Source organism: Dehalococcoidia bacterium (genome assembly GCA_041653995.1).
Lineage (GTDB): Bacteria > Chloroflexota > Dehalococcoidia > GIF9 > UBA5629 > CAIMUM01.
This window is the reverse complement of record JBAZEK010000004.1, coordinates 173,015-230,685: the sequence shown is the minus strand read 5'-3', so window position 1 is coordinate 230,685 and position 57,671 is coordinate 173,015. Positions and strand designations below refer to the sequence as shown.

At 54.7% G+C, this 57,671-nt stretch carries 54 protein-coding genes (2 of these 54 running past the window's edge); 27 read left to right on the top strand and 27 right to left on the bottom strand.

What is annotated here, in order from left to right; translation table 11 throughout:
- From WC359_11785 to WC359_11765, 5 genes are all read right to left on the bottom strand, one after another.
- Positions 1–1,810: the 5' portion of a xanthine dehydrogenase family protein molybdopterin-binding subunit gene (locus WC359_11785; GenBank protein ID MFA5401117.1), read on the bottom strand. It extends 647 nt beyond the left edge of the window; only the first 1,810 of its 2,457 coding nucleotides appear in the window; the start codon lies at positions 1,808–1,810; its stop codon lies off the left edge, out of view.
- On the bottom strand, positions 1,807–3,060 hold the full coding sequence (locus WC359_11780) for an NADH-ubiquinone oxidoreductase-F iron-sulfur binding region domain-containing protein (GenBank protein MFA5401116.1): 1,254 nt from the start codon (positions 3,058–3,060) through the stop codon (positions 1,807–1,809). Before WC359_11780 ends, WC359_11785 begins: the two co-directional genes overlap by 4 nt.
- A gap of 36 nt (positions 3,061–3,096) precedes the next feature.
- On the bottom strand, positions 3,097–3,543 hold the full coding sequence (locus tag WC359_11775) for an NAD(P)H-dependent oxidoreductase subunit E (GenBank protein MFA5401115.1): 447 nt from the start codon (positions 3,541–3,543) through the stop codon (positions 3,097–3,099).
- Entirely contained in the window at positions 3,540–4,208 is a 669-nt protein-coding gene (locus tag WC359_11770; GenBank protein ID MFA5401114.1) for a 2Fe-2S iron-sulfur cluster-binding protein, read from the bottom strand. Before WC359_11770 ends, WC359_11775 begins: the two co-directional genes overlap by 4 nt.
- Before the next feature lie 119 nt (positions 4,209–4,327).
- A complete protein-coding gene (locus WC359_11765) occupies positions 4,328–5,338 on the bottom strand; it encodes a nitronate monooxygenase (protein ID MFA5401113.1) in 1,011 nt (336 codons plus the stop codon).
- A gap of 243 nt (positions 5,339–5,581) precedes the next feature.
- On the opposite strand from WC359_11765, the gene WC359_11760 reads away from it, so the two are divergent.
- The gene (locus WC359_11760; GenBank protein ID MFA5401112.1) at positions 5,582–7,978 is read left to right on the top strand and encodes a CoA transferase; all 2,397 of its coding nucleotides are present in this window, start codon (positions 5,582–5,584) and stop codon (positions 7,976–7,978) included.
- On the opposite strand, the gene WC359_11755 is transcribed toward WC359_11760, so the two are convergent.
- Positions 7,975–9,525 (bottom strand): amidohydrolase, encoded by a 1,551-nt coding sequence (locus WC359_11755; GenBank protein MFA5401111.1) that lies wholly within the window; start codon positions 9,523–9,525, stop codon positions 7,975–7,977. The genes WC359_11760 and WC359_11755 overlap by 4 nt on opposite strands.
- Complete coding sequence (locus WC359_11750; protein MFA5401110.1) at positions 9,512–10,198, bottom strand: hypothetical protein; 687 nt, start codon at positions 10,196–10,198, stop codon at positions 9,512–9,514. The genes WC359_11755 and WC359_11750 overlap by 14 nt, the downstream gene beginning before the upstream one ends.
- A gap of 153 nt (positions 10,199–10,351) precedes the next feature.
- On the opposite strand from WC359_11750, the gene WC359_11745 reads away from it, so the two are divergent.
- The 12 genes from WC359_11745 (at position 10,352) to WC359_11690 (ending at position 24,444) form a co-directional block, all read left to right on the top strand.
- Positions 10,352–11,407, top strand: coding sequence for an ABC transporter substrate-binding protein (locus tag WC359_11745; GenBank protein ID MFA5401109.1), 1,056 nt, complete (start codon positions 10,352–10,354; stop codon positions 11,405–11,407).
- Positions 11,404–13,242 carry an ATP-binding protein gene (locus WC359_11740; protein ID MFA5401108.1) on the top strand — a complete coding sequence of 613 codons (1,839 nt, stop codon included), beginning with the start codon at positions 11,404–11,406 and terminating at the stop codon, positions 13,240–13,242. The genes WC359_11745 and WC359_11740 overlap by 4 nt, the downstream gene beginning before the upstream one ends.
- A complete protein-coding gene (locus WC359_11735; protein ID MFA5401107.1) occupies positions 13,242–13,685 on the top strand; it encodes a response regulator in 444 nt (147 codons plus the stop codon). Before WC359_11740 ends, WC359_11735 begins: the two co-directional genes overlap by 1 nt.
- 41 nt (positions 13,686–13,726) lie before the next feature.
- The gene (locus tag WC359_11730; GenBank protein MFA5401106.1) at positions 13,727–14,755 is read left to right on the top strand and encodes an HD domain-containing phosphohydrolase; all 1,029 of its coding nucleotides are present in this window, start codon (positions 13,727–13,729) and stop codon (positions 14,753–14,755) included.
- A gap of 60 nt (positions 14,756–14,815) precedes the next feature.
- Positions 14,816–15,478, top strand: coding sequence for a nitroreductase (locus WC359_11725; protein MFA5401105.1), 663 nt, complete (start codon positions 14,816–14,818; stop codon positions 15,476–15,478).
- A gap of 78 nt (positions 15,479–15,556) precedes the next feature.
- Positions 15,557–16,141 carry a TetR/AcrR family transcriptional regulator gene (locus WC359_11720; protein MFA5401104.1) on the top strand — a complete coding sequence of 195 codons (585 nt, stop codon included), beginning with the start codon at positions 15,557–15,559 and terminating at the stop codon, positions 16,139–16,141.
- Positions 16,142–16,201: 60 nt separating this feature from the next.
- Positions 16,202–17,464 (top strand): cation:proton antiporter, encoded by a 1,263-nt coding sequence (locus WC359_11715; GenBank protein MFA5401103.1) that lies wholly within the window; start codon positions 16,202–16,204, stop codon positions 17,462–17,464.
- A gap of 266 nt (positions 17,465–17,730) precedes the next feature.
- Complete coding sequence (locus WC359_11710; GenBank protein MFA5401102.1) at positions 17,731–19,203, top strand: trehalose-6-phosphate synthase; 1,473 nt, start codon at positions 17,731–17,733, stop codon at positions 19,201–19,203.
- Between the two features lie 15 nt (positions 19,204–19,218).
- Complete coding sequence (gene otsB / locus WC359_11705) at positions 19,219–20,019, top strand: trehalose-phosphatase (protein MFA5401101.1); 801 nt, start codon at positions 19,219–19,221, stop codon at positions 20,017–20,019.
- A 9-nt stretch (positions 20,020–20,028) separates the two neighbouring features.
- Positions 20,029–21,402, top strand: a complete 1,374-nt coding sequence (locus tag WC359_11700) for a DUF5752 family protein (GenBank protein ID MFA5401100.1) — start codon at positions 20,029–20,031, stop codon at positions 21,400–21,402.
- Positions 21,403–21,410: 8 nt separating this feature from the next.
- Positions 21,411–22,658: a glycosyltransferase gene (locus WC359_11695; protein ID MFA5401099.1), complete on the top strand. Its 1,248-nt coding sequence runs from the start codon at positions 21,411–21,413 to the stop codon at positions 22,656–22,658.
- A gap of 100 nt (positions 22,659–22,758) precedes the next feature.
- Positions 22,759–24,444: an amidase gene (locus tag WC359_11690; GenBank protein ID MFA5401098.1), complete on the top strand. Its 1,686-nt coding sequence runs from the start codon at positions 22,759–22,761 to the stop codon at positions 24,442–24,444.
- 131 nt (positions 24,445–24,575) lie between these two features.
- Here the strand turns inward: WC359_11690 and WC359_11685 are convergent, their stop codons facing one another.
- The 3 genes from WC359_11685 to WC359_11675 all read right to left on the bottom strand — a co-directional run bounded on the left by WC359_11685 (position 24,576) and on the right by WC359_11675 (position 27,653).
- Positions 24,576–25,481 (bottom strand): homocysteine S-methyltransferase family protein, encoded by a 906-nt coding sequence (locus tag WC359_11685; GenBank protein MFA5401097.1) that lies wholly within the window; start codon positions 25,479–25,481, stop codon positions 24,576–24,578.
- A gap of 24 nt (positions 25,482–25,505) precedes the next feature.
- Positions 25,506–26,171: a hypothetical protein gene (locus tag WC359_11680; protein MFA5401096.1), complete on the bottom strand. Its 666-nt coding sequence runs from the start codon at positions 26,169–26,171 to the stop codon at positions 25,506–25,508.
- Positions 26,172–26,282: 111 nt separating this feature from the next.
- Positions 26,283–27,653: a glycoside-pentoside-hexuronide (GPH):cation symporter gene (locus WC359_11675; GenBank protein MFA5401095.1), complete on the bottom strand. Its 1,371-nt coding sequence runs from the start codon at positions 27,651–27,653 to the stop codon at positions 26,283–26,285.
- A 283-nt stretch (positions 27,654–27,936) separates the two neighbouring features.
- Between WC359_11675 and WC359_11670 the strand changes: the two genes are divergently transcribed.
- Complete coding sequence (locus WC359_11670; protein ID MFA5401094.1) at positions 27,937–29,181, top strand: lactate racemase domain-containing protein; 1,245 nt, start codon at positions 27,937–27,939, stop codon at positions 29,179–29,181.
- Positions 29,182–29,187: 6 nt separating this feature from the next.
- Here WC359_11670 and WC359_11665 read toward each other — a convergent pair whose 3' ends face one another.
- The 11 genes from WC359_11665 to WC359_11615 form a co-directional block, all read right to left on the bottom strand.
- On the bottom strand, positions 29,188–29,559 hold the full coding sequence (locus tag WC359_11665) for a hypothetical protein (GenBank protein ID MFA5401093.1): 372 nt from the start codon (positions 29,557–29,559) through the stop codon (positions 29,188–29,190).
- A 16-nt stretch (positions 29,560–29,575) separates the two neighbouring features.
- Positions 29,576–32,032 (bottom strand): xanthine dehydrogenase family protein molybdopterin-binding subunit, encoded by a 2,457-nt coding sequence (locus tag WC359_11660; protein ID MFA5401092.1) that lies wholly within the window; start codon positions 32,030–32,032, stop codon positions 29,576–29,578.
- 28 nt (positions 32,033–32,060) lie between these two features.
- A complete protein-coding gene (locus tag WC359_11655; protein ID MFA5401091.1) occupies positions 32,061–33,209 on the bottom strand; it encodes a UxaA family hydrolase in 1,149 nt (382 codons plus the stop codon).
- A gap of 58 nt (positions 33,210–33,267) precedes the next feature.
- Positions 33,268–33,546, bottom strand: coding sequence for a UxaA family hydrolase (locus WC359_11650; GenBank protein ID MFA5401090.1), 279 nt, complete (start codon positions 33,544–33,546; stop codon positions 33,268–33,270).
- A gap of 57 nt (positions 33,547–33,603) precedes the next feature.
- The gene (locus tag WC359_11645; GenBank protein MFA5401089.1) at positions 33,604–34,308 is read right to left on the bottom strand and encodes an RraA family protein; all 705 of its coding nucleotides are present in this window, start codon (positions 34,306–34,308) and stop codon (positions 33,604–33,606) included.
- A gap of 269 nt (positions 34,309–34,577) precedes the next feature.
- Positions 34,578–35,207 carry a hypothetical protein gene (locus WC359_11640; GenBank protein MFA5401088.1) on the bottom strand — a complete coding sequence of 210 codons (630 nt, stop codon included), beginning with the start codon at positions 35,205–35,207 and terminating at the stop codon, positions 34,578–34,580.
- Positions 35,208–35,411, bottom strand: a complete 204-nt coding sequence (locus WC359_11635; protein MFA5401087.1) for a hypothetical protein — start codon at positions 35,409–35,411, stop codon at positions 35,208–35,210. It abuts the gene before it with no gap.
- A 51-nt stretch (positions 35,412–35,462) separates the two neighbouring features.
- Positions 35,463–35,672: a TOBE domain-containing protein gene (locus WC359_11630; protein MFA5401086.1), complete on the bottom strand. Its 210-nt coding sequence runs from the start codon at positions 35,670–35,672 to the stop codon at positions 35,463–35,465.
- Between the two features lie 154 nt (positions 35,673–35,826).
- Entirely contained in the window at positions 35,827–36,495 is a 669-nt protein-coding gene (locus WC359_11625; GenBank protein ID MFA5401085.1) for a hypothetical protein, read from the bottom strand.
- A 74-nt stretch (positions 36,496–36,569) separates the two neighbouring features.
- Positions 36,570–37,178, bottom strand: coding sequence for a hypothetical protein (locus WC359_11620; GenBank protein MFA5401084.1), 609 nt, complete (start codon positions 37,176–37,178; stop codon positions 36,570–36,572).
- Between the two features lie 443 nt (positions 37,179–37,621).
- The gene (locus WC359_11615) at positions 37,622–38,056 is read right to left on the bottom strand and encodes a hypothetical protein (protein MFA5401083.1); all 435 of its coding nucleotides are present in this window, start codon (positions 38,054–38,056) and stop codon (positions 37,622–37,624) included.
- Positions 38,057–38,193: 137 nt separating this feature from the next.
- On the opposite strand from WC359_11615, the gene WC359_11610 reads away from it, so the two are divergent.
- Entirely contained in the window at positions 38,194–39,102 is a 909-nt protein-coding gene (locus tag WC359_11610; GenBank protein ID MFA5401082.1) for an alpha/beta hydrolase, read from the top strand.
- Positions 39,103–39,208: 106 nt separating this feature from the next.
- A complete protein-coding gene (locus WC359_11605; protein MFA5401081.1) occupies positions 39,209–39,433 on the top strand; it encodes a hypothetical protein in 225 nt (74 codons plus the stop codon).
- A gap of 176 nt (positions 39,434–39,609) precedes the next feature.
- Here the strand turns inward: WC359_11605 and WC359_11600 are convergent, their stop codons facing one another.
- From WC359_11600 to WC359_11580, 5 genes are read right to left on the bottom strand one after another with little or no spacing between them, the layout of a single operon-like run.
- Complete coding sequence (locus WC359_11600; protein ID MFA5401080.1) at positions 39,610–40,296, bottom strand: enoyl-CoA hydratase/isomerase family protein; 687 nt, start codon at positions 40,294–40,296, stop codon at positions 39,610–39,612.
- A complete protein-coding gene (locus WC359_11595; protein ID MFA5401079.1) occupies positions 40,296–41,027 on the bottom strand; it encodes an enoyl-CoA hydratase-related protein in 732 nt (243 codons plus the stop codon). The genes WC359_11600 and WC359_11595 overlap by 1 nt, the downstream gene beginning before the upstream one ends.
- Before the next feature lie 6 nt (positions 41,028–41,033).
- The gene (locus tag WC359_11590) at positions 41,034–42,224 is read right to left on the bottom strand and encodes a CoA transferase (GenBank protein ID MFA5401078.1); all 1,191 of its coding nucleotides are present in this window, start codon (positions 42,222–42,224) and stop codon (positions 41,034–41,036) included.
- Between the two features lie 4 nt (positions 42,225–42,228).
- Complete coding sequence (locus WC359_11585; GenBank protein MFA5401077.1) at positions 42,229–43,407, bottom strand: CoA transferase; 1,179 nt, start codon at positions 43,405–43,407, stop codon at positions 42,229–42,231.
- A gap of 28 nt (positions 43,408–43,435) precedes the next feature.
- Entirely contained in the window at positions 43,436–44,899 is a 1,464-nt protein-coding gene (locus tag WC359_11580) for a M20 family peptidase (protein MFA5401076.1), read from the bottom strand.
- 133 nt (positions 44,900–45,032) lie between these two features.
- Here WC359_11580 and WC359_11575 point away from each other — a divergent pair, with 133 nt between their 5' ends.
- Together WC359_11575 and WC359_11570 are read left to right on the top strand one after the other, a co-directional pair.
- On the top strand, positions 45,033–46,331 hold the full coding sequence (locus WC359_11575; GenBank protein ID MFA5401075.1) for an MFS transporter: 1,299 nt from the start codon (positions 45,033–45,035) through the stop codon (positions 46,329–46,331).
- Positions 46,332–46,401: 70 nt separating this feature from the next.
- Entirely contained in the window at positions 46,402–47,325 is a 924-nt protein-coding gene (locus WC359_11570) for an SDR family NAD(P)-dependent oxidoreductase (GenBank protein MFA5401074.1), read from the top strand.
- A 124-nt stretch (positions 47,326–47,449) separates the two neighbouring features.
- Here the strand turns inward: WC359_11570 and WC359_11565 are convergent, their stop codons facing one another.
- Complete coding sequence (locus WC359_11565; protein MFA5401073.1) at positions 47,450–48,061, bottom strand: TetR/AcrR family transcriptional regulator; 612 nt, start codon at positions 48,059–48,061, stop codon at positions 47,450–47,452.
- 166 nt (positions 48,062–48,227) lie between these two features.
- Between WC359_11565 and WC359_11560 the strand changes: the two genes are divergently transcribed.
- The 9 genes from WC359_11560 to purM form a co-directional block, all read left to right on the top strand.
- Entirely contained in the window at positions 48,228–49,472 is a 1,245-nt protein-coding gene (locus WC359_11560) for a thiolase family protein (GenBank protein MFA5401072.1), read from the top strand.
- 20 nt (positions 49,473–49,492) lie between these two features.
- Entirely contained in the window at positions 49,493–51,052 is a 1,560-nt protein-coding gene (locus tag WC359_11555) for a long-chain-fatty-acid--CoA ligase (protein ID MFA5401071.1), read from the top strand.
- Positions 51,053–51,065: 13 nt separating this feature from the next.
- On the top strand, positions 51,066–52,022 hold the full coding sequence (locus tag WC359_11550; GenBank protein ID MFA5401070.1) for an SDR family NAD(P)-dependent oxidoreductase: 957 nt from the start codon (positions 51,066–51,068) through the stop codon (positions 52,020–52,022).
- A 56-nt stretch (positions 52,023–52,078) separates the two neighbouring features.
- Positions 52,079–52,810, top strand: a complete 732-nt coding sequence (locus WC359_11545; GenBank protein MFA5401069.1) for a TlyA family RNA methyltransferase — start codon at positions 52,079–52,081, stop codon at positions 52,808–52,810.
- On the top strand, positions 52,807–53,433 hold the full coding sequence (locus tag WC359_11540) for a site-2 protease family protein (protein ID MFA5401068.1): 627 nt from the start codon (positions 52,807–52,809) through the stop codon (positions 53,431–53,433). The genes WC359_11545 and WC359_11540 overlap by 4 nt, the downstream gene beginning before the upstream one ends.
- Positions 53,433–54,200: an alpha/beta fold hydrolase gene (locus tag WC359_11535; GenBank protein ID MFA5401067.1), complete on the top strand. Its 768-nt coding sequence runs from the start codon at positions 53,433–53,435 to the stop codon at positions 54,198–54,200. The genes WC359_11540 and WC359_11535 overlap by 1 nt, the downstream gene beginning before the upstream one ends.
- Before the next feature lie 125 nt (positions 54,201–54,325).
- Positions 54,326–55,660 carry a CARDB domain-containing protein gene (locus WC359_11530; GenBank protein MFA5401066.1) on the top strand — a complete coding sequence of 445 codons (1,335 nt, stop codon included), beginning with the start codon at positions 54,326–54,328 and terminating at the stop codon, positions 55,658–55,660.
- 74 nt (positions 55,661–55,734) lie between these two features.
- Positions 55,735–57,156 carry an amidophosphoribosyltransferase gene (gene purF, locus WC359_11525; GenBank protein ID MFA5401065.1) on the top strand — a complete coding sequence of 474 codons (1,422 nt, stop codon included), beginning with the start codon at positions 55,735–55,737 and terminating at the stop codon, positions 57,154–57,156.
- A protein-coding gene (purM, locus tag WC359_11520; protein MFA5401064.1) for a phosphoribosylformylglycinamidine cyclo-ligase crosses the window boundary here: on the top strand, positions 57,140–57,671 show its 5' portion. It continues 494 nt past the right edge of the window; only the first 532 of its 1,026 coding nucleotides appear in the window; the start codon lies at positions 57,140–57,142; its stop codon lies off the right edge, out of view. Before purF ends, purM begins: the two co-directional genes overlap by 17 nt.

Sequence of the window (57,671 nt, the reverse complement as noted above, 5' to 3'; positions counted from 1 at the left end):
CCAGGTCTTCCGGTTTAGTATCGGGCAACATCGGTGCAAAGCTGCCTCGCTGGGTTACAGATGTAGGGCTGGTGACCGCTTCCAGTATCCTTTGCTTTAAAATCCTGGCCGCATGACGCACCGCCCAACCGTTAATGGACATGTTGGTTGAAGAACCGGGGGTCATCCTGTAAAAGCCCGGATCAACCTGCTGGTTATAATGCACATCCTCGAGACGGAAGCCGAGCTCATCCGCTACGATCTGACAGTAGGATTCCTCTGCATTGACACCCTGGTCGCAACCCATGGATAGTATGGTGGCAGTCCCGTCTTTTCGTTCTATGCGTATGGCAACTTCGCCGCTGCCAAGCGAGTCACCCCACTCCTGTGTCCAGGTGAAGCCAACGCCGTGCATCCTACCGTTGGGGAGCTTTCGTGTTCCGGCCTTGTGCCAGGATTCATCCCATTTAAACTCGGCTTTACCTTTCTCGATGCATTCTTTGAGGCTGTCTCGCGCTTCAAAACCTCGCCGTTTTTTCTCCTCGTTAAGCCAGGCCATGTCATGTTGTTCGGCGCCGTCGTTTTTAAGTGCAACCTCGATCGGATCCATATCAAGTTCAGCCGCGACGCGGTCCATAATCATGGTAAAGGAAAGACAAGGCGGCAGCAGTTCGCAGCGCGTGGGAACAGTCTCAGGCTTATTGACCCATACAGATTTAACTTGAGAATTTATATTTGGGACCCGCGTATTCTCATTTATATGAAGAGCCGGGAAAAAAATCGGCATGTATGCGTTAAGGTTATAGAGGGTGCCATCGACGGCGGTGATGGTGCCGTCATTTTTAAAGCCGACCTTAATTAAATAGGTCCCTGCGTCCATAGAGCCGACGTTAAAATCCTCCCTGCGGTTCAGGATATATTTCACCGGCTTTCTTGTTCTCTTTGCCACCAGGCCGGCACAATAGTGCGGCCCCATTAACGATTCGGCACAGGTCCAGCCTCCGAAACTCCCCCCCTGATAGGGCATATGGAGTTGAATTTTATCCATAGGTACACCGCCATACCAGCTGGAGATTTGATATTTGGGCAGATGCGCCCTCTGTTGCTTAAGCCATACCTCGGGGCAATCCCCGTTCCACTTGAACACTCCGCACTGGCGCTCGGGGCCCATTCCGGTATGAAGGCGGCGCACGATCCTGAATTCCACAACCTTATCTGCTTCGGCAAATCCCTTCTTCACATCACCCTTTATCAGTGTATCGATGATACCCTTGTTCCAGTGGTTCGCGTCTGCGTAGCGTTCCGGGTAGGACAGCGGCGCATCCGCTTCGGCTGCCTTCTCCACATCGAGATTGAAAGGACGTTCCTCCCACTCGACCTCGATCAGTGAGAGCGCCTCCTCCGCGATGGACTCCGTATCGGCCGCTACGGCGGCGCCGACCAACTCTCCCTCAAAATGGGCAATCCCGGGAAGCGGCTTATCGGTGCCGAAAAATCCCGCCATCTGGCCGATGTTTGCCGCTTCCGGCATCTCGGGATCATCGTAACGCAGGATATACCTTACGCCCGACAGCTTCTCCGCCTTGCCGGTGTCCATCTTGAGTATTTTGGCATGCGCGTGGGGAGAGGTCAGGAAACGCATATACAGCATTCCTGGAAGTTGTATGTCCATGGTATAGGCAGCCTCACCGGAAGCCTTGGGCGGTCCGTCCAGCTTACGGGGTAATTTCCTGCCTATGGATTTATATTCCTTGAGCGGATACCTGTCCGACCCCAGGTTGTCGAACATCTCCTGCATTCGTTCTTTTTCGATTTCCGACTGTCTGGTCATATCACGGCCTCCTCCGATTTAGATAATTCGCTGCCTAGGTAGCTTCGCAGGAACAGGGACTGGTCGATCAGGTCGCTATACTCATCCCGGAAATATTTCAGCGAGTCCAGCACGGGCACGGCCGCCGCCTGCCCCAGGCCGCACATCGATGCCAGGGCCATTGTCCGAGCAAGGTCCTCCAGTTTACTGATATCTCCCGATTCGCCGTCTCCCCGGATCAACCTGCCCAGGATCTCCAGCATGACCTCGCTGCCCTCGCGGCAGGGCGTGCACTTCCCGCAGGACTCCTCGTTGAGGAAATGCATGTTGTTATAGACTATATCGACGATATCCCGGTCCGTGTTGATTACGACTACCGCTCCCGAGCCCAGGCATGTCTCGTGTGACAACGGTGTATCGATCATGTGCACAGGCAGGATAGCGCCGGCGGAACCTCCGACCTGCACCGCTTTGACGCCCGCCGCACCGGCCAGGTCGACCACCAGCTCCTTCAGCGTGCTGCCCATCTCAAGCTCGTAGACGCCGGGCCTGGCGACATCGCCGCTCACGCAGAACACCTTGGTGCCTTTGCTCCTTTTGGTCCCCATGGCGCTGAACCAGACGGCGCCGTTGTTGATGATATGGGGTACATTCATCAGCGTCTCTACATTATTAATAATGGTCGGACGATCCCACAGCCCGCAGGTGGGGGGATAGGGTGGTTTATAGCGCGATTCACCCCTGCGGCCTTCGATGGAGTTCATGAGTGCAGATTCCTCACCGCAGACGTATGCGCCCGCGCCCTCGAACACCCGTATATCCGTGTCCTTCAAAAAGCCTTTCTCTTTGGCCTGTTTTATCGCCTCAGCCAGCAGGTTAAAAATAGAATGATATTCGGCCCTGAGGTAGATATACGCCTGCTGCGCGCCGATGGCCAGGCCTGCTATGAGCATACCCTCGATAAGCGTGAAAGGATCTTTGGATAATAAGTATTTGTCCTTGAATTGGCCGACCTCACCCTCATCGGCGTTGCAGATGAGATATTTCATTTTTGCCTTGGTATTGCGTGCCAGCTCCCATTTGAGGCCGCAGGGAAAACCCGCTCCACCGCGTCCCGTTAGCCCCGATTTCTTGATCTCCTCAACTATTCCCCGGGGCTTCATTTTGCATGCTTTCTCGTAAGCTTTGAAGCCTCCCGCCTTGAGATAAGATTCGATGTCCTGCGGATCCACGATTCCGCAGTTACCCAGCACAATGCGTTTTTCCGCCACTTATAACCTCCTTGGATTCAATCAGCCGAAGTGCCTCTATTGAAAGGACCTCAATATCTCTGTTATCCTCGCCGGGGTCAGGTTCCCGTAAAGCGTATCGTTGATCATCATGGCGGGGGCCTGGTCGCAGGCGCCGATACAGCCCGCCTGCTCCAGGGAGAACCTGGCATCGGCCGTGGTCTGCCCCGGCTCGATCCCCAGCTCCTTTTTAATGCTCCTTATCACACCCTGTGCATCTTTCAAATCGCAGGGGAGGCAACCGCACACGCGGATGATGTTTTTACCCACTGCGGCGACTGGCAGGTATGAGTAGAAGGTGGATACGCCGTAGATCTCATTGAGGGGGATCCCTGTTTTATCGGCCAGGGAGGATAATACGGTTTTAGACAGACTACTGTTATTAACGAGCTCCTGTTTCAGCGCGGGCAGGAGCTCCGCGCGGTTGGCGGAAGAGGATTGTGTCCCTTTTGCGGCAGCGCTCATCGTACTGCACCTCCCTTCAATGCTTTAAAACCGGGCGCGGCACTCAGCGCTCCCGTGGGGCAATGCTCGATGCAGATGCCGCAGTCCCGGCAGGCTTCTGTGTTTAAGGCCTCATCGAATCCTGTGACGACCTTCGACCTGAAGCCGCGGTATCCGATACTGAGTATGTTTTTGTGGGCGATATCGGCGCAGGCCCGGACGCATTTGCGGCAGAGTATGCACTTGGAAAGGTTGCGCACGACATAGGGGTTTGTCTCCTCGGCCGGATAAAAACGGGGAGCTCTCACGTTGAAACGCGGGGCGCCCACCTGGTAATCGGAGGCCAGATTATGCAGGGCGCAATTCTCCGCATTGGTATCGTTCACGCAGTCGCCGGTATGGGCGGTGAGCAGCAGCTCCACTATCACCCTGCGGGCCGCTATGACCCTGGGCGTTTGGGTGTGCACCACCATGCCATTGGATACAGGGGTATGGCAGGCGCCCATCAATGTTCTTGAGCCCTCCACCTCCACCACGCAGACGCGGCACACACCGGTGGGGATTAAACCTTTAATATGGCAAAGCGTAGGTATCGTTATGCCGTGTGCCGTAGCCGCCTCCAAAATGGTAATACCATCGCGAACCTTAATGCCTTTCCCATCGATCGAAAGTTGCACACTACTCATATTCGCACCCGCAATTCATTTTTTCAGCCTCCTCCTGATATTTAAAATTCGCCTGTGGCGGCTACTTCAACAGGAAAAATATTCTCGATGGATTAATATCTGTATCACCTGCCGGGTGATTACATATTTTTCTTCAGCTCGGATAGTATGAGTTCCGCCTCCTTAACCGTATCTTTAACAACATCGGCAGCGTCTTTAATCTCGGTGATCATACCGGCCACGGCGCCGCAGCCGACGCTACCATCTTTCACATCTCCTTCCAGCAAGCCGGGGATGATAGTGCCCCTGTAAAGCATGCTTACGTCCACCACTGAGCCGCCGCCGGCTGCCACTTTCTGGCATTTGTCGGTCAGGTTATTGCGGATACCCCTGGCCATTCCCATCACGCCGGCGCTGGCAACGGTGCCGGTATCGATGGCCTCAACAATCGCCTTTTTTACGTTGGGGTGAGTGTCGCACTCCGTCGTGGCCATGAAGCGTGTACCCATATATATGCCCTCGGCTCCCAGTGCAAACGCGGCCACCATGCCGCGGCCGTCGGCTATCCCTCCTCCCGCGACCACCGGTATCTTCAGCGCCCGGACTATCTGCGGTACAAGTACAAAGGTCGTCAGCTGATCCATGCCGCTGTGTCCGCCTCCCTCAAATCCGACGGCAATCATACAGTCGATACCCGCGGCCTCCGCCCTTCTGGCTATTTCTACGTTGATGGATAGTCCCCTGCACAGCACGGTGATGCCCGCCCGTTTAAACGGATCGATGTAGGGCTCCATATTCTCACCTGTTATGACAACCGCAGACACCTTCTCTTCAACGGCTACCTGGATCGTGCGGTCGGTGAACTCCTTGCCCAGATCGGGGAACATTGTGGGTGGCAGAACGATATTCACGGCAAAAGGTTTGCCGGTTAAAGCCCTTACCCTCTGAATCTCGCGCCGCAGCCTTTCACCGGTTTCCGTCACATCCTTGGTCATCGTCGTTGACCCGGCGTTGGGCCCGATGACACCCAGGCCGCCGGCGTTGGATACCGCGGCAACCAGCCTGGCGCCCGTGATCCAGAGCATGGGCGCCTGGATAATGGGATATTTGATCTTCAGTAACTTACAGACGCGGTTCTGCTTAAAGTTCAATTCCTTTGCCTCCCAACTGTATAGTGTTTGACCGTATCCGAGAGCCGTGTGTGATCGAAACTGACAGCATGATATCACTCAATATAAGAAATGTCAATATCGATATAAACACTATGGATATATATAATTCTGTATGATATTTAGCCGTCTCCGCTTTGTTCAATCAGATAAACATAGCGACGAAGGGCATATTTTAACGTACGGATTGCCGCGGTCAACGTACAATGACATAATTAGGGCGTCATGTCTGATAGGCTTCTGTATAGGCAACCGCTGTCGGGGATACGCGTCCTCGAGCTTTCCGGGCGCTGGACGGGATTCTGCGGCAGGCTGCTGTGCGACCTGGGCGCTGAGGTAGTTCTGGCGGAGCCGCCGGGAGGCAGCGTCGCGCGCAGGGTAGGGCCTTTCCTGTCCGATCAGCCCGGTCCCGACCGCAGCCTTTCTTTCTGGTACGAAAATGACGGCAAGCCCGGCATAACCGTTGATATAAACATCCCATCGGACCGGGAGCGTATCCAACAACTCGTACAATCCTGCGATATTGTGGTCGAGTCCTGCGCGCCGGGCCGCCTTGCTGAGGCCGGCCTGGATTATGAGGCATTGAGACGGGTCAATCCGGCGCTGATCGTGGCCTCGATCAGCGGGTTCGGCCTGACTGGTCCTTACAGCGGCTATAAGTCGTGCGGGCTGGCGGCCTCCGCGGCGGGAGGACAGATGTACGTCTGCGGTCTGCCCGGCAGGCAGCCGCTGCAGCCCTACGGCGAACAGCCCTATCGCCTGGCCTCGCTCTTCGCCGCCTGCGGAATTCTGTTGGCCCTGCGCCGGCGGGAACTGGCAGGCGAAGGCCAGCACATCGACATCTCGCTGCAGGAGGCCGCTGCCGCCGCCCTCGAGCACGTCATGGTGCAGTATTTCCATGATAACGTTGTCGCCCGCCGACTGGGTAGTCTGCAGTGGAACGGGGCGGCCGATCTCTTCCCCTGCCGGGACGGCTACATTCTGCTGACCTTCAATCGTGAATGGGATACGCTGGTGGAATTGCTGGGAAATCGCGATATGGCTGCAGAACTGGGGCAGCCCGCCTGGAAAGATGAGGGCTATCGCCGGCAGCATATGGATGATATCCAGGAGGTGCTGACCTTCTGGACCTGCCAGCATGGCAGAGATGAGCTTTTCAGGCTGGGACAGGATATGCGCTTCCCCTGGGCGCCGGTCGGTTCGATCGCGGATGTGGCGCAGAACGCTCAACTGAGGTCCAGGCACTTTTTCATGCCGGCAAGTCATCCACTGGTAAAGCGCGAGTTTGAGGCGCCGCGGCCAGTCATCGCTGAATTGTGTAGGGGCGGGTTTTCAAATCCGCCCGCAACGGGCGCACCCGAAGGTACGTCCCTGCAGGGTGATAAAGATATATGTAGGGGCGGGTTTTTAAACCCGCCAGAAAATGCGGGCGCACCTGAAGGTATGCCCCTGCAGGGTATACGTGTGCTGGATTTCACCTGGATGCTGGCCGGGCCCTATGCCACTCGCCTGCTGGCCGACTTCGGCGCGGAAGTGATAAAAGTTCAGTCGCAACAGACCGCGACCGGCGCCGAGGATAACCAGACCGGGTACTTCGCCGCCTGGAACCGTAACAAGCTTGGCATTACGCTCAACCTGTCCAGACCGGAGGCGCGCAATATCGTGATCGAACTGGCCGGGAAATGCGATGTCGTCATGGAGAACTTCACGCCGCGTGTGATGCGCAACTGGGGCCTCGATTACACGCGCCTGCGGGAGGCCAATCCCAAACTCGTAATGGTCAGCCTCTCAGGGTTCGGCCGCGGAGGGCTCTGGGAGAACTACGCCGCGCTGGGCTCGACGGTGCAGGCCCTCTCCGGCCTGACAGGCCTGACTTCGTACCGGGAGGGCAGGCCCTGCGGCATAGGATTCGCCCTGGCCGACCATATCTCCGGCTTATATGCCGCCCTGGCGGCCCTCTCCGCCCTGCGCCGCAGGGACGCAACCGGCTGTGGCGAGCACATCGAGATATCCGAACTGGAGGCCGCCTGCAGCACGCTCGCTCCTGAGTTGATACATCTTTCACTGGGCGGCAACGCCGCCGGGCCGCAGGGGAACCACCCGGCGCGTCAGCCGGCAGCGCCGTATGGATGCTATTTATGCAAGGGCGATGATAGCTGGTGCGCGATAGCGGTGCATGACGAAGAAGAGTGGCGCTCGCTGTGCCGCGCCGTCGGCGATCCTGCCTGGACACGCCAGAGCAAATTTGCTGATCTGAGCGGACGTCGTGAGAATTCCGGGGAACTGGACCGGTTGATTGGCGAGTGGACCCGCACTCAGACCAAACGCGAAGTGATGCGGATATTGCAGGAATCCGGCGTTCCCGCCGCGGCCGTCAGCGATGCCTCCGACCTGGCTGCGGACCCCCAGCTTTGCGAGCGCGGTTTCTTCATCGAGCTGCAGCATCCCCGGCTGGGCGTAATCCGCGCCGATGGGAATCCCATCAGGTTGAGCGCCACACCTGCGCGTTTCAGGTCCGCCGCACCGCTGCTGGGAGCTGACAATCGCCGTGTCTTCCTGAATCTGCTGGGTATGGATGAGGAACGTTTCAACGCGCTGGTTGCACAGGGAATTATCGGTTAGGCGCCCTTGCTATAGACTATTTTACCGTCCATCAGGGTCATCTCAACACTGATGTTACTCAGCTCCTCGGGATCTGCATTCAGCGGGTCGCCGCTGAACATCACCAAATCGGCAAGTTTACCCTTTGAGATGCTGCCCAGCTCACTTTCCAGGAAGCAGGAGAAGGCAGCTCCGGATGTATACAATTCCAGGGCCTCAAGCACAGTTATGGCCTGAGACGGAGCAACCTGTCTTCCGTTTTCGGCGCGGCGGGTCACGGCGGCATAGATGCCCTTGAGCGGGTCAGGCCCGGCCACGGGCGCATCGGACCCCGCCGCGACCCTCAGGCCCGCCTTTAATAAATCCTTTACGGCATACAAATAGGTCATCTGCATCTGCGGCACTGTGGCCAGGTAGCGCTCGCCGCTATAGTAGATGAAGGCCGGGTTGGTGGCCACCACCGCGCCCAGTTTTAGTAGTCTCCGGGCGGCTGCAGGCGTGCATATCGAGCAGTGCTCCAGGCGGTGACGGCTGTCTTTACGAGTGAATCTTTTCGCGGCATATTCCAGTGCTATTATAGCCGCGTCCACCGTCGTCTCTTCAACAGCGTGTATAGCCGCTTGCCGTCCGCTCCGCTGTATCTCGAGTACCAGACGGTTTAGCTCTTCCTGCGAAGGGTTGAGACTGCCTCTGACCTCGTCCAGCATGATCTTGATTGCGCCGCTGAACAGCCCGGCATCGTATTCGTGCTGCGGCAGCCCGGCAGGCAGACGGCCTGACTCATCCATCCCGCACATCAGAATGGTGCGGAGCGGGAAGATCCCCCGCCTTTTCCAGTCAAGGTATATGTTCCAGCGATCGGGCCCATTGCCCTGCGACGCATCCTGCACCGTGGTAATACCCAGGCTAAGCAACGTTTCACCTGCGCGGGCAACCGCTGCTTCAAGCTCGGCTGATCCGACCGGGGGAATCACGCCGGCCAGGTAGGAGCCCATGCCGAAGAGCAGGCCGTTGGGGTCCCCGGTCTCCAGGTCGCGTTCGATCATGCCGCCCGGCGGCTCCTCACTCTGTCCCGTTATGCCCGCCAGCCTCAGGCCTGCGCTGTTTAGCACGTGTGCATGCCCGCTGCGGTGCGCCAGTTTAACCGGGTGATCCATCGTGGCACGGTCGAGGTCATGCAGTGTGGGGTGCCTTTTCTCCGCCAGGTAGAATTCATTGTACCCCGTGCACCTGATCCAACGGCCCGGGGGCAGGTTTGAGGCCACGGTTTTGATCTTATTCAGGATATCTTCCACGGATTTGACTGAGGCGGGGCTGAGGTCGATGTTGAGCAGGCTCTCGGCGTAGGCCGTCACATGGCAGTGCGCATCGTGGAAGGCGGGTATGACGGTACTGCCCCGGCAATCGATAACCCGGGCGGCCCCTGCCAGGGAAGGGTCGATATCTTTGCCGCTCACCCCGGATATGCGCTTGCCCTCAATATAGATTGTCCTGGCTGGCGGACGGCGCGGATCCAGCGTAATAGCGCCGGCATTGCGCAGCACCAGGCGGGTATCAGGTTTGCCCATCGCGTATCCTCTGAAAATACGTATTTAGACCGGCATAGAATGCGAGGGCGTTATCGTTCAGGTCGGGCGGCGGCATAAGGTCGGCCTCCGAAGGATGATAGAGATCCTCTTCTCCTACCGGCAGCACGGGCAGGGCTGTGTCCGATATACCGTCCCAGCTTGCGGTGAAGGGTAATCCGATCGCGCCCAGCGGAGGGTCCACCGTTGCGTCCACCAGGACGTATCTGCCGTTTATCTCAACTCTGCAGGCCAGGTGGTTGACGGGGTCCATCTGCTGCGCCAGCTTCCAGAGGTCGGGCGGGTAGAGCTCCTCGAACTCCGCCCAGCGATAGGGGAAAACGGCATAGAGCACGTTCAGTCCCATCCTGCTGTACATATCGCACATCAGCAGGTGCTTGGGCGTGCATGAGCCGATGTTGGTTTCCAGTATGCGCCAGTAATCGATGGGGCTGTTCAGCTCGGGCAGCACTCCGTAGGGGATATCGCGTATCCTGCGGAAGACCTCGATCATGGCTACCTTTGCGCTTTTGCCCGCGGTCCAACCGCGCAGCGTGCGGCCGACGATGTCGCTCCCGTTCATAGCCATAATAGAGTAAGGCAAGCAGGCCGGTTCGTCAAAAGCCGGAAGGGCTTTCATATTTCTCACACTGATCAGGCCTGCTTTGCTTCGCATTTTGACACAACCTATTGTTAAACATAGAATGAATCAGTTGGCTGATCAGCGATATAAAACTGTATTTGCCGGTCAAAACAAGAGAGCCGAGGATTTTCCGATCCGGCTGTTTGCTAACATGGTTTGATTGCTGATCCCCGGAGGCATCCGGCTATGGAAAGTAAATACCGTTTAAAAACTTTGGGAAGACATATATATAAAAGGTTATTACCTGTATTATCACTTATCGTGTTGCCGGCCGTCCTGCTTCTGAACTGCCAGTGCCAGTTCAAGCCCGAGCAGCCGCCGGATGAAGTGATCCTGCAACTGAAAGGGAGGCACCAGGCGCAGTTCGCCGGCTTCTACCTGGCCCAGGAGAAAGGATATTATGCGCAGGAAAACATCAATGTTACCTTTCTCGAGGGTGAGAAAGATCTGGCCATCGTGCAGCGAATAGTTTACGACAAGGCGGATTTCGGTGTGATTGCCCCTGAATCCGTCCTGGTAGCGCGCAGTCAGGATCAACCGGTAACCGCCATTGCCGCTATATACAGGCAGAGTCCGATTGTCTATGTTGCTTTATTCGATTCGGGTATACTGCGACCGCGGGACTTTCTGGGGAAGACGGTGGCCACGCTGGATGCCAGCGGATCACAGCAGGACCTCCAGGTACAATATTATATTATGATGAAAAGGCTGGGCCTGGATATCTCCAAAACAAAACTGATAGCCTGGGATCCGGTCTTTACGATGTTTTACGGCCATGAGGCGGATATCACCTCCTGTTATTCGAATACAAGCCTGATCGAGATGAGACAGAAGGGATTAATGCTCAACCTTATCTGGCCAAGCGACTACGGCGTTTACTTCTACTCGGACCTGGTGGTAACCCGAGAGAGCCTGATCAAAGAGAATCCCGGTCTGGTGGCCCGCTTCCTGCGCGCTACACTCAGGGGCTGGCAGGACGTCGTTGAGGACTACGAGCAGGCCATACCTGCCGTCCTGAAATATAACAAGGACAAGGACCCGCAGCTACAGGCGGCGATATTGGAAGCCCAGCTGCCGCTGGTGCATACCGGGGACGATTATATCGGCTGGATGAAGCCGGATGACTGGCAGGCTATGTATCAGATCCTTCTGGATTACGAACTGCTGGCCAAGCCGTTTGATGTAAACCTGGCCTATACCATGCAATTCCTGGATGAGATCTACGGAAGTGAAGGCAAGTGAACGTAAGGTCGAGGATATCCCTGCTGTTCGTGCTGCTGGCGGTCGTGCCGGTGGTAGTTGTGGGTTTCCTGGCCTACTACACCGGGCGGCAGTCCATCGAGCAGGTTGAAATCAATCACCTGGTATCCACCAACCTGATGAAGAGCAGCGAGTTGACCAGGTGGATCGAAGCCTATCAGCAGAGAATGGAGGAACTGGCGCAACGCCCGTTATTGATACAATACTCCGCAACCATGGTGGACTTCGACCCTGCTAATCCCGTCTATGATCTGTCTCGTCTGGCCCTGGAGGAGGACCATCTCAAACCGCGCATCAAGCCCAGGGGCGGTTTTACCGAAGTGTCGGTGATCAGCCCTGATAAAGGTATTATCCTGGCCTCCAGCGACGAAATGCAGGAAGGCAAATATTATGCCAACCAGCGTTTCTTTGCGGAAGGAAAAACGCATACCTATACGCAGGGAGTCTTTTACTCCATTTCCTTACAGCAGACTACGATGATGGTCAGCACCCCGATCAATGACAGGAGAGAGATACTGGTGGCAGTGCTGGCCGGTCGTCTCGACCTTCGGGACCTCTCCACTATCATGTCCGCGCAGAGCGGCCTCAGCCAGAGTGAAAAAACCTACCTGGTAAATAAATCCAATTTCTTCGTTACCGAGCCATATTCCGGAGAAGGCTATGCCCTGAAGAAAACCGTTCGGACCGAGGGAGTGCAGGCCGGCCTTTCGGGTAACGACGGGGTCGCTTTCTATAATGATTACCGCAATGTCCCTGTAATCGGCGCTTACAAATGGTTGCCTGAATACAACATGTGCCTGATCACCGAGGTGGACCAGTCTGAAGCTTACGCCCCGATTAATTCCATGGCAATGACAATGCTCTCCATCGTCTCAATACTCGCGCTGATAGTCCTGGCGGCCGGTTTCTTTCTGGCCCGCACCATCACCCAGCCGCTTGCCCGGCTGGTGGCCGGGGCTGCTGAGATAGGCCGACACGGGCATCTTGACCGCAAGGTTGGTACCGAGGACAAGGATGAGATCGGAGAGTTGTCCCGGGCGTTCGACCGTATGGCCGCGGAGTTAAAGATGACAACCGTGTCGATCGATGAACTGGAGCAGCGCATCCATGAACGTACGGCCCAGCTTGAAGCGGCCAATCGCGAACTGGAGGCCTTCTCCTATTCGGTCTCGCATGACCTGCGCGCCCCTTTGCGGGCCATCGACGGTTACACGCGCATTCTGCTGGAGGATTACCAACCGCTGCTGGATGACGAAGGTAAAAGGATCTGCTCGGTTATATCAGAGGGTGCGCATAAGATGAGCGACCTGATCGATGATCTTCTAACGTTTTCACGCTTGGGCAGGTCTGCGCTTAATCCATCTAACATAGATATGGAAGAGATGGTGAAAGCGGTTTTCCAGGAGTTGACCACCGCGCAGAGCCGCAAACGCATCGATTTTCAGGTGGATCCATTGCCGCCTGCGGTGGGTGATCCGGCGTTACTGAGACAGGTGTGGGTAAATCTGCTCTCCAACTCCGTCAAGTTCTCCCAGAAGAAAAAACGTGCTGTAATCAGGGTGCGGGGGGAAAAATCTGAGAAAGAGACTATCTACTCGGTACAGGATAACGGCGTGGGCTTCGACATGCAATATGTCGATAAGCTGTTCGGCGTGTTCCAGCGGTTGCACAGCGTCAAGGATTTTGAAGGAAACGGCGTGGGCCTGGCCCTGGTCCAGCGGGTGATCCATCGCCACGGCGGCCGCGTCCGGGCTGAAGGTGAAACGGGCAAAGGCGCGACTTTTTATTTTACACTTCCTGACCATGGAGTGATATGATGGGCGACATGCATGCTATAGATGTTTTATTGGTCGAGGACAACCAGCAGGATGCGGAGCTCACTATAAGGTCGCTCAAGAAGCACAAGCTGGCCAATAACATCTCCGTGGTCGAAGACGGAGCGGAGGCGCTTGATTTTATCTTCTGCCGGGGCAAATTCAACAAGCGGGATATCAATCATCCACCCAAGGTAATATTTTTGGACTTGAAGCTGCCGCTGGTCAGCGGGCTGGAGGTATTGCGGGCAATCAAACAGGATGCCCGCACCAAATCGGTCCCGGTAGTGGTGGTTACCTCTTCGCGCGAGGACCCGGACGTCAAGGCCGCATATGAGCTGGGCGCCAACAGCTACGTGGTGAAGCCGGTGGACTTCGAGGCCTTCACGGAAGCAATCGGCAGCCTGGGCCTGTACTGGCTGTTGATCAATCAGCCACCCAGGTGAGTTTTTGAAAATAAACATAGACTTGCTGAGATGCCATTGCCATGAGTGAAACGATCAAGATACTGATAGCGGAAGACGCTCCGTCTGACGCTGAACTGTGCCAGAGGGAAGTGCGCAAGGTGCTGAAATCGTGCCAGTTCGAGGTGGTGGACAGTCGTCAGGCATACCTGGCGGCGCTCAGCAAGTTCCAGCCGGATCTCATACTGAGTGATTACAGTATGCCCGGCTTTGACGGGATGTCCGCGTTAAGACTGTTGCAGGAACATTCACCCGAAACGCCCTTCATCATCGTCACCGGGTCAGTCAGCGAAGACGTGGCAGCCGAAAGCATGAAAGCCGGCGCATGGGATTATATTATTAAAGAACACATCCGGCGGCTGGGACCGGCGGTGATCAACGCGCTGGAAAAGAAACAGACATTGATCACCAAACGTAAGGCGGAGGATGAGCGGGAGGCCGCTTATCTGGCGCTGGATAGAGCACTTAAGGGTTCCATTAACGCCATGTCCAAAATCGTTGAGATGAGGGATCCCTACACTTCAGGACATCAAATGAGAGTGGCCGATCTGTCGGCGGCAATTGCCGGGGAATTAGGACTTCCCGAACCGCACATCAGGTATTTACACATAGCAGGGCTCATTCACGATATAGGTAAAATATACATTCCCTCCGATATACTGAGCAAGCCCGGCAAGCTGCGCGATATAGAGTGGGAACTGGTCAAGATCCATGCGCAGGGAAGCTATGATATTTTGAAAAACGTGGAATTTCCCTGGCCCGTGGATCAGATAGCCTGGCAGCACCATGAGAGAATAAACGGATCGGGATATCCCCGGGGGCTCAAGGGCGACCAAATTTTGCTGGAAGCAAAAATACTGGCTGTGGCCGATGTGGTTGAGGCGATGTCATCGCACCGGCCGTACCGGGCTGCATTGGGCATTGAAAAAGCGTTTGAAGAGATCACTCAAAACAGGGGAGTCCTCTATGATCCCGACGTCGTTGACGCCTGTTTGAAGCTCTTTAAAGAGAACAGATTTAAGTTAGAACATATGCACAACAACGGCATATAGATGTCTTAGAGGACATTCACCTGATATTTTAGGACACCCGCTGAACCAGGAGGGCGTACTATGGAGATCATTGAGGCTATAAATAGTCGTTACAGCGTGCGCGCTTTCAAGTCCCATCCCGTGCCCAGGCATATACTGGAGGAGTTGCTGACCGTTTCTCAGCGCGCACCGTCCTGGGCTAACACGCAGACCTGGGAGTTCGCCGTGGTGGGTGGTGCTGTGCTGGATAATCTGAGGAAGGCGCTGGCCGACCGGGCCTTCGCGCAGGATGCGCGTAATGCGGATATACCCTATCCCGAGTGGACGGGGAAGTATAAGGAGCGGCGCAGCCGCAATGGGTACAGGCTGTACGAGCATATGGGCATAGCCAGGGAGGATGTCGAGAAGCAACTCAACTGGTTTGTGAGCATGTACCGCTTCTTCGATGCGCCCAATGCCATCTATATCTATGCCGAAAGGGATATCAGCGACTGGGCCATCATGAATGTCGGTCTGCTGGCGCAGACCATCAGTCTGGCTGCGCTACATTACGGCCTGGGCTCCATCATGCTGGCCGCCGGTGTCAGCTACCCGGATACGGTTAGGCAGAAACTGAACATACCGGAATCGAAGCAGATACTGATTTCCATTGCAATCGGCTATCCCGATGCGGACTCCAGGGTGAACAAATTCAGGACTGAGAGGGTGCCTCTGAGCGAGATCTGCTCCTGGCACGGCCTGTGATATGCATAGTTTTTCCAAACATGGCGTCTGCGCAAGCCGTAGCTGCACTTATTGTGGTATTATTTGACAAGGTTTGAAATGGCAAGGAGATCGAAGGGAGATATTCCCCGCAAAGAGCAGATAGTCAACGCCGCACGGATACTGGTTATCAAAGTCGGCAGCGAAAATGTGACTGTCAGGAAAATAGCCGAAGAGGTCGGATTTTCCGAGGCGGCTATATACCGTTATTTCAAAAGCAAGAAGGACATTCTGTATTTGCTGGTTGAGAATATAGAGACCAGCCTCATAGCGGACCTGACCGTGGGGAGCAAGCAATCAGGTAACGTGCTTGAGAGGATTCTGATGCGCCATCTCTCGTCTATCGAGATGCGCCGGGGCATATCATTCCAGGTTATTGCTGAGATCATCAGCCTTGGCGATAGCAAATTAAACAAGCGTATTTATGCGGCTATTGAAAAGTATATTGAAAAACTAAAAATCATATTGCAGAAAGAGGTTAGCAACGGGAAACTGCGCGGGGACGTCGATGTGGATGCGACCGCCCTATTGATATTCAGCGTGGTGCAGGGTCTCTCGAATATCTGGACCTTGAGCAACTACAGCTTCGACCCCAAGGATAAATTCGACGCAATTCTCAAAACGCTGAGGAAAGGATTAGTATAAAATATTTATGTTGATGCTCTCTCAATGCATTGCGAATCAGGGCAAAGGGTATAACATAAAATGCATGATGCTGCGCTTGTCATAGGCTTAGTCGGCATACTGATATTCGCCGCGCACCTGTTCGAGGCGATATTCAGGCAAACCAGGATACCGGATGTTTTGCCCCTGGTGGTCATCGGCCTTGTGCTGGGGCCCCTTTTAGGTATAGCTACACCTACGAGTTTCGGTACTGTCGGTCCCATCTTCACTGCAGTCACGTTTGTTTTGATACTATTCCAAGCCGGGACCGAACTGAGCATTTCATCTTTGCGGAAAACCTATAAAGAGACATTAATACTGACTACAGTCACCTTCATATTAAATGTGGTTCTGATTGGCGTTGCCGCCTATTATCTCATGGGATTGGGATTTATCAAGTCGTTTCTTCTCGCGTCGGTGGTGGGGGGAATTTCATCCGCTGTTATTGCGCCCATGCTGGGTCAACTTAATATGCAGGAAGATGGAAAGGCCGTGCTGCTATTGGAATCATCTGTCACAGATGTATTTTGTGTGATAGCCGCCCTCAGTTTTATTGACATTTCCAACCTGGGCGATTTAACGCAGTTTGATATCGGGCTTGCGATGGGTAAGATGATTGCGTCATTTTTACTTGCTGCCATGATGGGCACCGTCAGCGCATTCGGCTGGTCATATATATTCAACAAAGTGCGTGGCCTGCAAAATTCAATGTTCACCACCGCGGCCATTGTTTTCGTTATCTTCGGCCTCGCCGAATGGCTGGGTTACAGCGGTGCGATAGCGGCTCTGGCCTTTGGCGTTACACTGGGAAATATCAGTGCATTGAGATTGCCCAAGCTTTACAGCGGTTTTAATACCGACTTTAGCGGCCTTAATATCTCCGAGAGAGCGTTTTTCTCCGAGCTGGTATTTATACTGAAGACGTTTTTCTTCGTGTACATCGGCATTTCCCTGCAACTGGCAGACTGGTGGCTGATAGTGGTTGGACTTATTCTGACCGTCCTCATTTTTATGATACGCCTGCCGGTTGTGAAATTCACCGTACTGAGATCCACACCGGTGGCGGATGCATCGATGCTGGCGGTTGTTATTCCCCGGGGACTGGCGGCTGCAGTCCTCGCCTCCATCCCTTTTCAACAGGGCATGGAGGGAGGAGAGATCATCCAGAACACCGCTTATGCAATAATATTGATCAGCATCATAATCACCTCCCTGCTCGTTTTCCTTATCGATAAAACCAAACTCAAAAACTTCTATTACCGGTTTTTCTCCAACCTGGGAAAACAACCTAAAGCTGTTGATTAACCCGGGCGGCCGTGTAGCTCCCGGGCGGGAATATGGCCGGAATATATTTAATACTGTAAAATAGTAGGTAATTGTTCCTTAACCCATTCAGGGAGAAAAAGCGGGCATACAGGGCAGTACTGCTGGCTGGCAATGTGCATCCGGAGCTCTTCCGACATTTATCCACGACAAAGCGTTACGGTTGAAGCTCACAGGAAACGTTCCGGCGACAGCCGGGAAACGTGGATGATATGAGCATGCAGATCAATTAGAAGAGGAGATGTCTCATGTTGAAGCAGGTCGATTTACAGAGGCTGGTTAAAGAAAAACTTGCGGGCTATCTTTTTGTAGTTGTCTCAAATAGGGAACCCTATATACATACGTATACCGGCGATAAAATCGAGTGCATAGTGCCGGCCAGCGGCCTGACGACTGCCCTTGACCCTGTCATGCAGGCCTGTGGTGGAACCTGGGTAGCACATGGCAACGGCAGCGCGGACAGGGAAGTCGTAGACGGCCGAAATTGTGTGCGCGTACCGCCTGAAAGTGGCAGCTATAAGCTCAAGCGTGTATGGCTGTCCGACGAGGAAGTGGACCGATATTATCTTGGTTTTTCCAATGAGGCCATGTGGCCGCTCTGCCACATCGTTTTCCAGCGTCCCAAGTTTAACGATGATGATTGGTATACGTATAAAAACGTTAACAGGCTTTTTGCCGATGCGGTGCTGGAGGAAATAGGGCATCGCAAGGCTTTTGTATTCATCCAGGATTACCATTTGACCCTGGTATCCAGGCTGATCAAGGCCAAGAATCCACGTGCTATCACAGCTCAATTCTGGCATATACCCTGGCCTAACCGTGAGGCGTTCAGGGTCTGTCCCTGGCAGAATGAGATACTTTACGGGCTGCTTGGCAATGACCTGCTCGGTTTTCATATCGCTTACCACCGCCATAACTTTCTGGAGACCGTTGACAGGGCGTTGGAATGCAGGATCGATAATGAAAAGTTCTCGGTCACCCACGGTAATCACACAACATATGTCAAGCCGTTCCCCATCAGCGTGGATTTTGACTCTATAACCGAAAGAAGCCAGGCAGCGGAGGTTGAAAGGGAAATGGCGGCTATTAAAAATAAATACGGCATTGCAGATGAGATAATCGGTATCGGCCTGGACAGGATCGATTACACCAAGGGCATTCCTGAGAGGCTGAAGGCTATTGATGCGCTGCTGACAAAATATCCGCAATACAAGTTCAGAAACAGACTGGTCTTTTTTCAGCTGGGCGAACCCAGCCGCACGAAAATCAAGAAATATGAGGAATTGAATAACGAGATCGACAGGCTGGTCGTCGATATCAACAGCAGGCATCAGGCCGATGGCTGGCAGCCTATCAGATATATTAAAGAGCATAAATCGCCCGTTACGTTGTTGGCGTTCAACAGGCTGGCGCGTTTTTGTATTGTCAGCTCCCTTCATGACGGTATGAACCTGGTCGCGAAGGAGTTTGTATCCAGCAGGGTGGATGGGGATGGTGTCCTTATATTGAGCCGGTTTACCGGCGCATCCAGGGAACTGGAGGATGCGCTGATGATTAACCCGTTTGCATCGGAAGAGATCGCGGAAACCATTCGAGCAGCGATAGAGATGCCTGAAGAGCAGCGCCGTAAGAGGATGGCTGGATTGCGCGAAAAAGTTCACGAACACAATATCTATAGATGGGCTGCCGATATTATCACGGCCATGGTAGATATTAAATAAATCGCCTCAGGATTGATGGAATATCTTTTCAACGATTGGAACAATATCTGGAAACAATTGAAAGCCGCGAAACACAGGGTGATTTTGTTCGACTACGACGGCACATTGACGCCGATAGTTGACCGGCCTGAGATTGCATACCTGCCTGACAATATTAAAGTCATGCTTGACAAACTGACTCATAGGCAGGGTGTAACCGTCGGGATCATAAGCGGCCGGGCGATCTCGGATATACGGGAGATGGTCGGATTAAATAATATGGTTTTCGCCGGAAATCACGGACTGGAGATCGAGGGACCCGGCGTAAGGTTCATCCATCCATTAACCGATGAAATTAAATCGGCGATCCATGTTATAGGTCTTGTTTTGGCAAAGGCTACGGCAAGGATCAAAGGTGTAATCGTGGAAGATAAAGGCCTGACACTCAGCGTGCATTACCGGCTGGTTGATGCTGAGCAAGTGCAGCAGGTCGGCGACATATTTAACAGTACTGTTAATTTGAGCAAAAAGGGAGGCAAGATCAGGACTTCGTCGGGGAAGAAAGTGCATGAGGTAAGGCCGGCCGTATCCTGGAACAAGGGCAAGGCTGTACAGATGATCCTGGACAGGTTCCTGCCGAGAAATGTGCGCGGGGCATACCTGTCTCTGTATGTTGGGGACGATTTAACGGATGAGGACGCTTTTCAGGCCGTCAACAATGTAGGAGGGATATCGATATTTGTCGGCGACGGCAGGCAGAGGTCCGCCGCCGCATATTATTTAAACGATACATCCGAGGTGGGCAGCTTACTTGCCGAAGTACTCAAGATTGCGTAGGATAAAAAGATGATCGAATGGTTTCAACAAAACTGGTTGCTTGTAGTGGTGCCGCTTGCGCTGTTTCTGGCGTTCTGTATCATCGGCTTATGGGCGAGACGTGTCGTATATATTAATCTCGACAGACAGTTAACTAAATCGGGATGGGGTGGTCGGGATGTGCTGATTCAGACTACCCGGGGACCGTTCTTCTTCTGGTTCGTTCTGCTCGGCCTGTACGTTGCTATCGCGTTCTCCAGCATATCGGATGAAAATAAGGTTCTGATTATCAAGATCATTGCCAGTGTATTCATTATTTCCATAATCTGGCTGCTCATCATCCTCAGCGAGAGGCTGCTGAGTATTTACCTTGGCGAATTCAAAAACATAAATAAGCCCGCAAAATATGGGATGACCGCTGTGCGTTTGGTGCTTATTATCGTTGGATTATTGATATTGCTCGACTACTGGGGTTGGCCGCTGACCCCTTTGATACTGTTGATTGCCATAGTCATGCTGGTGATTATCGTGGCCTCTCGTGATGCGATACTGAATATTTTCTCCGGATTCGAGATCTCAGCCAGCCGTCTTGTCAAGGAGGGCGACTTCATTAAAATCGGCTCGGGTGATGCGGGCTATGTCACCGACATGGGTTGGCGGAACATAATAGTGAGGACACCCGATCAAAATACCATTGTCGTGCCAAACAGCAAGCTGGTCAGGGAAACCATCGTCAATTACGGCCGCCCGCTTAAAAAAACTGAGAAACCATTTCAGTTCTTCACCCGGCTTCATCTCAAGGAGCTGACCGGGCTGAAAGCGACCAATTTAATAGCACTTGTAAACATACTTAAAGCTGCGCCGGATTCAATAGTGTACTACCATACCCATCATTTCCTGGAGGAATATCAGTATTTAACGCCCGAGCCTGCAAACGATTTCGCGCTGTGGGTCGGCGATGCCCTGGACAACCCTGTGCTGTCGGAGAAGCTCGCCAATATCGACACCTTTGAGTACACCAGCCTGGGCTCTTTAAAGGCCGCCCTGATCTCGGTTATCGAGCAGTATATGGCTGAAAACCCGGATATCCGGTTCACCCAGGCCGAGCGCGATTTTCATTTTGTGAAAGCGGTCAACGTCATTGCGCCCACCCCGTACTTCGCCTCTGATCTGCGCGAGTTCGTCGAGGTCCTGCGCAAGATCACCATAGATTCCCTTTACTACCACGTGTTCGAGTCCCGGTTGAGGCTGCAAAAGCGCTCCAACGACTTCTCTGTTTGGATCAGGGACTCGTTTGATGAAGCTGATCTCGCTGATAAAATCGACAATCTTGTGCCGTACACCACGACTATTGAGGGATTAAGGTCAGTAATCATCCAACTCATCGAGAAACGAATTAAGTAAGGAATACTATGAATGACACAGTAATCAATCAGTATAAAACCAGGTTGGAGGAATACCAGCCGATAGTTGGAAAAAATATAATCGATGAACTGAAGATTTTGGGTTCACACCTTGCGGGCAGGAAGGTGTTAAACATCAATTCGACGTTTTCAGGAGGTGGTGTAGCGGAGATTCTCACGCGCATGGTTCCGCTTTTAAACCAGTTGGGCGTCGATGCCGGCTGGGATGTGATCCAGGGTGACGATGCATTTTTCAATGTTACCAAGAAATTCCACAACGCTTTACACGGCAGGGAAGAAAACATCACCACGGACGACCTGGATATCTTTATGGCGACAAGCCGTAGAAACAATGAAGGCATACATCGGGATGCGGATATATATTATATCCATGACCCGCAACCGATAATGCTCATCGAGAGAAAGAAGTCCCTGGGCGGGAAATGGATCTGGCGTTGCCATGTCGATGTTTCTCATCCGGATAAGCTGGTGTGGAAATTCTTAAGAAAATACGTGGTGGGATACGATGCTACGGTATTCTCGGCCCCCGACTTTTCTCAGCAGTTGCCCGTCAGGCAATATATGATTTCACCCTCAATCGATCCTTTGAGCGATAAAAACAGGGAGATATCGCAATCTCAGATTCAGGCGGTGCTGGATAAATACGGCCTGGATAACGGCAAGCCGATGGTGGTCCAGATATCCCGCTTCGATTATTTAAAAGACCCGCTGGGAGTTATCCAGGCATTCAGGATGGTCAGGAAGGGTATCGATTGCCAGCTGGTTCTGGCGGGAGGAACGGCCACCGACGACCCGGAATCGTCCCGGGTGCTGGAAGAGGTCATGGAAAACGCCGGCAATGACCCGGATATAAAGATACTGTCCATACCTCCCGGCTCCGACATTGAGATAAACGCTCTGCAGAGGGCCGCCACGGTTGTGTTCCAGAAATCGTTGAAAGAGGGTTTTGGACTGACCATAAGCGAAGCTCTGTGGAAAAGCAAACCGGTAGTGGCGACGGCCGTGGGGGGTATTCCCCAGCAGGTAAGAAACAAGGTAACGGGGCTGCTCTGCCATAGCGTTGACGGGGCAGCGTACGCGCTGAAACATCTGCTGAGCAATCCGGACTATGCCGCGTGGCTTGGTAAAAATGGACATGAACATGTGAAACAGAACTTCCTGATAACCCGGCATGTAAAAGAATATCTCCTCCTGTTCATAGTCGTGGATAATCCTGCCGATACTATATATCTATAAAGGTCATCAGATTCGGCTCCAAATAGGCCCTGCCGGCCTCTTGCATGTAACCTGACTGTAGATATATACTTGCGCCCAGACCGCAATTAAGGAGGTTGAGATGAGCGTGACGAGTAACTACGATCTGAAATCTGTGAAATTGCCCAGGCTGACCGGCGGAGGGCTGTCTTTAATGGCCGGCGCGCTTGAGATAGGGTTCCTGAGGGGACTGCTCATGCCGTCCATGTTGAAAAGCGGCGGCATAACGGATTTCCGCGCTTTGTCGCCCGAGGAGTCACCGACGGTGTTTCCTATTTTCTTTGCAGATAAGAAGGCTGCTGCTGAAGAAGGGCCTGACCTCAAGGCGTTGAATAAGATAGAGGGGAGTGCGGCGGCCACGCCATTCCGGACCGCCAGGGACTATGCCAGGGCCTACAAAGAGGGCAAGGCCAATCCCGAGGACGTGGCTAAAAAGGCTCTGGATGCCATTAAGCAGGCCGACGCAGGAAACCTGAAGCTGCGTCCATTCATCGCGGTAAACGAGGGAGACGTAATACAGCAGGCGCGGGCATCGGCGGAGCGCTGGAAGGACAAGAAACCGCTCAGTGTGCTGGACGGCGTGCCGGTGGCGGTCAAGGATGAGGTGGATATGGTGCCATATCCCACCACCGTGGGCACTAAATTTTTCGGCAGGGCGCCGGCCAAGCAGGACGCAACGGCCGTCGCCCGATTAAGGGCGGCCGGTGCGCTGCTGCTGGGCAAGGCCAATATGCACGAGATAGGCATCAGCACCGATGGGCTTAACGTCAACTTCGGCTCGACGCGCAATCCGTACAATCCCAGGCACGATACGGGCGGCAGCTCCAGCGGCTCCGCCACGGCAGTCGCGGCCGGGTTGTGCCCGCTTGCGGTGGGCGCAGACGGCGGAGGGTCCATACGCGTTCCGGCTTCGCACTGCGGTGTGGTAGGTCTCAAGCCCACCTTCGGACGTGTCAGTGAATTCGGCGCGGCGCCGCTCTGCTGGAGCGTGGCTCACCTGGGGCCGATCGCGGCCACGGTTGAGGATGCGGCCATGGGTTATGCCTGCATGGCAGGTCCGGACGCCAGGGAGCCCAACTCATTGCACCAACCCGCCGTAATGCTTGAGCAGTGGAACAAGGGGGACCTCAAGGGCGTAAAACTTGGCGTTTACAGGCCCTGGTTCGAACATGCATCGCCCGAGGTGGTGCGTGCCTGCGACATATTGCTGGAGAAGCTGGCCGGCGCCGGAGCCAAGGTCAGCGAGATCATCGTTCCGGGACTGGATACTATGCGAGTCGCCCATGTCATAACCATTTTAAGCGAGATGGCAGGTTCTATGAACAACTACCCTGCCCACCGCAAAGATTTCGGCGCCGAGGTACGCGTCAGCCTCTCCCTGGGGCGGGAATTCAACGCCGGCGACTATATCAAGGCCCAGCGCATCCGCACCCGCGTGATCGATATGTTCAAGGATGTTTACAAAGACGTGGACGCTATCATCACTCCTGCCACGGGCATCACCGCCCCCGAAGTGTCGCTCGAGGATGGCGAGGGCGGTTATTCCGACCTTACCAGCACCACCGAGGTCATGCGTTACGCCTTTCCCGGCAATCTGGCGGGACTGCCTGCCATAAGCTTCCCGGCCGGCTATGATAGCATAGGTTTGCCCATCGGGATGCAGGCCATGGGATGCTGGTGGGAGGAGGACTTGCTGCTGCGTATCGCCTTCAACGCAGAGAAGCTGGTGGAGCGCCGCAAGCCCGTGGTGTTCTTCGATCTGCTTTAACGTGCACCGGTCATTGCGACGCAATTAAGACTGTCATTGCGAGGAACGCAGTGACGAAGCAATCTTGTGTTGTGATATTTCCCTGCCCAGGATTGCTTCGCTACGCTCGCAATGACGATACAAAATGACGATTATGTTTTTACCGCACTCGCCATGGCGGCGATATGCTCCGGCGTGGTGCCGCAGCATCCGCCGATGATGCGTGCGCCGGCCTCGCGCATTTGAACAGCGCTCTGCGCCATCATTTCGGGTGAAGCGCGGTACACGGTTTTACCATCCACAAATTCAGGCATGCCGGCGTTTGACTTGGCCACCAGCAGTGCGCCGGGCACGGCGGTATGCATCTTTTGAATGGCCGCCAGCATCTCATCCGGGCCGTTGCCGCAGTTGCCTCCCATGGCTGCCGCCCCCCATTCGCTCAACGAGGTTGCGGCCGCCTCCGGCTTCACCCCCATCATGGTACGTCCATGCGTGTCGAAGGTCATGGTAACGATTATCGGTATATCCGGCGACGCCCTGCGCGTGCCCTCTATAGCTGCCTGCACCTCGGACATGTCGGCCATGGTCTCGATCCAGATGACGTCAGCGCCACCGTCGATGAGGGCCGCGGCCTGCCGTGTGAAAGCGTCGGCGGCATCAGCAGGGTACAATTTGCCCAGCGGGGCCAGTATCTCGCCCGTAGGGCCGATATCGCCTGCCACAACCGGCGCCGGAGTCCCGGGCGCGGCTTTCTTGAGGAAATCATCGATCTCGGCGCGAAGTATCCGGGCGCCGGCGCGGTTCAGCTCGTCTTCCCTCCCTTCCAGGCCGTGTTTGGACAGGCGGAAGCGGGTGCCGTTAAAGGTATTGGTCAGCAGAATACGGGCGCCGGCCTCCATGTAGGCGAGGTGCACTTTGCGGACGCGGTCGGGATGGTCCACGTTCCAGAGCATGGGCGGGTCGCCGGGGTTCAGTCCTGCCTGCTGAAGCATGGTGCCCATGGCGCCGTCGGCGACGATGGCGCCCGGCCTGTCGATTAAGTTCCGCCAGCGGTTCATATAAGTTTACCCCTGTATTAAATGTTAAAGCGGGAATTCTTGTGCCGGCTCGTTGGTGTCGCTTTCCTCGTTGTCTCTTCTCTCGGGGCAATCGGCGGTCGTGAGGTCGCACCATGAACATCCCGTGTGCGAAGGCAGTCTTGACGGCGGGGTGGATGATTCAAGGATATTCAGAAAATAGGTCACATTTTTCTTGAACTTGTCGTCTATGATATGGTGCGGGACCTCGGAGCGACCGTTCTTATATACGACGCATCCATCCAGCTTTTTACCCCTGTAGAGCCCGGTAGCATAAGGCAGGAACATCATATAGAGGGCTACCTGGATGATATCGCTCTGCCTGGGATTGCCTGTCTTGATATCGAACACCGTGCAGTGTCCGGATTGCGAATCAATAGATATCAGGTCGGGGGTGCCGGCAACGGACAACCCGGACGGCCTCTTGGCCAGGAACTTGTTCTGTCCCTCCCTGTATACCGTTTCTCCCAGTTTTTCCCGTTCTTTCGCCACCTCGTCGAGGAGACGGGTATGCTCCGCCGTCCAGACGGCCAGCTGGAAATCGCCGGGCGCCTTGCTATATTCCGTATGGTGCGCTTTAAACCAGGACGACCAGTGGCAGGTGGTCTCTCCCGCCATCAGTTTGGAGAGCCAGGTGACCCATACGTAGACGCCGTTTCTCTCTCGTGTCAATTTCTTTGTCCCTGCCGCTCAATGGCGACATTCTATCATGACGGGCAGTGTATTTCCCATTTAAGCGGCAGCTGTATCAGCTGATAAAGGAAGCGGCAGGTCGGGAGGTGGCTATGAACCTTTCTTCATCTCCATTTCTGCAATCTGCGCACAAATCTCTTTGTAACGCGCTTCAGTTATGGGGTAGAAATAGAGAAATACAGCCGCGATGAGGAATATTGCAGCGGATATGGGACCGGCGAAAAGTCTTATGGCAAGCTGTGATGTCTCAGACTGGGGTATGATGTTGGGTATGTAGCCCATGGCCTCAAGAGTAACGCCCATAAGAAAGATAGCCAGCGCCTGACCGATTTTTAATCCCCAGGCCCATACGCCGAAAAATGCCCCCTCACGTCGCTCTCCGGTCCTCAGGTAGTCATATTCAATTGCATCGGCAACTATTGCAAAGGGCATGGCATATGTGAAACCGAAACCTATCCCCATCAGAAACATGACAATAAGGGTGAATGTCACACCTTGAGTTTGCCCGAAGAAAAAGAGCGCCATAAGCATGATCGCCATGATGATAAAGCCTGCCCCGTAAACCCTTTTCTTACCCAGCCGCTTGCTTAATAAGACGCTGACGGGGATAAACACCAGTGCTGTGGCAATCAGTATGAGCATGGCCCATGTAGTGGCCGGTTCATCCAGAAGTATATATTTGAAGTAGTAAATTACTATTGCGCTGGCAATAGTAAGAGCTATAATGTGGCATATGTAGGCTGCCAGAATAAGCAGGTAAGGCTTGTTCTTGAATACCTCGGTATAAGTCTTAAAAAAGCCCATAGATTTCGCCGGTTTGAGGTGGGCGGGCTCTTTTACCGTAAATATTGTGATCAATACCGTCACAAGCATAACGGTAGCGAATACAGTCCCCATCAGCACGAAGCCCAGGTTTTTATCGGGCGCGAGGGATACGATGGGCAGGGCTAAGCCTGCTCCCAGTAATGTTCCCAGGGCGGCGAATCCAAAGCGGTAACCCATCATGGAAGTCCTTTCATGATAGTCGGCTGTCAGCTCGGGCGCCAGCGACATATACGGGATATTAACCGTTGAGTAAGCGGTACACAGGATTACGTAGACAACCAGCGTATAGACAAAGAGTGTTGCCTGGCTGATGCCTGTGCCCATGAGGAGTGACGGATTTACAAACATGATGATGACTGCGAAAAAGACGGGGATCGATCCTGCCAGCATGAACGGCCTGCGCCGGCCCATCTTAGTGACGGTCCTATCCGAAATATAGCCTATAACAGGATCAAAAAAGGCGTCCCACAGACGTCCGACCATGAGGGCAATGCCTGCAAGCGCCGCGGAGAGTCCTACGGTATCGGTCAGATAGTTCATTAACACAAAGGCAACGGCTGTGAAAAACAGGTTCTCCCCGAGGTCGCAAATACCATATCCCAGCTTCAATCCCAGAGAAACTTTCCCTTGATCCATTTGATCCCCCTCAATGTTAATCAGGACGCCTGCCCGAACCGCCAAAGCTGATCGCAATAGTATAAAAAGTTCAGCAGGCATGTCAATGTAGAAATGAAGAGTCATCTCTGAAAAACAGTCTTGACATACGAATGCAACGGGCATATATTAGTGTGATATGCAAATGGGGTCGACGATCAAATCACGATCAGAAAATTTGGTGGATTTCGGGCGGTTTTTAAATAACAGTAAAATCGTCCAATTTATAGTAAAAAAAGACTAAATTGTTGGCAGGAGGTATCAGGTGGTAAAAAGCGTAACCGTTCCAAATAAAAAGTGGTTTGGCGACACCAGGTTGAAACTCACTTTTCCTGACAGATGGGAAATCGTACACTGCCTGATGAACGGTCACGATACTCCCGAATTAACTTCCGCTCAAATAGAGGCCGCCTTCGCCAGGCCTGCAGGATCTCCACGCTTGAGCGTCCTGGCCAAAGGCAGGCATAAGGTAGCCATCATATTTGACGACATTTCGCGCCCTACGCCGGTCTATCTCGTCCTGCCGCATATACTGGCGGAATTGAAGGAAGCCGGCATACCGGACAGATCGATATGCTTCGTCTGTGCGCTGGGCTGCCACGGCGCGCATACCTACCAGGATTTCCGGAAGAAACTGGGGGACTCTATCCTCGATCGTTTCCCCGTCTATAACCATAATATTTATGAGCATTGCACTTATGTGGGCGAAACAACGCAGGGCACCAGGCTGAGCGTCAACTCCGAGGTGATGGCCTGCGACCTTAAAATTGGCATTGGGACTGTTGTCGCTCATCCCAACACGGGATTCGGCGGCGGGGGCAAGATAATACTGCCCGGCGTTTCCGCCATAGATTCTATCGAGCATTACCACAGTCTGGAGAGCAAGGCCTGGGAGGAGGGTAAGGCGGATATCGTGGGTCTGGGTCATTTCGACAAAAACCCTCTGGCTAAAGACTTCATGGAGGCTGCTAACCTGGCCGGACTGGACTTCAAGGTAGATTTTGCCGTGAATGGCGAGGCAAAGGCCTGCGCCATCTTTTGCGGCAAACTTGATGCTGAGTTTAAAGAAGCGGTGAAATATGCGGCTCATCACTATGCCTGCAAAGCGGTGCCTGCCACCGATATCGCTGTCGTGAACACATATGCCAAGGGCAATGAGTCTGTGTTGGGCTTGCTTCACGGGATTGCGCTGCTGATGGAAAAAGGTGGAGACTTCGTGCTTATTATGGATTGCCCCAGCGGGCAGGTGGTGCACTACCTGCAAAGCAGCTTCGGCGAGACGGTGAAAGGCCGCCGCTTCCAGAAATTAGACTTTACGCTGCCCTGGCTTAAACGTATGATCGTCCTTTGCCCGCAGTTCGAGCATTCCATGGCGGACCTGCTGGCCATACCGGACGCCCTGTGGGTAAAGACGTGGAAAGAAGCGCTGGACATATTGAAGAAAGATTACTGTGGCGCGGCCAGAGTCGCGATCGTTCCGGACGGCACTACACAGTATATAGTTGATTAGCCATAGCTATTTGCGCTTCATCATCCCCATGGATACAGCGATCATGATCCCGAACCAGCTGAATATTTTCGGATCGCCTTCCAGCCTCAGAGTGAAATTGTTTATCGCCGTCTGAAGCCCGGTATCGCCGCCCAGCGCCAGTGTTTTGAATCCGATATCGGCATTTTCGAACACCAGCGCCAGATCGAAGTCGTTCAGCATTTTATCTGATGAGTATTTCCCGTTCTTGAAAACGTAACGCCTGCCCCTTTTCCCGTCCCTGGTCTTAATCACATAGGTTGAGTTGCGGATGCTGACAAGCTCCCTGATGGACCTGTTGGTTTTTGCGGTTATGGCAATTGAAATACTCATAATAAAGAGGAGCAATGAGAATAACATATCAGGGATACCTCTCCTATATCTTACCCAGAGCCTTCAATACTTTATCAGGAGTAATGGGGAAATCATAGATCCACACACCGACAGCGTTATAGACGGCGGGCGCCAGCAGTGCAGGCATTATGGTGGCAAGGTTCTCTCCCGTGCCGATCAGCCCGTAGGGTCCGTAGCCCATTCCCGTCTCCACAAGGATAGTGCTGATCGGTCCGATGTCCTTCATCGTGGCGATCTTGTAATCGAGCAGGTTCCCGTTGAGCATCACGCCGGTGACCGGGTCGTGCACGACCTCTTCCAGCATAGACCGGCTCACCCCCATGATGCTTCCTCCGTACTGCTGCCCGTTGCAGCTCATGGGGTTGATTGCCTTGCCGACATCGTTGACGTTGACGATCCTGGTGACGAAGATCTCGCCGGTCCCGATATCGACCTCGACCTCCATGAAATGGGTCTGGCGGCAGAACCGCGGCCTGGGGTTGTTGGGGTTGTAGCAGCCGTACTGCATGTGGTAACCACAGGAGAAGAATGGTTCCGACCACCCGACCCTTGTGCCGAATACCTCCTCTGCTGCGAAGGGGCCGCATTCACCCGCCGGCCTGACGAAGTCGGCCAGGGGCATTTGCCTTGTGGGATCGGATTTAACGAAAATGATTCCATCTTTCAAATCCAGGTCCTCGGGTTTGGTATTGGGAAAGGCCGGTTGAAAGCTTCCTCTCTGGGTGGCGGACGATGGGCTGGTGGCGGATTCGAGTATCTTCTGTTTCAAACTTCTGGCTGCGTGCCTTACCGCCCAGCCGTTGACGGTCATATTGGTGGAGGAGTCGGGTGTCATGCGGTAAAAGCCGGGGTAACTGTGAGGATTATAATGGACATCCTCCAGTCGCAGGCCCAGTTCCTCCGCCGCGATCTGGCAATATGAATTCTCAGCGTCGACGCCGTTGTCTGCGCCCATGGCCAGGATCGAGGCTGTGCCGTCGGTACGTTCGATGCGGATGACGACTTCGCTGCTGCCGCCCGAGTCATCCCACTGGTGTCCCCAGGTGAATCCGACGCCGTGCATTCTTCCGTTGGGGAGCTTACGCGTGCCGGGCTTATGCCGGGATTCGTCCCATCTAAACTCGGCCTTGCCCTTCTCCAGGCACTCTTTCAGGCTGTCGCGTACCTCAAAGCCGCGCCGCCTTTTCTCTTCATCGGCCCAGTCCATGTCGTGCCCCATGCACCCTTCGTTTTTGAGCGCTACCTCTATCGGGTCCATATCCAGCTCTGCAGCGACGCGGTCTAAAACCAGCGTAAAGGTCATGGTCGTCGGTATCAACTCGCAACGCGTGGGGACCGTATGCCCCTTGTTGACCCATACAGACCTGGTCAGCCCCCTCAGGTGCGGGATATCGGTATGCTCATGCAGATGCAGGATCGGGTAGATCACCGGCCAGATCATATTGACGTGATAGGTGGTTGCGTCGACCGCTGTGATGGCGCCGTCGTTTCTGAATCCCACCTTGATGAAGTAAACTGCCTCGTCCTGGGAGCCGCCGTAGAAATCCTCACGGCGGGTAAAGCTATATTTAACCGGCCTGTTGACCCGCTTCGACACGCAGGCCGCACACCACAGGGGGCCGAGGTTCCAGTCGATCTGGCTCCAGCCCCCGAAGCTCGCCCCCTGGTAGGGCGAATGGATCTGGATTTTATTCATGGGTATACCGCCGAACCACTCCCCGATACGTCTTTTGGGCAGGTGCACCCGCTGGTGTTTCAACCATATCTCCGGGCAGTCGCCGTTCCATTTCCACACACCGCACGGCCTTTCAGGTCCCACCCAGGTATTGGCAGTCCTCACGACTTTAAATTCGAGTACCCTGTCCGCCTCCGCGAAGCCCTTTTTAACATCTCCGTATACACGCTCATCGTAAGCTCCCCTGTTCCAGTGGTTACCGTCGATATAGCGCTCCGGAAAGCTGAGCGGCGCTGCCGGGTCGCTGGCCGCCACCGGGTCCAGGTTGAAGGGTCTTTCCTCCCATTCGATCTCGATCAGCGAGAGGGCCTCCTCCGCGATGGCCTCGGTATCGGCAGCCACTGCGGCGCCGATCAGCTCCCCTTCCATATGTGCCACGCCGGAGAGGGGTCTGTCATAGTCGAAAAATCCGGCCGTTTTCCCCATGATTTCCCCCTTGACCACCTCCGGATCATCGTAGCGCAGCACGTACCTTACGCCGGGCAGCTTCGCAGCCTTGCTGGCGTCCATTTTGAGTATTTTGGCATGGGGGAAGGGAGACATCAGGAAGCGCATATGCAGCATGCCCGGGACCTGTATATCCATAGTGTAATCGGCCGAACCGGAGGCCTTATCCACGCCGTCGATTCGCCTGGGTATATTTTTGCCTATATACTTGTATTCTTTCAGCGGATACTTGTCCGCGTTGAGGTTCTCGAGCATCTCCAGCATGCGCGCCGTTTCGATTTCCGATTGTTTGGTCATCGTACTGCCTCCTCTTATCAATGCAGGATCAGCCGCTCATGTGATTCTTGGCGTAGCTGAATGGCTCTGACCTGTTGATCTCCGCGCATGTCAATTTTCCGTTGGCAACCGCGAGCGTGAAGTCGAAAATCCGGCCGCCCACGTCCTCAACGGTCTTGCCGGCGTCTACGATGGTCCCCGCGTTAAGATCGATATCGCCCTTCATTTCGACGAAGGTTTTGGTGTTGGTGGAGACCTTTATTACGGGGACTGCAGGGGTGCCTGCCGGCGTACCTCTGCCTGTGGTGAAGATGATGATCTGCGCGCCGCAGGCCGCCATGCCGACCATGTTCTCGATATCGTATCCGGGCCCCTCCATGATCATCAATCCCTTTTTGGTCGGTCTCAGGCCGTAGCCGATGCAGTCGACGATCGGGGCTGAGCCGGCTTTAGTTATGCATCCCAGGGATTTCTCTACGATGGAAGATAGACCGCCCTCCATATTGCCGGGCGAGATGGTCAGCCCCGCCAGCGGTCCCGCCAGTTCCCTTATCAGCTTTTCGTGGTCTATGATCAGTTTCTGCACTTTTTCGCCCAGCTCAGGATTCACGCAACGTTTTTTCAATATATGGTCGGTCCCGATCATCTCTGTTATCTCGCCGAATAAAGCCGATGCGCCCTCCTTGATAAACAGGTCGGACGCCACCCCTACTGCGGGATTGGCTGTCACCCCGGACAGGGCATCGGAGCCGCCGCACTCCAGGCCTATCAGCAACTCACTGAATGGGGCCCTCACTCTTTTCTGCGACGACAGGTGTTTTTTGAATTTCTTTATTATTTCAATAGCTTTTTTAGTTGTAGCTGCGCTCCCCGCTCCCTGTATTTTCAGCACCTCAACCGGTTTGCCCTTGACGGCATCGGCGAAGAGCTGCGGCTGGATCAGTTCGCAACCCAGGCCAATGATCAGGGCTGCGCCCACGTTAGGGTTTTTCATGAGTCCGGCAATAATCAACCACCCGGTGGCGGCATCCTCCAGTCCGGTCCCGCAGCCATAGGCGTTCTGAACCGCGATAATATCCGGGAATTTCCTGCCGAGTGCGGCCACGACGCCGTTTGCACATGAAACGGAGGATGTTACCAGTATATGGTTGCGAACGCCGTATTCATCGGTTTCCCTTTTATATCCATTAAATTCCATGAGCTTAACCTCTCGTTCGATTAATGAGTCTTGAAAGAAATAGCGCCTGCCCACCACGCTAAGACGCTGAGTACAATACCTCGGGTTGTGTATTATGCAAGTGGACCCATTCGCCCTGCTGGATATCGCAGGTTGCCTTGAGTATCGGCTCTCCGTATCGGATTACCTGCGATCCTGCCTTGATGGGATCGAGGGCTATTTTGTGCCCCGAGTCCACGTCCTGTGCGGCCTTGAACAACGTTTCCCCGTTAACAACCACGTGATCTCCCTTTTTTACATTACGGATTGCCACAACGACATTATCCGAGGGATTGATTCTTAAGGCGTTATTTTCCATACAGGCCTCCTCCGTACACGCATATCCTGAAGGATATGAGCGGTTTGTTGATTCTTATTATAGCTTGCCGTATTTTTTATAGACTTCCAGCAATGAAGTCCCGCTTCTGATCTCGTGGCGGGACCTTCGTTCGGCTGTAACAACCTCTTCGGCCTTAACAACCACTTCCTCGAGGTCCAGGTCGGTGACGGGTATAACGACAGCTCCATCACGGTCTGCGAAGATGATATCGCCGGGATTAACGCGTACCTTTCCGCAAAAAACCGGATCGCCTACACCGATCAAATCCATCCTGCCTATGGAGTCGGAGGGCAGGTTGCCCCTGGCCCATACGGGGAATTCGATCTCGAGTATGCGGCTTATATCGCGTATCGGTCCGTCGACAACCGCTGCCCTGACACCGCCTATGAACTTTGAGGTGGCCGACATCAGCTCTCCGAATGCAGCTGCGCCCTGGAAACCGTTGGCATCGATAGCGATTACCTGGCCCTTCTGCATGCTGCCGAATACGGATGTTAAGACCTGAGCTACAAAATTGGGATCATAATCAGCCATCCTGGTCGACTTCCTGGTACCGGCCACCTCGATAGTAAAAGCCGGACCTGCCACCACGGCATCCGGGATAATGGGAATGAATCCGGACTCCATTACCTGGTGCTCAAAGCCCATTTCGTCAAGTGTGTCCGCAACAGCCGGTGTGTAGGTCTTTTCCAGCCTGGCGCAAAATGACAGGATTTCATCGTGGCTATACTGTTTGGCCATGCGCTACTCCTCTTATGTCTTTTTTTACTACAAATTGGACGATTTAACTATTATTTACGAGTAGTTCGAAATTTCCCCTCTACAACTTTTACCGCCTAATATTTTCGGTCAGCAAATTAGTCTTTTTTTACAACAAATTGGACGATTTCACTATTATTTTCAAGTAGTCTGAAATTCGCCCCTCAACAACTGATCGTGACTTGATCCTGCATGGCACACTAATATATGCTCGTTGTATACGCATGTCAAGGGCTGCCCGGAAGACTTGGTCAGCCAATGGCCGAGGTGGCCAGGCGGAAGACGGCGATCCAGAGCAGGTGGAGGGGGATCATCACGATGATCGAGGCGCAGAAAATCAGCACCCTGTATATTGTGCGTATGCGCAGTTTATACACCAGCAGCAGGGCGATCAGGAAGATCAGGGCCATGCCTGCGTAGCCCCACAGCACCATGGCAGGTGTGCTTCCCCATACGGTGAGCGCCGGCTTGAACTTCCACAGTACCATGGGATAGATGCCGGCGAAGGCCTCGTTGAGGCAGGAGTAGGATGCCATGAATACCATGGACAGCAGTATGACCCATAGCCTGCGTTTTCCTCCGATCAGGTCGCCTCCGGTAATGGTCTCGGAGAAGGTCAAAGCCAGGTAGATAGTGTACGACCAGAAGACCATGAGGATGAGGGGGGCGGCGCCTATCCAGAGGTGGAAGGTGGCCGGATTGTAGGAGTATAGGTTGAGGGCCGCAACCTGTGCGACCACATTCTCGCGGATCAGTCCCAGGGATGCGCCTCCCAGGAAGAACATCCAGGTAAAGTCAGCGCCGCGCGTGCTTGCGCTGTGCCAGATCAGGAGTCCCGTGAGTGCCAGCGCGATCAGCTCCAGGGCCAGGAAGGTGTCCATTTACTTTTGCCCTGCCTGATCTTTCGATATCAGTTTTACGATGATGTATGCGATGATGAAAAGCCCGGTGGGGATAACCGAGGTGAGCAGGTCGAAGCGGTCGCGAATGATCTCGATACCGGCGTAGATCACCCAGAAAACAAGCAGCACGACAAAAGGTATTTCGCGAACGAAGAAGTTCGGCCTTTTATCTCGGCTGTTCATTTGATATCGGGCGTAGTCTATTAGCTGTGAACGTCGCTGTCAATCAAGGTTTCAGTCGGTGCCGATCATGACACTGCTGGCCTTGATAATGGCGTAGACCTTCTTGTTTTTAGCCAACTTCAAATTCTTGCTGGACGTCCTGGTGATGATGGCGACTATCTCATCCCCGCCGGCGAGCACCATGGTTATCTCGTCATTGACCGATCCCGCCTTGATGGATTTGACCTTGCCTTTTAATACGTTGCGGGCACTGATTTTCATACTGCACCTCCATAATTACATTGAGGGGAACTACACTTTATGGTAATAGTTGCTGGTTCAATTCTATCCGCTGCAGCCAGTTGACATGAATTTTATAAAATAAACAACAGGATAAAGATCATAGATCCCATTGTTGTAATGAAAAAATGGAATTTTATTTAATTTCAAGGATTTTTTTCCAAAAACATTCGTTGCAATTATATTGATTTTTCCCATAGGTTAGCTTTAACACAGTATATCCATTCCAATACGCTGAAATTAGCAGTAGTACGACGGCTATTGCTGCCAGAGGGATTATTGCCCAATTTCCATCCATTAGTACTATAACAAGACTAACTACTACGCACAGACCTGAGATCGCAAGAAACGCAGAATAAGAGATACACCAGAATGGATTGATTGTTCGCAGGTTAAATGACATATAAGGCTTATGATGATACCACTGGCAACCAGTGATGTTGGTGCATATAAGTTCATGATGTTCTTGACGTTTTCTAAACTCCCGTAATCCGTTTTCCCATCCCAAGAAATTAGCAGCTACGTAATTTCCAAGAATTAGGTTTTCTAAAATTCTATAATATCCAACAATGCGAGTTATGCTTGTTGCCTTATCAAAAAATATCCACCATGCGGGCAAGAGAAAGACCAGAGGGAAAAGAAAAAGTAATCCTAATAAGGAACGTGATGTAAGAATTGTCCCCAAACCAAGTAGTATTCCAGTAGCAGTTACAGAGAAAGTTAAAAAAGTAATTTGACAGCTTTTAAAGTTGTGCAATTCTTCTCTAAGGCTACGTATTTCATGGAAATAGAACTCATTGGTCATTGATATCCTCTCCGTTATCACGCATACTTTGACCAAAACCGGTCAGACGAAGGCTTGCACATTACACTTTAAATTTATTCACTTGTATTTGTTAATTTTTGTACAGCCTCTTTTATTTCCGCCATTATTGAATCTTTGATATCTGTAGTCCAACCTGAAGCGTATTCGGTTATCGAGTATTGAATATCTCTCCCCATTAAAGCAATTTCCTCTTCGATTTGCCTATTAAGCAATTCCAGATCAGGAATAATAGATTTGTCTCCAATTACACCCAAAAGTCTAACCACGTAAGCTCGAATATAGTAATCCCCGGATTGTAATAGTGGAAGCAAATCTGGTATAAATGGAATGAGGAGAGGTTTTAATTTTTTTGTTTTCTTACTTTCTCGCCATAGTGTTGTCAAAATGCTGCCACATATGAGTCTATCACCTTCTTTTACAGTATTAATAAGTGCAGGTAAGCTAGCTGCTCCATACCATACTAATATATCCTCAGCTTCTCTCCTTATTTCCACATCGTACTTGAAAGCATTGATAAGATGAGGTATAGCACCAATTAACTCTGGACTTATCGCTGTTAAGTCATATTGCACTGCATACAATATTTGCCAAAATGCCATTATTGCGCGCTTTCGCCTGGCACTATCTCCTTGGTTTAATTCCTTGAGGAGTGTTTTAATCATATATTTTCGCATTTCTATAGTATAACCCTGAATGCAACCTGACTAATGGATAAATGATGAGCAAGTTCATCTTTGTGTTTTTGCAGAACGTAGCAACCATGTACCAGTAATGATCGATCCGCATGCAAACAAACTACATAAAAATAAGGTGACTATATCAAGTTTTCCTCCTGTGAATATGTAAATCGTCGGTAGCATAGCTAAAAGGATTCCAATAATCGTCAATGCCCAACCCAATATGGTTTTAACCATGACTGGCCCCCCTCCCCTTAAATAGAATAGTTTATTATACATTGGCCCCACTCTATTTTATAGACCACCCTATTTTTCAACTACAAATTCACAAATTCTGCGAGACTCATCCCCAATGTCTGCTACCCTGTAGATTTCTAAACTGTTCTTCCGACCCTCGAAGCATATATTACTAAAAAGGCGAAAGACTTTTAATAAATTCCAGACGGTATCTTTTTTACGGTTAAGAACAGGCGGTAGTCATCCTTAGATATTTGTTTACCTAATTCCGGGTATGGTTGTACCTGTGAGGCAAATCTATACTGCTTATAAGTATTTGCATCCGGCTGGTCGGTCGGGCGCGGTTCGGTCAGCATTATTCTTGACGTCAATCCATTATCGGTAATCAGCAAGGTGCCTATCACTCTTCCCGCCCAGAAACAGGTCGCCCCTTCAGGACACCGACTATCCTCCTGGATTCCCTCAAACTGCAAGGTAATCCCTTCGCTTTTTATTTCGGCGGTCTGGCCTATGGACAACGAGAATTCTTTATCAAGGGATGCCTGAATCCTACCTTCGCTACCCTGGCATCCAGCTGCGGTAATAAAAAGGAACAGAGAGCTGAGCAGCAGTAAGTGCTTGAACATTTGTTAATAGTCTAAATCCCCTCCTACGGATCTGCAAGCTGTCAACATACATCTATGATATAATCCGCACTGATTAGGTGAGGCACTGGATATGGCAGGGGACGTTGTGATCAAACATGATAAGGAGATGAGTGGTTATGCTTAGCTTGCAGGCAAGGGTACTCGAAGTATATTTTCGACTTCAACATGCTTTCGCACCCAGGACTAATGAGACCGATTTAAAGAAAGAACGTATTGAATTAGATAAGCTGGGCGCTATGTTCAAGCTGCCCAAAGGCGTCGCTGTCGAAAAAGCCTCCGCTGGCGGCGTCCCGGCTGAATGGCTGATCCCACCCGGCATACCCGAAGGCAGGGTGGTCCTGTACCTTCACGGCGGGTCCTATACATGCGGCTCCTGCAATTCGCACCGCTCCCTGGTCGCCAATATCGCTGTCGCCTCCAAAGCCCGTGCGATACTACTTGATTACCGGCTGGCGCCGGAGCATCCACACCCGGCGGCGGTCGAGGACGCCGTGGCCGCCTATAAATGGCTGATTAAGGATGGGATCGAGCCCAAACACATAGCCATAGCGGGCGATTCTGCGGGCGGTGGCCTGGCTGTCGCACTACTGATCAGCTTACGGGATAAAAATGTTCCCCCACCTGCGGCCTGCGTCTGCCTCTCACCCTGGACCGACCTGGCGTTCACGGGGGAAACATGGAAGAGCAAAGCCAAAGCCGATCTGATTATCTTCGATTATAAGGAACACGCATTCGCAAAGATGTACATGGGAGAGCTCGATGCGAAGACTCCCCTGATATCACCGCTCTACGCCGACCTGAAAGGGCTGCCTCCGCTGCTGGTACAGGTAGGATTGGACGAGGTGCTGCTGGCGGACTCGACACGCCTGGCAGAGCGCGCGAAGCAGGCGGGTGTCGATGTAGTACTCGATGAGTGGCCAAGGATGCAGCATGTATGGCAGTTCGCGGCCAGCTTTATGCCCGAGAGCCGCCGTGCCGTAAAGCGGATCGGCGAGTTTATCGACAAACAATGCGGGCGCACCTGAAGGTACGCCCCTACACAGATAGGGATAGGCGAGTTTATCGACAAATGGGCGTGAACCGGCGTATAATTTTTCAAGATCAATATGACTATCATACAAGTTTAATGTCATGACGGAGATTGATCGGAATTCACTACGCAAACAAAAAGAGCTGGATATTGCAGCGCTGCGGGACAAATCGGCGGCATTGGAAAAGAGGATGAGGGAGCTCCTGCAGCACATCGACGGCAATTCCAATTACAGGAACGACATCATCTGGCTCGCGCAGGAGATCAATAAGATCCAGAGGCAGATAAAAGTACTGGAATCGGATGACTCCGGCAGGCGTATCTGAAGTTAGGCTACGGAGTCATTGCGAGCAGCCGCAGGCTACGCGGCAATCTGCTGTTGTCATGGTTCAGAACACAAGATTGCCACGCTTCGCTCGCAATGACGAGTGAAAAAAGCCGCAATGACATGAGTGGATGAAGATTGCTGCGCCCTTCGGGCTCGCAATGACGATGGAAAAAGTCACAATGACCGGATGGAAACCGGTAAGTCCAATCCCCTTGAGACTGATTCCTTCAGCTTCCGCACTGCCCTTTGATCGTAGCCGGCTATTATTTCGGCCAGCTTTTCAGCTTCCGCCTGCAGATCGGCGCGCGGAACCACACGGTTGACCAGTCTCATCTCAAGGGCCTCCTGCGCTCCCACCCGGCGGCCGGTCAGCAATAAATCAAGAGCCTGGCCGGGACCTACGGCGCGGGGCACGGTCTGCGTGGCGCCGGCTGCGGGTATGAAGCCCAGCGCTACCTCCGGCAGCCCGAATACGGCGTCTTCAGCAGCAATCCTGATATCACAGCACATGGCCATCTCGATGCCGGAGCCGAAGACGTAGCCGTGCAGCGCGCCAATTACGGGCTGCGGCAGGTTGAGAAAGAGCCCCCATACGTCCCTCTGCCAGCGCACATGGCGGGCAAATACGGGCGCGGGAGCGGAGAGGAACTCGCTCAGATCGGCGCCGGCGCAGAAGGCCTTCTCCCCCGCGCCCCTGATTATGGCTACGTGTACATCCGAATCAGATTGTATGGCCGAGAGCACTTCGTAAAGCTCGTCGCGCATGCGGACGTTGTAGATATTCAACACCCGGGGACGGTTGAGCGTAATGAAGGCTGTGTGCCCCTTCTTTTCGAAGATGATGGTCTCGAATCCGTCCATCATTTCCCCTTGAATTCGGGTTTGCGCTTCTCTCTGAAGGCGTTGACGCCTTCAATGCGGTCTTCGGTGGTATGCAGCAGGAAGTAAAGATCCCCCTCGAGCTGCAGCCCCTGGGCCAGCGTCCTATCCAGCCCCTTGTACACGGCCTCTTTGCAGTACCTGAGTGCCCACGAAGCCTTGCCGGCCATCTCGCGTCCCATCTCCAGCGCAACGTTCAGCACGTCTTTTGCCGGCACGACCCGGCTGACCAGCCCGATACGCAGGGCTTCGTCCGCGGATATAACCTCGCCGGTCAGCATCATCTCCACGGCCTTGGCGCGCCCCACCAGACGGGGCAGCCGCTGCGTGGCGCCGTCCGAGGGTATCAGACCATGCTGGATGCCGGGCAGGGAGAAGTGCGCCGTTTCCGCCGCGATCCTGATATCGCAGGCCAGCGCCAGCTCCAGTCCGATTCCGATGGCGTCACCGTTGATGGCCGCGATCACCGGGCAATTGAGCGACGCTACAGGCGCCGACAGCGAAAAGGCGGGCTGTTCCCCGCGGGTGGATTCGGCATCTCCGCAGAAGGCAGGGCCGCTGCCGGTGATGACAGCGGCCCTGATCTCAGTATCGTAGTTCAGTTCATCGCAGATTACAGCCAGCCGGGCAGCCAGGTCGGGCCCGGGCCCGTCCTGCGCCAGCCTGATTACAGCCAGTCCGCGATTGCATTCGAAAGTAGTAGTCGAGCTCATAAGCGGCTACTTCTTAGCGGGTACCTCGGCCTGCAGGACCAGCTTCCTGGCCTTGAAGTCCTCGATCTGCTCTTTGGTATATCCGATCTCCAGCAGCACCTCTGTGGTGTGCTCGCCCAGCATGGGCCCGGGCCTCAGCACTTTGCCCGGTGTCTCCGAGAACTCCGCGTTGATACCCTGCAGCTGCACTTTGCCCCATTGCGGATGTTCCTGAAATTCATACACTCCGGTGGCCTTGCAGTGAGCGTCGCTTTGCAGCAGGTCGACGATGCCCTGGCCCTGCGCTGCGGGCACGCCCTGCATCGCCAGCAGTAGCGACCAGGCGTTGGCGGGCGTGGTGAAGAAGGTCTCCTCCAGTATGGCTGTGAGCTCCCTGTCGTGCTTCTTGCGGGCGCCAGGGGTGGCGAAGCGCGGATCCGTGGTGAGGGCGGTCAGGCCCAGCACCTTGCACAGGGTTTGCCAGTGCGCCTCCTTGGGACAGTAAATGTAAAGCCAGCCGCCGTCGATGCCCTGGTAGAGGCGGTCGAGCGCGCCCAGCCCCTTGATGTCCGGCTTGCCCAGGTATTTGCGCTTCATGCCCTTGTACTGGATGAAATTGCCCGATTGTATCGTGACGGCCGAGCGCAGCAACGAGGTCTCCACAAACTGGCCCTGCCCCGTGCGCAGCTTATTGAAAAGGGCCAGAGACGCGCCGAAGGCGCCCAGCATGGGCCCCATCTCATCGTTGAGCTGTATCTTGTGGAAGATCGGCGTCTTGCCGGGTCCACCCTGTCCCAGCATCTGGCCGCTCATGGCCTGGAATAGGGGATCGTAACCGGGACGTTCCGCATCAGGACCTTTCGATCCGAATGCGGGCATGGAAACATATAGTATGTCCGGCTTTATCTTCTTGACGGTCTCGTAGTCCATGCCGAGCTTTTTCATGATGCCCGGACGGGAGTTCTCCACGACCATGTCGCAGGTGGAGATCAGCCTGTGGGCGATCTTTCTGGCCTCCTCCTGTCTGAGGTCGATCACGATGCCGCGCTTGCCGCGGTTAACGCCCATGAACCCGCCGGCCAGCATGCGCCAGGAATCGCCGTCGATAGGCTCGATCTTGATCACGTCCGCGCCGAGGTCGGCCAGCTCCCGGCATACGCCGGCGCCGGCCAGCATGGTGGTGAAATCTGCTACCCTGATTTTCTCTAACGGCATCATTTTCTTATTTCCTCCTCGGAGCCAGTTTGATCACGTTACCCTGTTTGAGGCGCTTGATCTCCTGCGCCGAATAACCCAGCTCCTTGAGCACTTCGCGCGTGTGCTGGCCGGGTTGCGGCGACGGCCCCTTGATCTTGCCCGGAGTGTCCGCCAGGGCCACAGGCACACCCATCTCCCTGACGTTGCCCTTTTTGGGCTCCTTGACGGTCTGCACCATGTCGCTGGCGATTACCTGCTTGTAGGCCATGAAGTCGTCGACGTTCTGCACCGGCGCCACAGGGATGCTTGCATCCATGAACTGCTTTATCCACTCCGCTCGCGTCTTTGTTTTGTACAGGGGCTTGAGCATGGACATCACCTGAGCGTTGCGCGGCGGGAAGATAAGGAAGGGCGCTCCCTCGAAAAGAGGATCGGTCAGCCACTCATCGTGGCCCAGCTCGACGGCAAACTGCATGAAGAATTTGGGATTGCCCAGGCCGGTAAACAGCCACTCGCCGTCCTTGCACTGGTAGGGACGGTACAGCGGCATGGGTCCGGTGGGGCCCCAGGGGGCGCGGAACATGCCCTCGAAGTCTACATTGAACTGGCGGAAGGTGCTGAGGATGGTGCGGAAAAGCGAGACATCGATCTTCTGTCCCCTGCCGGTCTTCTCCCGCACGCACAGGCCGGATACGATATAGAAGGCCGCGTCCACGGCAGTGTACAGGCTGGCCAGCGGCAGCACTATGAAGAGCGGGTGCGTCGCCAGTCCCTGCTCGGTGTAAACCGAGGCCACCGTGCTGACGATCTGGTCGTAGCCGGCCCAGCCTGCGTAAGGCCCCTTTGGGCCGAATCCCGAGATCGAGCAGTACACCGCCCGCGGGTTCAATTCCTTTATCTTATCGTAGCCGATGCCCAGTTTGTCGGCCGTGCCCGGCTTGAAGTTCTCAATGATTACGTCGGCTTTTTTAGCCAAATCCAGGGCGATCTTGAGCCCCTCGGGCTTCTTCAGGTCAAGTACGATACCTTTCTTGCTGCGGTTCCAGACCATAAAAGCGTCCTGTCCGCGCATGGGGTCACCGCCCGGCCGCTCAACCTTGATCACTTCGGCGCCCTGCTCAGCCAGCAGCGCGCCCGCGAAGGGGCCTGCTATATACTGGCCGAAGTCGAGCACCCTGATACCGGATAATGCTCCTTGTGACATGGGTAACCTCCTTTATTTATTGACGAGCTCACTTGCATGAGCCGCTTATCAGATGTATATAGAAGCAGATTATTTCTTTGTAGCTGCTGATCAATAATTTTTCGTTAACCCCGTGCAGGGATGCCAGCTCATCCGACCTGACACGCTCGGGCACGAACCGGTAGCAGCAGGGGGAGAGGTCGACGAAATAGCAGGAGTCGGTCCTGCCCAGCACCAGCGTGGGCGCCACTATGGCATCGGGCAGGATACTTCTGATGGCGCCGTTCAGCATGCCGAAGCTCCACCCGGATGTGGGTGAGGTGGGGGATGGCTGAAAGAGGTTGCCGGCGAGGGGACGTATTTTAACGCGCGGATCGCCTGTTATCCTGGTCACGCGCTGTGTAACGCTTTCGATGGTGTCCCCCTGCAGTATGCGGAAGTTGATCACGGCCGTGGCCAGCATGGGAAGTATGTTGTCCTGGTCGCTGCCCCGGAACTGCGTGGGCGCCGTGGTCGTCCTGATGGAGGCGTCGGTCACGGGCCTGGCGGCCAGCTGTCCTTTTACCAGGCCGCCGAACAGCCACATGTTGGCGAAGATCATCCTGGCGGGGAAGGGCATCTCCGGACCCAGGTAGTCGAAGAGCGCAGCGGCGGGTTCCGTAAACCGTGCCGGGAAAGGCTTGGCCTGCAGCCTGGCAACGGCGGCCGCAAGTATGCCTACCGCGGTCTCGCGCGGCGGCTGGGCGGCATGGCCTCCCTCTGCCTGCGTGCTCAATTCCAGCGACAGGTAGCCTTTCTCGGCGATGCCGATTAAAGCTACCCAGCCGGGTATGCCCGGCGCGACCCCCTGCGTGGCCGCCATGCCCTCGTCTATGATGTACTCGAACTTAAGGCCCTGCGCCCTGAGGTGCTCGGCGATCTTGCCCGCCCCTTCTTTTCCGCCCACCTCTTCATCGAAGCCGAAGGCAAGGTAGATCGAGCGGGACGGCTTGAAGCCGTCTTTGGCCAGGTGCTCCACAGCCTCCAGTATGCCCATCAGGCTGCCTTTGTCGTCCAGCGTCCCCCTGCCCCAGATGCGGCCGTCGGCTATACGGCCGGAGAAGGGAGGGTGCTCCCATCCCTCCTCGGAGGCGGGCACGACGTCCTGGTGGGCCATCAGCAGCACGGGTTTCAGATCGGGATTAGCGCCTTTCCAGATATAGAGCAGGCCGTAGCTGTTGATCAACTGCTTTGCCAGGGTGGTGTGGGCCCGGGGAAAGGATTTCTCAAGGAAGGCCTGGAAGGCCGTGAACTGTTCGAAATCGAACTGCGATCGGTCGTGGCTCGAGACCGTTTTGTAGGTTATTGCCTGTGACAACCGCGAGGCTGCGGCATCGATGTCGATAGAATAGTCGATCTTTTCAGTGGTTTTCGTCTGTCTGGACTTAAAGGCAGCTGTCCTGGCTGCAATTACAGCTATGAGAACGACGATTGCCAGTGCCGCGAGCGACACTGCGATAACCCAGAATGACATGTTGCCGCTCCTCTTCCGATTGCTGACTATGGAATTGTAGCATAACGGCCCGATTGCATCCATTACGCCGATGTAGTATAGTGCGTTGAATTCCATCGGGTGGGGCGGCGCAGGATTAAAGGAGGATACCGCTATGGCAAATGGTAACGGAAAGAATGAGGTAAAAGAGTACAGGACGGGCGGCTGGAGCGCGCACTACGTTCTCATCATATGCACACTGCTGTACGCCATCAACTACATGGACAGGCAGGTGTTCTCGGTCATCCTGCAGCCCATGAAAATGGAGCTGGGATTGACCGACGCCGAATGCGGACTGGCCTCGACCGTGCTCATCCTGGGCATGGCGCTCTTCTCCTTCCCCATCGCACATATGATCGACCGCTGGAGCCGCAGGAAATCGATCGGACTGATGGCCATCCTGTGGAGCGGCTTCACCTTCCTCACCGGCCTGGCCACCAATTTTGTCACCGTGCTCATACCGCGTGCTTTCGTGGGCCTGGGCGAGGCCGGCTTCGTACCGGGCGGCACCGCCATGATCAGCGCATCCTACTCCAAGGAGAAACGGGGACGCGCGCTGGGCATCTTTCACATAGCCATACCGCTGGGCGCCGCCGCCGGCGTGATGCTGGGCGGCATCATCTCGGCCAAGTTCGGATGGCGCACGCCCTTCTACTATTTCGCCATACCCGGCGTTATCCTGGGCATACTGGCCTTCTTTATGAAGGATTACAAGACGGCGGTCGACGCGGGTGCGTCGACCGGCATCAAAGGATTTTTTGTCGCGCTGGGCAACGTGCTCAAGCTGCCCACCATAAAATGGTTCTACCCGGCCCTGGGCCTGGCCGTCTTCATGTCCACCTCGGTATTGATCTGGCTGCCCAGCCTGATCATGCGCGTGATGAATGTGAACGAGGCTAGCGCCGGCATGCTGGTGGGGGGCATCGGACTGACGGCTATCATCGGCGCGCCGCTGGGTGGCGTGCTGTCGGATGTCTGGCGCAAGAAGGACCCGCGCGGCAGGATGTACGTGCCCGCCGTTTCCTACCTGGTCTCCGCTGTGTTGATCGTGATAGTGATACTGACCAAGTTCAGTCCCCTGGGTATTGCGCTGGCCGTGCTCTACGGCATCATAGCTTCAATGGCGGTGCCGGCTTTTGCCACGGTTTCACAGGACATTGTGCCGGTGGCGCATAAGGGCCTCTCCATGGGCCTCGTGGTATTTGCCCAGTACCTGTTCGGCGGCGCCTGGGGTCCGTGGGTGATAGGCTGGCTGTCCGATCTGCTGGGCGGCGGCGCAGAAGGTTTGAGCGTGGCGGTCATGCTCTCAGCCGCAGTGGGGGTCGTGGGCGGTATATTCTTCCTCATCGCCGCGCGCACCTATCCGGACGATGCGGAGAAGGTCAGGCGCGAGACCCTGCTGGCCGAGGCCTGAACAGACTATTAATTGTTGTGTCAACGTGTGTTAAAATAATCTACTTCGCATAAAAAAAGGAGGTATTCGCATGGGTTTACTGGACGGTAAGGTAGCCGTAATCACCGGCTCGGGGCGCGGCCTGGGGAAGGCCGAGGCTCTGCTCTTCGCATCTGAAGGGGCCAAGATAGTTATCAATGATCTGGGCGGCGGCTCGGACGGGGCCGGCTCCGCATCCGTACCTGCCGACGAGGTCGTAGCCGAGATCAAGAAGATGGGCGGCCAGGCTGTGGCCAACTACGATTCGGTGGCCACCTGGAAGGGCGGCGAGAATATCATAAAGACCGCCGTCGACGCTTTCGGGAAGATAGACATACTGGTCAACAACGCCGGCATACTGCGTGACCGCATGGTCTTCAATATGACCGAGGACGAGTGGGACATCATACAGAAGGTGCATATGTACGGGCACTTTTTCTGCACGCGGCATGCCTGCGCCTTCTTCCGGCAGCAGCGCAGCGGGCGCATCATCAACACATCATCGCAGGCCGGCCTGGGCAATCTGGGACAGGCCAACTACAGCGCCGCCAAGGAAGGCATTGTCGGCTTCACGCGCACCGTGGCCCTCGATATGGCCAAGTACGGTGTGACCACCAACTGCATACGCCCCATCGCAGCTACCAGGCTGACCCTGACCCCTGAACTGCAGGCGGCAATGGAAAAGAAAGCCAAGGAAGGCGGTGGTGGACTGGGACTGGATATCGGTGCCGAGCTGAAGAAGATGGCGCCTGAGCACATTGCTCCGCTGGTGGTCTATCTGGCAACGGACGCAGCGGGCGGAATCAACGGCAAGACCTTCTTCGTGGGTGGGGGCGAGGTCGGGATCTACTCGGAGCCTACGGTCGTGACGAGCATTTTTAAGGATGGAGTCTGGACGGTCAAAGAGCTGTCCGACCTGATGCCCAAGAGCCTGACCAAGGGCATGTTGCCCCCGCCGCCGCCTCCGGCGAAATAGATAAGCTTATACGTCATTGCGAGTAGTATCTGTAGGGGCGGGTTTTTAAACCCGCCCGCTGCGACGCAAGCGGGCGCACCTCAGGGTGCGCCACGCTATGTTTTGTTATCGTAAACATCCGAAGCTACGGTTTGTGTAAACCGGTAGATAATACTTGAATCAGGTCTTCACCTGCTTCCCGCAGGTCGAACTTACTCGGCGAAAGGCACCAGTTGTAAACGATACCCCTGATATTGTGTATTATCACCTGCGTGATCTGCGCGCTGGCCAGGTCGCTTCTCAACTCTCCCTTTTCCTGGGCTTCGGCCACCAACGCCTGGATTATCTTGTAAAGCGTCCTTTTCTCTGTCATGATGGCGGAGAGTTTCTCATCATATCCGATCTGTGTTAGATAGGCGATTCTGACCGTTGCTTTGCCCAGCTCCGCCATGTGAGCGATAACCAGCCTGACGAAGGCCAATACCTTATCGATGCTCGATTCCAGGTTTTCAACCAGCGGCAGTATATCTGTGCGGTAATGTTCGTCCACAGCCAGCATTCTTTCCAGAACGATCTGGTCTTTGGATTTGAAATGAGAGTAGAAGGCGCCCTTGGTCAATCCTACGCTCCGGCAGATTTCATCGATTGTGACGCTGTCGTATCCCTTTTCAAGAAATAGAGATACTGCAGTATTGAATATGCGCTGTCTGGTCATCTGAGACCGCACGGCGCGGATGCTTGTCCTTAATTTTGGCATACTGAATTCCCCCGAGTTACTAATCTTATCATATTTACGCTGCCGATGCTTAAACCGGCAGCCCTCATATCCCTGGTATGCTGTTGACAGAGATCTAAATCTCAAGTAAAATGAGCTAATGAATACATACTACAGTATGTATAATACAGATTAGAGGAAAGGGTACATGGAAGGTGTTTATATAATAGGCGTTGGTATGACAAAATTCGGCAAGCTGCCGGATCGTACGGTGAGAGGCATGGCGGAGGAAGCGGCATCGATAGCCTTAGAGGATGCAGGCATAGATAAAAAATCGCTCGAGGCAGCCTATTTTTCTAATACATTCTGGGGTATGTTTGGTAATCAACATTCCATTCGCGGCCAGGTGGTGATGCGGGGTATGGGGATCGACCGCATCCCGGTTACCAATGTCGAGAATGCCTGTGCCGGAGCATCCACAGCTTTGAACCTGGCCTGCACGGGCATCATGGCCGGCTGTTTCGATATCGCTCTCGCCATCGGCTCGGAGAAGATAACCAATCCCGATAAAACACTTTCGCTGGCTGCCTATGCATCCTGCATGGACGTTGAGAACTTCGAAAAGCATATCAAGATGATTCTGGAGGTGGGCAAGACCTTCACCATCCCCATGCCAGCCGATGAGTCCGCACCGGGCGAAGGCCGCAGCATTTTTATGGACGCCTATGCAATGAATGCGCGCTGGCATATGAATAAATATGGGTCCACGCAGCGCCAGATGGCGCTGGTGTGCGCCAAGAACCACAGGCACGGCTCACTCAATCCTCTCGCGCAGTATCGGAATACCATGACCGTTGACGAGGTCCTTGCCGATAGACGGGTAGCCTATCCTCTGACGAGAGCAATGTGTGCGCCCGTGGGCGATGGCGCCGCCGCTGCCATCGTCTGCTCGGGCAGGTATCTGAAGAAGCTAAATGGTGTGAGGGTGGTGAAAATACTGGCTTCCGTACCCGGACAGGGCAGCGACAGGGAGCTTGACGGGGAAGATATCGGGCAGCGCCTGGCGCTGAAGGCATACGCGCAGGCGGGCTTGGGGCCAAAAGACGTGGATTTAGCGGAACTGCATGATGCAACCGCCTGGAGCGAGCTGCACCAGACGGAGGTAATGGGCTTCTGCCCGCTGGGAGAAGGCGGGCCGTATGCCGAGACCGGAGCGACCGCGCTGGGCGGAAAGAAACCCGTCAATACCAGCGGGGGACTGGAATGCCGGGGACATCCCATCGGCGCCTCGGGCCTGGCGCAGATCTATGAAGTCGTCACCCAGTTGAGGGGTGAAGCAGGAGCGCGACAGGTGGAGAACGCCCGCATCGGTCTTACGGAAAACGGTGGGGGCAACATAGGTGTGGAAGAAGCTGCCATGTGTGTGCACATATTGCAGAAGGTAAATAAATAATAAATCTGGAGGTTGTCGTTATGACGCACGAAACGGTTACCACTCAATTCTTAATGGCGAGCACATTGAAGAAGTTCAGCAACAAGGTCTTCGCCAAAATGGAGGACGCTGAATATACCTACTATGACGTTCACATAAACTCCAACCGCGTGGCTAACGGCATTCAGGCCCTGGGATACGGCCCGGGAGACCGGGTGGCCGTGGCCATTCCCAACAGCATGGAAATCGTCTATTCCACCTACGGTATCTTCAAGGCGGGCGCCACCGCCGTCGGCATCAATATGCTGGTGGGAGATGAGGACCTGCTGTTTATCCTGCAGGACGCAAAGGTGAAGATGGCCCTGGTAGATTTGTCCGTCCAGGAAAGGATCATGAAGATGAAAGATCGTCTGCCTGATTTGAAGACCATCGTGACCGTGGGCGGAGTAACCAGTGGTGGCATCATCGCCTGGGACAAATTTCTCTCGGGGCAAAAAACACAGGACCCGCCCTTCACGGCAAAACCTGATGACGATGCCCTGGTCGTGTACACGGGCGGCACTACAGGCACCCCCAAGGGCGTTATACATTCACAGGCGAGCTTCTACTACCTCCTGGTCGCGCAGTCTCTGGCCTACAATCTACTGCCTTCCGACACCATCATGTTGATGACGCCGCTGGCGCATGCAGCGGGCGCTATCATGTACCTGGGATGTATCAACGGGGTGCGCTTTATAATCGAGAAGAAAGCCGACCTGTTCCGCCTGCTCAATCTCATCCGTGATGAAAAGGTCACCGTTATGTTCCTCGTGCCTACTATAATCTATATACTGCTGGACGTTTTAAAAAGTGGTGACTATGACTTGAGCTCGCTGAGGATGCTGCTTTACGGCGCTGCGCCCATGTCCGAAGGACGGCTCGCGGAGGCTATGGAGCGCTTCGGCCCGATACTGGTGCAAATCTACGGACAGACCGAGTGTCCTCAGGCTGTTACCACGTTGACCATGGAAGACCATATAAGGGCCATGAAGCATACCCGTCTTCTCTCAAGCTGCGGGCGGCCGTGCCAGATGGTTGCAGTCCGCATCGTCGATGACAGCGGGAAGGACCTGTCGGCGGGCAAGGCCGGAGAGATACTGGTTAAAGCTCCCTTTGTAATGAAAGGTTACTTGAACCATCCGGAGATGACCGCTGCTACGGTGGTCGACGGATGGCTGCATACAGGAGACATGGGCAAACTGGACGAAGAGGGTTACTTATATCTGGTCGACCGGAAAAAGGACATGATCATCACCGGCGCTTTCAATGTATACTCCGCCTCCGTTGAGAACGTGATATCCAAACATCCCAGTGTAAAGCAGGTGGCCGTCATAGGTGTCCCGGATGAAAAATGGGGCGAAGCGGTAACTGCTGTGGTCGTGGCCGACGGCGATATAGAAGAAAAAGAGATATTGGACTTCTGCAGGGGTAAGCTCAATAAATATGAGCTTCCTAAAAAAATCGTCTTTCAGTCGCAGATCCCTGTGACTGCCGTGGGTAAAATCGATAAAAAGACCCTGCGCGCTCCCTTTTGGGAAGGGAAGACGCGGGGAGTGAATTGAATGGAGCGGTATTATGGGTTTACTGGACGGTAAGGTAGCCGTAATCACCGGCTCGGGGCGCGGCCTGGGGAGGGCCGAGGCTCTGCTCTTCGCAGCTGAAGGGGCCAAAGTAGTGATCAACGATCTGGGAGGTGGCTCGGATGGTGCAGGGTCAGCATCCACACCCGCCGACGAGGTCGTAGCCGAGATCAAGAAGATGGGCGGTCAGGCCGTGGCCAACTACGATTCGGTGGCCACGTGGAAGGGCGGCGAGAACATCATCAAGGCCGCCGTGGACGCCTTCGGCAAAATAGACATTCTGGTCAACAACGCGGGCATACTGCGCGACCGTATGGTCTTCAATATGACCGAGGATGAGTGGGACATCATACAGAAGGTGCATATGTACGGGCACTTTTTCTGCACGCGGCATGCCTGCGCCTTCTTCCGGCAGCAGCGTAGCGGGCGCATCATCAACACATCATCGCAGGCCGGCCTGGGCAATCTGGGACAGGCCAACTACAGCGCGGCCAAGGAAGGCATTGTCGGCTTCACGCGCACCGTGGCCCTCGATATGGCCAAATACGGTGTGACCACCAACTGCATTCGGCCCCTGGCCGTTACCCGCCTTTTGACCCCTGCCATGAAGTCGGCCTGGGATAAAAAAGCCGACAGCCCCAGCGCGGGTCAGGGCCTGGACTTTGGAAGCCTGATGAAAAACATGAGTGAAGATCAGCTGAACGCCGAGTTGAAGAAGCTGGCGCCCGACCATATTGCACCGCTGGTCGTTTATCTGGCCACGGACGCCGCAGGCGGGATCAACGGTAAGACCTTCTTTGTGAGTGGCGGCGAAATCGGGATCTACTCAGAGCCTACGGTCGTGACGAGCATTTTTAAGGATGGAGTCTGGACGGTCAAAGAGCTGTCCGACCTGATGCCCAAGAGCCTGACCAGGGGTATGTTGCCCCCGCCGCCGCCTCCGGCGAAATAATACGGACGATTTTTGCTATAGTATCAGCGGCAGTAATTACTGCCGCTGATACTATAATGACTAAACTGCGCCTCGACAGCCTTCTGGTTGCACGCGGCCTGGCGGAGAACAGGAGCAAGGCCCAGGCTATGATTATGGCCGGCGAGGTTACCGTTAACGGCGGTCTGCTGTCCAAGGCAGGCTGCCTTGTCCCTGAAGACGCCGAAATCAGCCTCAAGCAGAAGCTGCCCTATGTGAGCCGGGGCGGCCTCAAGCTCGACCATGCGCTGAAGGTATTCGGCATCGACGTATCGGGCCTGCGCTGCCTGGACGTGGGGGCATCGACCGGAGGCTTCACCGATTGCCTGCTACAGCATGGGGCGAAGAGGGTATACGCCCTGGATGTCGGCCATGGCCAGATAGATTACAGGCTGCGGCAGGATGATCGTGTTGTGGTCATCGAGAAGGTCAACGCCCACTATCCCTTCGATCTGCCGGGCAAAGCCGGCCTGGCCACCGTGGACGTATCGTTCATATCGCTGACGGCGGTCATACCCAACATACTGCCGCATCTTATAGAGGGCGGCGAGCTGGTCGTCCTCTTCAAGCCGCAGTTCGAGGCCGATAGAAAGGACGTGGGCAAGGGCGGTGTGATCAAAGACCCGGAGGTTCACGCGCGCTGCATCGGCAAATTCATAACCTGGATGAACCTGAATAGCTGGTCGTTGCTTAATCTGACGGCGTCACCTGTATCCGGCGCCGACGGAAATGTAGAGTTTCTAATGCATATGAGGCCGTTCAAACCGTGAGCTTCAGTAAAATCGAGCTGCGCGACCTGGCCATCTGCTGGCTGGCGCTGGGGTTGTGCTTCTCCCTGCAATACCTGATCCCTCAGCAAGGGACGCCGTATTCGCAGTCGATGGCGCAGTTTGCCGTCTTCCTGGGCGTAGCCCTGGTCGGCATCGGGACCGGCTTCCTCTTTCACGAGCTGGCCCACAAGGGAGTGGCCCAGCGCTTCGGATACCGTGCCGAGTTCCGCATGTGGAAGCTGGGGCTGATCATTGCGGTCGCCTCCGCCATCATCAGCTTCGGGCGCTTTCTCTTTTTCGCGCCGGGGGCCGTCTATACTTCGACATATAAGCAGCCGGACCCCTGGGAGGAGGGGATGATATCCGCCGCCGGCCCCACCGCCAATATCATACTGGCCGGGCTTTTCTTCCTGCTGGCCGCAGGGACGGGAAATTCCGGCATCTGGGGCCTGGTCGGCGCCTTCGGTTTCCAAATCAATCTGTGGCTGGCGGCTTTCAACCTCGTGCCCTTCCCACCGCTGGACGGTGTGAAGATTTTACGCTGGAACAAGGCTGCCTGGTTCGTGCTGGTGGTGATTTCATGGGGCCTGCTCCTGATGTTAATGCTGGGGGTGATCAAATAATGCGAGATTCAGCCGTAGTCCTGTGCGCTGACGATGTCGTGCTGGCCGGGCATGTTTTCCTGCCGGACGATTGCAGCAAGCTCCATCCCGCCGTGTGTATATGCCACGGCATCCCTGCTGTCTCCTACAACCCCGATGAGAAAGGCGGTTATCCCGAGCTGGCCGCCAGGTTCTGCCGGGCGGGATTCATCGCGCTGGTCTTTAACTTCAGGGGCTGCGGTCCCAGCCAGGGCAATATCGATATGCCGGGATGGACCTGTGACCTGGAGGCTGCAGTTGAGTTTCTCTATATGCTGCTGGAAGTGGACAGGAAGAAGATATATTTAGTGGGCTCTTCGGGAGGCGCAGCCGCCTGCATCAACGTAGCCGCCCGTGAGAAACACGTGAGCGCGGTGGCCACGCTGGCCTGTCCGGCCGAGTTCGACTTCATGGCCGGCGGCTACACGGCGGAATCTTTAATAGTCCGGTTCAGGGAGATAGGGATAATCAGAGACGCCGGTTATCCTCCCTCGGTCAAGAAATGGCTGGATGGGTTTAAAGCGGTTGCGCCCATAGACCACATCGATAAGGTAGCACCAAAACCGCTGCTGCTGGTGCACGGCGCAGATGACGACGTTGTGCCTGTTGAACACCTTGAGCACCTGTATAAGAAAGCCGGACGGCCCAAAGAAAAACTCGTTCTGCCCGGCGCGGGCCACAGGCTGCGCCAGGACGAGAGGGCTGTCGAGGCTGTCATGTCCTGGCTGCAGAAACTGGCCGGCCTGTAGCGCGCACAAAGCGCCGCTGTATTTGAATTAGTGATTATGAGCTTGCAGCATATTGTGGTAAATTATTAATATATTGTTAATACAATATTGGGACGGGGAACACTAAATTCGAAGGAGGCAGGAAGATGCCGAAACTTGTATGCCTTGCACTGGTGTGTATCATCGCTCTCAGTTCAGCCTGTATCACAATCGTCCAGCCCGGAGGTGATACGTCCGGAGGCGCCACCACTGACAGGAGCAACCCATCGGCTTACATAGACCTCATCTCGCCCAGCAGCCTTGCCTGGGGGCAGGAGGTCAGCTTTACCGGACATGGCACCGCGCCATCCGGCAGTATTACGGCTTACCGCTGGCGCTCCAGCATCGACGGCGATCTGAGCTCGCGGCCGACTTTTACTACCAGCACCCTTTCACCGGGCAATCATATAATTCTTTTCTCGGTGCAGAATGACGCGGGCAACTGGTCACTGGAGACACAGGGGACGGTTAATGTTACAACCGAGTCCACGGGCGACGGTGCCCCTCCGCCCGAAGATGGAGGCACCGCTACAACACCGCCTGTGATCAATGCTTTCAACGCAGATCCGGCGGGAATCACGGCCGGCGCCGGCTCAACCCTGAGCTGGAGTGTGACCAATGCCATCGCAGTCACAATAGATAATGGCGTGGGCAGTGTGGGGCTGACCGGCACGCGTGTCGTTTCGCCCGCTACCGATACGACATATACACTGACTGCCGCCAATACGGCCTATTACAGCCAGGCCACGGCTAAAGTGACCGTTGCCGCCGCGGCAACGCCCAAACCTGACCTGATAATCGAAGATATCTGGAAATCGAGTGACCATATTTATTATCGTATCAAGAACCAGGGCACAGCCTCAGCGCCCGCCACCGTTACCAAACTGACGATCGACGGCGCTGTAAAATCCACCGATTCCGTCCCGTCGCTGGCTGCCGGCGCTGCCAGCACACAATATTTCAGCAGCTATTCATATACATGCAGCGGAGTATCGGACAGCATAGTGGTTACCGCCGATTCAACCGGCCTTGCCAGCGAATCCAACGAGGCCAACAACAGCATGACCACAACGTTCAGCTGCCTGGTATTGGGCCCTGTGGTGCCGCCGCTGATGGTAATGAAGCCCGACCTGAAGATAACGAATATATCCTACGATGCGGGCAAGGTCAAATTCACGGTCAAGAACGAAGGTGCCCTGAATTCGGGGGGATTTGACGTAAAGCTATACAGAAACGGGGTATACAAAGATACCGTCACCATCTCCGGCGGCATAGTAGCCGGAGGCCAGGCCACGTTCACTTTCCCGGCTTATCACCATATATGCGTATTAGGGTCCCATGACACTATGAAGGTGACAGCCGATACGGGCGGGACGATCAGCGAATCGGACGAGACCAACAACTCGCGTTCCGAGTACTGGGGCTGTCCGCCCTCTTCTTAGCTGTGTCAATCCGTGCGGCGCATTGACCGTGCTGCGGTAAAACCGTATAATTCACGTGCAAGCCGATGCATGATTTGCACGAAAGCTGCGGCATTTTCGGTATTTACGCCCCCGGAGTAGATGTAGCCCGTATCTCTTTCTTTGCGCTGTTTGCCCTTCAGCATCGCGGGCAGGAAAGCGCGGGCATAGCTACGGTCGAGGGCGGAAAGATCTATATCCATACGGATATGGGGCTTGTTTCACACGCATTCAACGAGGAAGAGTTGCTGCGCCTCAAGGGCAATATCGCCATCGGCCATAACCGCTACTCCACCACAGGCTCCAGCGTTGCCTGCAATGCACAGCCTATCCTGGCCGGAACCACAGACCTGCAGGTAGCCCTGGGACATAACGGCAATATAACCAACAGCGCAGCCCTGCGGGCCGGCCTGGAGGAGCAGGGCTTCAAATTCAACTCGTCCACCGACTCGGAGGTGATCGGCTACCTGATGCTCAACTCTCCCGAGAAAGAGATCGAGGCAAAAATCAAGTATGCCATGCGGCGCCTGCAGGGAGCCTACTCCCTGGTTATCCTCGCAGGTGAAAGGCTCTACGGTGTGCGCGATCCTATGGGCGTAAGGCCGCTGTCGCTGGGGACCATCGACGGCGGGTGGGTGCTGGCATCCGAGACGTGCGCTTTCGACAATATCGGCGCCCAGTTCGTCAGGGAGATAGAGCCCGGCGAGATCGTTACAATCGACGGTAACGGCGTGCGCAGTACACGTATTGAAAGCGAACGTAAAGCCCTGTGTATATTCGAATTTATCTACTTTGCCCGGCCCGACAGCCTGCTCAACGGCAAACTGATCTACTCCGCCCGTGAGCAGATGGGCGCAATACTGTCCAGGGAGTACCCGGTGGATGCCGATATGGTGATGGGTGTACCCGATTCAGCCACGGCTGCCGGAATAGGTTACGCCAGGGCTTCGGGCATCCCCTACCATGAAGGCCTGCTCAAGAACCGCTACGTAGCCCGTACCTTCATCGCGCCGGACCAGCGCCTGCGCGAGCTGGGGGTCAGGCTTAAGTTCAACCCGCTGACCCAGGAGATATCCGGCAAGCGGCTGGTCGTGGTGGATGACAGCATCGTGCGCGGCACCACCACGCCTCGTGTTATCAACATGCTCAAGAAAGCCGGGGCCAGGGAGGTGCATATGAGGATCTGTGCGCCACCCATACGCTACCCCTGCTTTTTCGGCGTCGATATGGCCACGCGCTGGGAGTTGATAGCCGCACATAAAACCGTGCCCGAGGTCAGAGACGCCATCGGCGCAGACACGCTCGGCCATATCAGCATGGACGGACTGATCGAGGCAGTAGGGATGCCCGAGGAGATATTCTGCACAGCGTGCTTTACCGGCCAGTACCCAATGCCGGTGCAGCTTGAGATGGACAAGTTACAACTGGAGACTCTTCCTTTGGACGTGGCAAGGAGCCTCAGTGAAATCGAAACCTAAGGGCGCTTACGCCCAGGCCGGCGTGGACATATCGGCTGCCGATAAGACCAAGGAACTGATCAAGGAACTGGTGCGGCCGACGTTCGGCCCCGAGGTGTTGACCGATATCGGGCATTTCGGCGCTTTCTTCAAGCTGAAAAAATACAGGGACCCCGTGCTTGTCTCCAGCTCCGACGGCGTGGGCACCAAGCTCAAGATAGCCGTTCTCATGGACAAACATGATACGGTGGGCGTGGACCTGGTCAACCATTGCGTTAACGACATACTCTGCTGCGGCGCCGGCCCCCTCTTTATGCTGGACTATGTGGCCCTGGGCAAGCTGCACCCGCACAAGGTGGCGGCCATAGTGTCCGGCCTGGCGCAGGCCTGCAGGGAGGTCGGCTGCTCGCTGATAGGCGGCGAGACAGCCGAGATGCCCGGCATGTATAAATCGGCAGACTACGACCTGGCGGGATTCATCGTGGGTGTGGTGGAGAGGGACAGCGTCATCAGCGGCGAGAAGATCAGTGAAGGCG

Excerpts from the sequence above, each read along its gene's own strand:
- WC359_11775 (MFA5401115.1), bottom strand. The coding sequence starts at position 3,543 with ATGAGCGCTGCCGCAAAAGGGACACAATCCTCTTCCGCCAACCGCGCG.
- WC359_11770 (MFA5401114.1), bottom strand. The coding sequence starts at position 4,208 with ATGAGTAGTGTGCAACTTTCGATCGATGGGAAAGGCATTAAGGTTCGC.
- WC359_11760 (MFA5401112.1), top strand. The coding sequence starts at position 5,582 with ATGTCTGATAGGCTTCTGTATAGGCAACCGCTGTCGGGGATACGCGTC.
- WC359_11755 (MFA5401111.1), bottom strand. The coding sequence starts at position 9,525 with ATGGGCAAACCTGATACCCGCCTGGTGCTGCGCAATGCCGGCGCTATT.
- WC359_11750 (MFA5401110.1), bottom strand. The coding sequence starts at position 10,198 with ATGCGAAGCAAAGCAGGCCTGATCAGTGTGAGAAATATGAAAGCCCTT.
- WC359_11745 (MFA5401109.1), top strand. The coding sequence starts at position 10,352 with ATGGAAAGTAAATACCGTTTAAAAACTTTGGGAAGACATATATATAAA.
- WC359_11735 (MFA5401107.1), top strand. The coding sequence starts at position 13,242 with ATGGGCGACATGCATGCTATAGATGTTTTATTGGTCGAGGACAACCAG.
- WC359_11730 (MFA5401106.1), top strand. The coding sequence starts at position 13,727 with ATGAGTGAAACGATCAAGATACTGATAGCGGAAGACGCTCCGTCTGAC.
- WC359_11725 (MFA5401105.1), top strand. The coding sequence starts at position 14,816 with ATGGAGATCATTGAGGCTATAAATAGTCGTTACAGCGTGCGCGCTTTC.
- WC359_11720 (MFA5401104.1), top strand. The coding sequence starts at position 15,557 with ATGGCAAGGAGATCGAAGGGAGATATTCCCCGCAAAGAGCAGATAGTC.
- WC359_11715 (MFA5401103.1), top strand. The coding sequence starts at position 16,202 with ATGCATGATGCTGCGCTTGTCATAGGCTTAGTCGGCATACTGATATTC.
- WC359_11710 (MFA5401102.1), top strand. The coding sequence starts at position 17,731 with ATGTTGAAGCAGGTCGATTTACAGAGGCTGGTTAAAGAAAAACTTGCG.
- otsB (MFA5401101.1), top strand. The coding sequence starts at position 19,219 with ATGGAATATCTTTTCAACGATTGGAACAATATCTGGAAACAATTGAAA.
- WC359_11700 (MFA5401100.1), top strand. The coding sequence starts at position 20,029 with ATGATCGAATGGTTTCAACAAAACTGGTTGCTTGTAGTGGTGCCGCTT.
- WC359_11695 (MFA5401099.1), top strand. The coding sequence starts at position 21,411 with ATGAATGACACAGTAATCAATCAGTATAAAACCAGGTTGGAGGAATAC.
- WC359_11690 (MFA5401098.1), top strand. The coding sequence starts at position 22,759 with ATGAGCGTGACGAGTAACTACGATCTGAAATCTGTGAAATTGCCCAGG.
- WC359_11685 (MFA5401097.1), bottom strand. The coding sequence starts at position 25,481 with ATGAACCGCTGGCGGAACTTAATCGACAGGCCGGGCGCCATCGTCGCC.
- WC359_11675 (MFA5401095.1), bottom strand. The coding sequence starts at position 27,653 with ATGGATCAAGGGAAAGTTTCTCTGGGATTGAAGCTGGGATATGGTATT.
- WC359_11665 (MFA5401093.1), bottom strand. The coding sequence starts at position 29,559 with ATGTTATTCTCATTGCTCCTCTTTATTATGAGTATTTCAATTGCCATA.
- WC359_11660 (MFA5401092.1), bottom strand. The coding sequence starts at position 32,032 with ATGACCAAACAATCGGAAATCGAAACGGCGCGCATGCTGGAGATGCTC.
- WC359_11655 (MFA5401091.1), bottom strand. The coding sequence starts at position 33,209 with ATGGAATTTAATGGATATAAAAGGGAAACCGATGAATACGGCGTTCGC.
- WC359_11650 (MFA5401090.1), bottom strand. The coding sequence starts at position 33,546 with ATGGAAAATAACGCCTTAAGAATCAATCCCTCGGATAATGTCGTTGTG.
- WC359_11645 (MFA5401089.1), bottom strand. The coding sequence starts at position 34,308 with ATGGCCAAACAGTATAGCCACGATGAAATCCTGTCATTTTGCGCCAGG.
- WC359_11640 (MFA5401088.1), bottom strand. The coding sequence starts at position 35,207 with ATGGACACCTTCCTGGCCCTGGAGCTGATCGCGCTGGCACTCACGGGA.
- WC359_11635 (MFA5401087.1), bottom strand. The coding sequence starts at position 35,411 with ATGAACAGCCGAGATAAAAGGCCGAACTTCTTCGTTCGCGAAATACCT.
- WC359_11630 (MFA5401086.1), bottom strand. The coding sequence starts at position 35,672 with ATGAAAATCAGTGCCCGCAACGTATTAAAAGGCAAGGTCAAATCCATC.
- WC359_11625 (MFA5401085.1), bottom strand. The coding sequence starts at position 36,495 with ATGACCAATGAGTTCTATTTCCATGAAATACGTAGCCTTAGAGAAGAA.
- WC359_11620 (MFA5401084.1), bottom strand. The coding sequence starts at position 37,178 with ATGATTAAAACACTCCTCAAGGAATTAAACCAAGGAGATAGTGCCAGG.
- WC359_11615 (MFA5401083.1), bottom strand. The coding sequence starts at position 38,056 with ATGTTCAAGCACTTACTGCTGCTCAGCTCTCTGTTCCTTTTTATTACC.
- WC359_11610 (MFA5401082.1), top strand. The coding sequence starts at position 38,194 with ATGCTTAGCTTGCAGGCAAGGGTACTCGAAGTATATTTTCGACTTCAA.
- WC359_11605 (MFA5401081.1), top strand. The coding sequence starts at position 39,209 with ATGACGGAGATTGATCGGAATTCACTACGCAAACAAAAAGAGCTGGAT.
- WC359_11600 (MFA5401080.1), bottom strand. The coding sequence starts at position 40,296 with ATGGACGGATTCGAGACCATCATCTTCGAAAAGAAGGGGCACACAGCC.
- WC359_11595 (MFA5401079.1), bottom strand. The coding sequence starts at position 41,027 with ATGAGCTCGACTACTACTTTCGAATGCAATCGCGGACTGGCTGTAATC.
- WC359_11590 (MFA5401078.1), bottom strand. The coding sequence starts at position 42,224 with ATGATGCCGTTAGAGAAAATCAGGGTAGCAGATTTCACCACCATGCTG.
- WC359_11585 (MFA5401077.1), bottom strand. The coding sequence starts at position 43,407 with ATGTCACAAGGAGCATTATCCGGTATCAGGGTGCTCGACTTCGGCCAG.
- WC359_11580 (MFA5401076.1), bottom strand. The coding sequence starts at position 44,899 with ATGTCATTCTGGGTTATCGCAGTGTCGCTCGCGGCACTGGCAATCGTC.
- WC359_11575 (MFA5401075.1), top strand. The coding sequence starts at position 45,033 with ATGGCAAATGGTAACGGAAAGAATGAGGTAAAAGAGTACAGGACGGGC.
- WC359_11570 (MFA5401074.1), top strand. The coding sequence starts at position 46,402 with ATGGGTTTACTGGACGGTAAGGTAGCCGTAATCACCGGCTCGGGGCGC.
- WC359_11565 (MFA5401073.1), bottom strand. The coding sequence starts at position 48,061 with ATGCCAAAATTAAGGACAAGCATCCGCGCCGTGCGGTCTCAGATGACC.
- WC359_11560 (MFA5401072.1), top strand. The coding sequence starts at position 48,228 with ATGGAAGGTGTTTATATAATAGGCGTTGGTATGACAAAATTCGGCAAG.
- WC359_11555 (MFA5401071.1), top strand. The coding sequence starts at position 49,493 with ATGACGCACGAAACGGTTACCACTCAATTCTTAATGGCGAGCACATTG.
- WC359_11550 (MFA5401070.1), top strand. The coding sequence starts at position 51,066 with ATGGGTTTACTGGACGGTAAGGTAGCCGTAATCACCGGCTCGGGGCGC.
- WC359_11545 (MFA5401069.1), top strand. The coding sequence starts at position 52,079 with ATGACTAAACTGCGCCTCGACAGCCTTCTGGTTGCACGCGGCCTGGCG.
- WC359_11535 (MFA5401067.1), top strand. The coding sequence starts at position 53,433 with ATGCGAGATTCAGCCGTAGTCCTGTGCGCTGACGATGTCGTGCTGGCC.
- WC359_11530 (MFA5401066.1), top strand. The coding sequence starts at position 54,326 with ATGCCGAAACTTGTATGCCTTGCACTGGTGTGTATCATCGCTCTCAGT.